The 57,671-nt window shown below is 52.8% G+C and carries 52 protein-coding genes (1 of these 52 cut by a window edge); 32 read left to right on the top strand and 20 right to left on the bottom strand.

Features of this window, described 5'->3' with window-relative positions; all coding sequences use genetic code 11:
* On the top strand, positions 1 to 2,120 hold the 3' portion of the coding sequence (locus E4L36_RS16600) for an EAL domain-containing protein (protein WP_136681519.1). Its footprint begins 1,180 nt before the window's first position; 2,120 of the gene's 3,300 nt are visible here — the last part of the coding sequence; its start codon lies beyond the left edge, outside the window; the stop codon is at positions 2,118 to 2,120.
* A 47-nt stretch (positions 2,121 to 2,167) separates the two neighbouring features.
* Positions 2,168 to 3,814 (top strand): diguanylate cyclase, encoded by a 1,647-nt coding sequence (locus E4L36_RS16595; RefSeq protein ID WP_136681518.1) that lies wholly within the window; start codon positions 2,168 to 2,170, stop codon positions 3,812 to 3,814.
* Here E4L36_RS16595 and E4L36_RS16590 read toward each other — a convergent pair.
* A complete protein-coding gene (locus E4L36_RS16590) occupies positions 3,811 to 4,572 on the bottom strand; it encodes a DUF4197 domain-containing protein (protein WP_136681517.1) in 762 nt (253 codons plus the stop codon). The genes E4L36_RS16595 and E4L36_RS16590 overlap by 4 nt on opposite strands.
* On the bottom strand, positions 4,569 to 5,492 hold the full coding sequence (locus E4L36_RS16585) for a DMT family transporter (RefSeq protein ID WP_136681516.1): 924 nt from the start codon (positions 5,490 to 5,492) through the stop codon (positions 4,569 to 4,571). The genes E4L36_RS16590 and E4L36_RS16585 overlap by 4 nt, the downstream gene beginning before the upstream one ends.
* Positions 5,493 to 5,711: 219 nt before the next feature.
* Here E4L36_RS16585 and E4L36_RS16580 point away from each other — a divergent pair, with 219 nt between their 5' ends.
* On the top strand, positions 5,712 to 8,102 hold the full coding sequence (locus tag E4L36_RS16580) for a polysaccharide deacetylase family protein (protein WP_136681515.1): 2,391 nt from the start codon (positions 5,712 to 5,714) through the stop codon (positions 8,100 to 8,102).
* A gap of 54 nt (positions 8,103 to 8,156) precedes the next feature.
* Here the strand turns inward: E4L36_RS16580 and E4L36_RS16575 are convergent, their stop codons facing one another.
* Positions 8,157 to 9,074: a LysR substrate-binding domain-containing protein gene (locus tag E4L36_RS16575; protein WP_136681514.1), complete on the bottom strand. Its 918-nt coding sequence runs from the start codon at positions 9,072 to 9,074 to the stop codon at positions 8,157 to 8,159.
* A 316-nt stretch (positions 9,075 to 9,390) separates the two neighbouring features.
* Between E4L36_RS16575 and phnG the strand changes: the two genes are divergently transcribed.
* Genes phnG through phnN form a run of 8 tightly spaced genes read left to right on the top strand, consistent with a single transcriptional unit; the run spans position 9,391 to position 15,689 of the window.
* Entirely contained in the window at positions 9,391 to 9,864 is a 474-nt protein-coding gene (phnG, locus tag E4L36_RS16570; protein ID WP_136681513.1) for a phosphonate C-P lyase system protein PhnG, read from the top strand.
* On the top strand, positions 9,861 to 10,475 hold the full coding sequence (phnH, locus tag E4L36_RS16565) for a phosphonate C-P lyase system protein PhnH (protein WP_136681512.1): 615 nt from the start codon (positions 9,861 to 9,863) through the stop codon (positions 10,473 to 10,475). The genes phnG and phnH overlap by 4 nt, the downstream gene beginning before the upstream one ends.
* 1 nt (position 10,476) lies before the next feature.
* Positions 10,477 to 11,592: a carbon-phosphorus lyase complex subunit PhnI gene (locus E4L36_RS16560; RefSeq protein WP_136681511.1), complete on the top strand. Its 1,116-nt coding sequence runs from the start codon at positions 10,477 to 10,479 to the stop codon at positions 11,590 to 11,592.
* A complete protein-coding gene (locus E4L36_RS16555; protein ID WP_136681510.1) occupies positions 11,585 to 12,439 on the top strand; it encodes an alpha-D-ribose 1-methylphosphonate 5-phosphate C-P-lyase PhnJ in 855 nt (284 codons plus the stop codon). The genes E4L36_RS16560 and E4L36_RS16555 overlap by 8 nt, the downstream gene beginning before the upstream one ends.
* Positions 12,436 to 13,236 (top strand): phosphonate C-P lyase system protein PhnK, encoded by an 801-nt coding sequence (gene phnK / locus E4L36_RS16550; RefSeq protein WP_127694991.1) that lies wholly within the window; start codon positions 12,436 to 12,438, stop codon positions 13,234 to 13,236. The genes E4L36_RS16555 and phnK overlap by 4 nt, the downstream gene beginning before the upstream one ends.
* Before the next feature lie 11 nt (positions 13,237 to 13,247).
* Positions 13,248 to 13,937 (top strand): phosphonate C-P lyase system protein PhnL, encoded by a 690-nt coding sequence (phnL, locus tag E4L36_RS16545; protein WP_240770924.1) that lies wholly within the window; start codon positions 13,248 to 13,250, stop codon positions 13,935 to 13,937.
* 10 nt (positions 13,938 to 13,947) lie between these two features.
* A complete protein-coding gene (locus E4L36_RS16540; protein ID WP_136681509.1) occupies positions 13,948 to 15,096 on the top strand; it encodes an alpha-D-ribose 1-methylphosphonate 5-triphosphate diphosphatase in 1,149 nt (382 codons plus the stop codon).
* A gap of 17 nt (positions 15,097 to 15,113) precedes the next feature.
* Positions 15,114 to 15,689, top strand: a complete 576-nt coding sequence (phnN, locus tag E4L36_RS16535; protein WP_136681508.1) for a phosphonate metabolism protein/1,5-bisphosphokinase (PRPP-forming) PhnN — start codon at positions 15,114 to 15,116, stop codon at positions 15,687 to 15,689.
* Here the strand turns inward: phnN and modC are convergent.
* The 6 genes from modC to E4L36_RS16505 all read right to left on the bottom strand — a co-directional run bounded on the left by modC (position 15,666) and on the right by E4L36_RS16505 (position 21,552).
* Positions 15,666 to 16,778: a molybdenum ABC transporter ATP-binding protein ModC gene (gene modC, locus E4L36_RS16530; RefSeq protein ID WP_136681507.1), complete on the bottom strand. Its 1,113-nt coding sequence runs from the start codon at positions 16,776 to 16,778 to the stop codon at positions 15,666 to 15,668. The genes phnN and modC overlap by 24 nt on opposite strands.
* Positions 16,772 to 17,473 carry a molybdate ABC transporter permease subunit gene (gene modB / locus E4L36_RS16525; RefSeq protein ID WP_136681506.1) on the bottom strand — a complete coding sequence of 234 codons (702 nt, stop codon included), beginning with the start codon at positions 17,471 to 17,473 and terminating at the stop codon, positions 16,772 to 16,774. The genes modC and modB overlap by 7 nt, the downstream gene beginning before the upstream one ends.
* Positions 17,466 to 18,227, bottom strand: coding sequence for a molybdate ABC transporter substrate-binding protein (gene modA / locus E4L36_RS16520; protein WP_136681505.1), 762 nt, complete (start codon positions 18,225 to 18,227; stop codon positions 17,466 to 17,468). Before modA ends, modB begins: the two co-directional genes overlap by 8 nt.
* Before the next feature lie 99 nt (positions 18,228 to 18,326).
* Entirely contained in the window at positions 18,327 to 19,283 is a 957-nt protein-coding gene (gene folE2 / locus E4L36_RS16515; protein ID WP_136681504.1) for a GTP cyclohydrolase FolE2, read from the bottom strand.
* A gap of 132 nt (positions 19,284 to 19,415) precedes the next feature.
* A complete protein-coding gene (phbB, locus tag E4L36_RS16510) occupies positions 19,416 to 20,159 on the bottom strand; it encodes an acetoacetyl-CoA reductase (protein WP_136681503.1) in 744 nt (247 codons plus the stop codon).
* A gap of 28 nt (positions 20,160 to 20,187) precedes the next feature.
* The gene (locus E4L36_RS16505; protein ID WP_136681502.1) at positions 20,188 to 21,552 is read right to left on the bottom strand and encodes a malonyl-CoA decarboxylase; all 1,365 of its coding nucleotides are present in this window, start codon (positions 21,550 to 21,552) and stop codon (positions 20,188 to 20,190) included.
* 190 nt (positions 21,553 to 21,742) lie between these two features.
* On the opposite strand from E4L36_RS16505, the gene E4L36_RS16500 reads away from it, so the two are divergent.
* The 8 genes from E4L36_RS16500 (at position 21,743) to E4L36_RS16465 (ending at position 29,200) form a co-directional block, all read left to right on the top strand.
* On the top strand, positions 21,743 to 22,180 hold the full coding sequence (locus tag E4L36_RS16500; RefSeq protein WP_136681501.1) for a MaoC family dehydratase: 438 nt from the start codon (positions 21,743 to 21,745) through the stop codon (positions 22,178 to 22,180).
* Between the two features lie 9 nt (positions 22,181 to 22,189).
* Positions 22,190 to 22,735, top strand: a complete 546-nt coding sequence (locus E4L36_RS16495) for an isochorismatase family protein (protein ID WP_136681500.1) — start codon at positions 22,190 to 22,192, stop codon at positions 22,733 to 22,735.
* A gap of 81 nt (positions 22,736 to 22,816) precedes the next feature.
* Positions 22,817 to 24,004, top strand: coding sequence for an ATP-binding protein (locus E4L36_RS16490; protein WP_240770915.1), 1,188 nt, complete (start codon positions 22,817 to 22,819; stop codon positions 24,002 to 24,004).
* 7 nt (positions 24,005 to 24,011) lie between these two features.
* A complete protein-coding gene (locus E4L36_RS16485; RefSeq protein ID WP_136681499.1) occupies positions 24,012 to 24,650 on the top strand; it encodes a response regulator in 639 nt (212 codons plus the stop codon).
* Between the two features lie 22 nt (positions 24,651 to 24,672).
* The gene (gene gmk / locus E4L36_RS16480) at positions 24,673 to 25,296 is read left to right on the top strand and encodes a guanylate kinase (protein WP_127695003.1); all 624 of its coding nucleotides are present in this window, start codon (positions 24,673 to 24,675) and stop codon (positions 25,294 to 25,296) included.
* Between the two features lie 65 nt (positions 25,297 to 25,361).
* On the top strand, positions 25,362 to 25,574 hold the full coding sequence (rpoZ, locus tag E4L36_RS16475) for a DNA-directed RNA polymerase subunit omega (protein ID WP_127695004.1): 213 nt from the start codon (positions 25,362 to 25,364) through the stop codon (positions 25,572 to 25,574).
* 84 nt (positions 25,575 to 25,658) lie between these two features.
* A complete protein-coding gene (gene spoT, locus E4L36_RS16470; protein ID WP_127695005.1) occupies positions 25,659 to 27,773 on the top strand; it encodes a bifunctional GTP diphosphokinase/guanosine-3',5'-bis pyrophosphate 3'-pyrophosphohydrolase in 2,115 nt (704 codons plus the stop codon).
* 107 nt (positions 27,774 to 27,880) lie between these two features.
* Positions 27,881 to 29,200 (top strand): HDOD domain-containing protein, encoded by a 1,320-nt coding sequence (locus E4L36_RS16465; RefSeq protein ID WP_240657007.1) that lies wholly within the window; start codon positions 27,881 to 27,883, stop codon positions 29,198 to 29,200.
* 25 nt (positions 29,201 to 29,225) lie between these two features.
* Here the strand turns inward: E4L36_RS16465 and E4L36_RS16460 are convergent, their stop codons facing one another.
* Positions 29,226 to 31,154 carry an ATP-binding cassette domain-containing protein gene (locus E4L36_RS16460; RefSeq protein WP_136681498.1) on the bottom strand — a complete coding sequence of 643 codons (1,929 nt, stop codon included), beginning with the start codon at positions 31,152 to 31,154 and terminating at the stop codon, positions 29,226 to 29,228.
* Positions 31,155 to 31,177: 23 nt separating this feature from the next.
* Between E4L36_RS16460 and E4L36_RS16455 the strand changes: the two genes are divergently transcribed.
* Both E4L36_RS16455 and E4L36_RS16450 read left to right on the top strand, forming a co-directional pair.
* A complete protein-coding gene (locus E4L36_RS16455; protein WP_136681497.1) occupies positions 31,178 to 31,669 on the top strand; it encodes a TIGR02444 family protein in 492 nt (163 codons plus the stop codon).
* 66 nt (positions 31,670 to 31,735) lie between these two features.
* Positions 31,736 to 32,434, top strand: coding sequence for an FKBP-type peptidyl-prolyl cis-trans isomerase (locus tag E4L36_RS16450; RefSeq protein WP_127695008.1), 699 nt, complete (start codon positions 31,736 to 31,738; stop codon positions 32,432 to 32,434).
* 40 nt (positions 32,435 to 32,474) lie between these two features.
* Here E4L36_RS16450 and E4L36_RS16445 read toward each other — a convergent pair whose 3' ends face one another.
* Positions 32,475 to 33,452, bottom strand: a complete 978-nt coding sequence (locus E4L36_RS16445) for a hypothetical protein (RefSeq protein WP_136681496.1) — start codon at positions 33,450 to 33,452, stop codon at positions 32,475 to 32,477.
* 6 nt (positions 33,453 to 33,458) lie between these two features.
* Positions 33,459 to 33,932, bottom strand: a complete 474-nt coding sequence (gene rsd, locus E4L36_RS16440; protein ID WP_136681495.1) for a sigma D regulator — start codon at positions 33,930 to 33,932, stop codon at positions 33,459 to 33,461.
* 138 nt (positions 33,933 to 34,070) lie between these two features.
* Here rsd and E4L36_RS16435 point away from each other — a divergent pair, with 138 nt between their 5' ends.
* Positions 34,071 to 34,475, top strand: a complete 405-nt coding sequence (locus E4L36_RS16435; protein ID WP_136681494.1) for a flagellar basal body-associated FliL family protein — start codon at positions 34,071 to 34,073, stop codon at positions 34,473 to 34,475.
* A gap of 21 nt (positions 34,476 to 34,496) precedes the next feature.
* Here E4L36_RS16435 and gshA read toward each other — a convergent pair whose 3' ends face one another.
* The 3 genes from gshA to pyk form a co-directional block, all read right to left on the bottom strand.
* Positions 34,497 to 36,062 carry a glutamate--cysteine ligase gene (gene gshA / locus E4L36_RS16430; protein WP_206064605.1) on the bottom strand — a complete coding sequence of 522 codons (1,566 nt, stop codon included), beginning with the start codon at positions 36,060 to 36,062 and terminating at the stop codon, positions 34,497 to 34,499.
* An 83-nt stretch (positions 36,063 to 36,145) separates the two neighbouring features.
* Positions 36,146 to 38,404: a Tex family protein gene (locus E4L36_RS16425; RefSeq protein WP_136681492.1), complete on the bottom strand. Its 2,259-nt coding sequence runs from the start codon at positions 38,402 to 38,404 to the stop codon at positions 36,146 to 36,148.
* A gap of 72 nt (positions 38,405 to 38,476) precedes the next feature.
* Positions 38,477 to 39,913, bottom strand: a complete 1,437-nt coding sequence (pyk, locus tag E4L36_RS16420) for a pyruvate kinase (RefSeq protein WP_136681491.1) — start codon at positions 39,911 to 39,913, stop codon at positions 38,477 to 38,479.
* 206 nt (positions 39,914 to 40,119) lie between these two features.
* On the opposite strand from pyk, the gene E4L36_RS16415 reads away from it, so the two are divergent.
* Together E4L36_RS16415 and E4L36_RS16410 are read left to right on the top strand one after the other, a co-directional pair.
* On the top strand, positions 40,120 to 42,312 hold the full coding sequence (locus E4L36_RS16415; protein WP_240770900.1) for an ATP-binding protein: 2,193 nt from the start codon (positions 40,120 to 40,122) through the stop codon (positions 42,310 to 42,312).
* Between the two features lie 7 nt (positions 42,313 to 42,319).
* Positions 42,320 to 43,693 (top strand): sigma-54 dependent transcriptional regulator, encoded by a 1,374-nt coding sequence (locus E4L36_RS16410; RefSeq protein ID WP_136681489.1) that lies wholly within the window; start codon positions 42,320 to 42,322, stop codon positions 43,691 to 43,693.
* Between the two features lie 53 nt (positions 43,694 to 43,746).
* On the opposite strand, the gene E4L36_RS16405 is transcribed toward E4L36_RS16410, so the two are convergent.
* Positions 43,747 to 45,342: a methyl-accepting chemotaxis protein gene (locus tag E4L36_RS16405; RefSeq protein ID WP_136681488.1), complete on the bottom strand. Its 1,596-nt coding sequence runs from the start codon at positions 45,340 to 45,342 to the stop codon at positions 43,747 to 43,749.
* A gap of 426 nt (positions 45,343 to 45,768) precedes the next feature.
* On the opposite strand from E4L36_RS16405, the gene E4L36_RS16400 reads away from it, so the two are divergent.
* The 6 genes from E4L36_RS16400 to E4L36_RS16375 all read left to right on the top strand — a co-directional run bounded on the left by E4L36_RS16400 (position 45,769) and on the right by E4L36_RS16375 (position 50,479).
* Complete coding sequence (locus E4L36_RS16400) at positions 45,769 to 46,752, top strand: TRAP transporter substrate-binding protein (RefSeq protein WP_127695017.1); 984 nt, start codon at positions 45,769 to 45,771, stop codon at positions 46,750 to 46,752.
* A 161-nt stretch (positions 46,753 to 46,913) separates the two neighbouring features.
* Complete coding sequence (locus tag E4L36_RS16395; RefSeq protein WP_127695018.1) at positions 46,914 to 47,498, top strand: TRAP transporter small permease; 585 nt, start codon at positions 46,914 to 46,916, stop codon at positions 47,496 to 47,498.
* On the top strand, positions 47,495 to 48,892 hold the full coding sequence (locus tag E4L36_RS16390) for a TRAP transporter large permease subunit (protein ID WP_127695019.1): 1,398 nt from the start codon (positions 47,495 to 47,497) through the stop codon (positions 48,890 to 48,892). The genes E4L36_RS16395 and E4L36_RS16390 overlap by 4 nt, the downstream gene beginning before the upstream one ends.
* 197 nt (positions 48,893 to 49,089) lie before the next feature.
* Complete coding sequence (locus E4L36_RS16385) at positions 49,090 to 49,710, top strand: LysE family translocator (protein WP_136681487.1); 621 nt, start codon at positions 49,090 to 49,092, stop codon at positions 49,708 to 49,710.
* Positions 49,711 to 49,776: 66 nt separating this feature from the next.
* Entirely contained in the window at positions 49,777 to 50,304 is a 528-nt protein-coding gene (locus E4L36_RS16380; protein ID WP_136681486.1) for a hypothetical protein, read from the top strand.
* Positions 50,294 to 50,479, top strand: coding sequence for a DUF6726 family protein (locus E4L36_RS16375; protein ID WP_127695022.1), 186 nt, complete (start codon positions 50,294 to 50,296; stop codon positions 50,477 to 50,479). Before E4L36_RS16380 ends, E4L36_RS16375 begins: the two co-directional genes overlap by 11 nt.
* Positions 50,480 to 50,522: 43 nt before the next feature.
* On the opposite strand, the gene ilvA is transcribed toward E4L36_RS16375, so the two are convergent.
* Positions 50,523 to 52,040 carry a threonine ammonia-lyase, biosynthetic gene (gene ilvA / locus E4L36_RS16370; protein ID WP_136681485.1) on the bottom strand — a complete coding sequence of 506 codons (1,518 nt, stop codon included), beginning with the start codon at positions 52,038 to 52,040 and terminating at the stop codon, positions 50,523 to 50,525.
* 187 nt (positions 52,041 to 52,227) lie between these two features.
* Between ilvA and rpiA the strand changes: the two genes are divergently transcribed.
* Positions 52,228 to 52,902 (top strand): ribose-5-phosphate isomerase RpiA, encoded by a 675-nt coding sequence (gene rpiA / locus E4L36_RS16365; protein ID WP_136681484.1) that lies wholly within the window; start codon positions 52,228 to 52,230, stop codon positions 52,900 to 52,902.
* A gap of 51 nt (positions 52,903 to 52,953) precedes the next feature.
* Here rpiA and E4L36_RS18105 read toward each other — a convergent pair whose 3' ends face one another.
* Positions 52,954 to 53,076 carry a hypothetical protein gene (locus E4L36_RS18105; RefSeq protein ID WP_276317526.1) on the bottom strand — a complete coding sequence of 41 codons (123 nt, stop codon included), beginning with the start codon at positions 53,074 to 53,076 and terminating at the stop codon, positions 52,954 to 52,956.
* A gap of 141 nt (positions 53,077 to 53,217) precedes the next feature.
* Complete coding sequence (locus E4L36_RS16360) at positions 53,218 to 53,811, bottom strand: hypothetical protein (RefSeq protein WP_136681483.1); 594 nt, start codon at positions 53,809 to 53,811, stop codon at positions 53,218 to 53,220.
* Positions 53,812 to 53,947: 136 nt separating this feature from the next.
* On the opposite strand from E4L36_RS16360, the gene E4L36_RS16355 reads away from it, so the two are divergent.
* The gene (locus E4L36_RS16355; RefSeq protein WP_136681482.1) at positions 53,948 to 56,950 is read left to right on the top strand and encodes a DUF748 domain-containing protein; all 3,003 of its coding nucleotides are present in this window, start codon (positions 53,948 to 53,950) and stop codon (positions 56,948 to 56,950) included.
* A gap of 231 nt (positions 56,951 to 57,181) precedes the next feature.
* Here the strand turns inward: E4L36_RS16355 and E4L36_RS16350 are convergent, their stop codons facing one another.
* A complete protein-coding gene (locus tag E4L36_RS16350; RefSeq protein ID WP_136681481.1) occupies positions 57,182 to 57,667 on the bottom strand; it encodes a hypothetical protein in 486 nt (161 codons plus the stop codon).
* Between the last annotated feature and the right edge of the window lie 4 nt (positions 57,668 to 57,671).

Genomic DNA, 57,671 nt, shown 5'->3' with positions numbered 1-57,671 from the left:
ATCAGGACTTTTCTCGGGTATATGACGCGTTAGGTGAGCTACGCAACGAAGGAGTTACCGATCTAAATAGCTACCTTGCTGCTGATAACGCCAGAATTTGGGCGCTGGTAGAGCGGCTGTGCACGGTAGACGTGAATCCCGCCACGCTGCGCTTGCTTGGAGCTGGCTCGCAAGAGGAGCTGTTGGCACGGGTGGCCGAGCTTTATGATGAGAAAACCCCGCAGCTCTTTGCTGAGCAGTTTGTTGCCATTTGGGAGCAACAGCCGCTCTATCGCGCTGAGCACCAAATTCGTACGCTGCATGGGGAGCCTGCCTCCGTGATGGTGAGTTTTCCGATCGCCCAAGACCGTGATACTGCGCGCAGTGTTGCGATCACCTTGGTGGATTTAACCGAGCATAATCGGCGAGAGGCCCGCCTGCGTACTCTGTATCAAGCGGTTGAGCAAAGCCCTGTATCGGTGATGGTGACCGACCCGCTGGGTACAATCGAGTTTATCAACGGCACCTTCGAGCAGCGCAGCGGTTACAGCACACGTGAGCTGTTAGGCAGCAGCGTAATTGACCTTTATAGCCAAGCCCGTAGTCACGTATCGCTCAAGGAAGTATTAGCGAGCTTGCGTGCCCATGCCCATTGGGAAGGTGAAATTGAGAACATCAATAAGTCGGGGGACGTGGTCTGGGAGTCTCTTAAGGTCTCCCCTGTGACCAGCGCCTCTGGCGAGGTCAGCCACTATCTCATCCTCAACGAGGATATTACGCTGCGTAAAGCCTATGAAGATCGGATTCTTTATCAAGCGCGTTTTGATCAGCTTACAGGGCTGCCTAACCGTCTGAATATGCTAGAAAAACTGCGTAGTCTGCGGGAGGATGCCGCCCGGCAGAAGCAGTCATTAGCGGTACTCTTTTTGGACCTAGATGATTTTAAAAAGGTGAACGACACTCTAGGGCATGAGTTTGGCGATAAAGTGTTGTTAAAGGCGGCACAGCGCTTGCGCAGTACTGTTGGTGAAGCGCAGATAGTTGGGCGCTTGGGGGGGGATGAGTTTATCATTTTGTTGCGTAACGACTGTGCCACAGAAGGTATGCAGCCTCTACTAGAGCGCCTGCTGGCTGCATTTCAGCACCCGTTTGTGCTAGATCAGCGCGAGGTGACTTTAACTGCGAGTATCGGAGTGGCTACTTACCCAGAAAACGGGCGCAGTTGTTCGGAGTTGCTGCGTAATGCCGACGCGGCCATGTACTACTCTAAGCGCCAAGGGCGTAATACTTATACTTTCTTTAATCATAATATGGGTAAAGAGGTGTATCAGCGTTTGTTACTAGAGGAGCAGATGCTGGGCGCTTTGTCGCGCGGTGAGTTCGAACTGCACTTCCAACCGCAGGTATGTCTGGTGAGTGGCAAGATGTCAGGTGCTGAAGCGCTGCTGCGTTGGACCAACCCTGTTTTAGGCGCTGTGGGGCCTGATCTTTTCATTCCCGTCGCTGAGGAGTCGGGGCAGATTGTGCCGATTGGTAAGTTTGTCATTACCGAAGCACTCAGTGCGGCACATGCTTGGCAACAGCAGGGGTTAGACTTGCGCGTTGCGGTGAATCTATCGCCGCGCCAGTTTCGTGATGAAAACCTTACCCAATTCATTCTGGATGAACTTAACCGCTTTGAACTGGCGGCATCGGTGCTGGAGCTAGAGATTACAGAAGGCTTACTGCTGAGTGGCCATTCTGGCGTTTTGGATGCTCTTACCCAACTGAGTGATGCGGGGGTCTCAATCGCTATGGATGATTTCGGTACCGGTTATTCATCGCTTAGCTATCTGCGGCGTTACCCCTTTGATCTCGTCAAGATAGATCGCTCCTTCATCCGTGACTTAATGCTCGACTCTGCAGATCAAGAGCTGGTCAGCGCCGCCATCTCTATGGCACATGGATTAGGATTAAGTGTATTAGCAGAAGGAGTGGAAACTGAGGCGCAATGGGCTAGGCTGAAAGCGATGGGATGCGATGCAATACAAGGGTTTGTATTCAGTAAGCCGGTACCAAAAGATGCGCTATTGCAGCTAGCACTGGCGAGTAACACCGCGCCTCGCAAAAAGGCAGACCGACTGCAAACGACGGACGAATAATCAATAGGGTGGCATCGGACGCTGCTGATGCTGGATAAGAGTACCCAATGAAATTACGTAAGAAGCTGCTGGTCGGCCTACTCACGCTTTTCGCTGTTCTGAGCGTTGCTATCGTTATAGTGCTGAACATCATGGTGCTACCGGAAGTGGCGCGTCTTGAAGCTGTATTCCAGCAAAAGGATTTTGAGCGCGTGCGTATGGCTCTAGAATATGAACAAAAGCGCTTGAGAACCGTAGCCATTGACTGGGCGCAATGGGACGATACCTATACGTTTATCGAAACCGGTGATCCCGATTACATCGCGTCCAACTTTCCGGATGATCAGCTGAGTGTGCTAGGTGCTAGCTTTGTTCTGGTGCGCAACACTAAAGATGAGCTGGTTTTAAATGTATACGAAGTGCCCTGGGAAACGGAGGTCTGGGAAGCGTTAAGACGGCCGCTTAGCCGTAATCTGTTGCGCTTTATCAGCGATGCAGAGAGCGCTGCATCGGGTCTATTTCTATTGGGTAATCGTGCTTATCTGATTAGTGCAAGCCCCATCTTAACCAGCTTTTCTCAAGGGCCTGCTGGGGGATACTTCTATGTTGGCAAAGCGGTTGATAAGGCGTATCAAGCTATGCTTTCTGAGGTAGTGCAGCATCCAATCGAGCTGACGGTATCTCAAGCTGCGCCTTTGGCGCAAAAGCAGAAGCATATACAGGATATCGTAGGGAGCCTCAGCTTTATCAATACCTCGGATGCTGAGCTGGATGTACACTGGCCCCAAGAGAACGTATTTTACGATGAAGCATTAAAGACCATCCGCTATACCGTACTGACTGTGCTGGGAATCGGATTGATCGCGATGGCGATCGCTTACGTAGCGTTTCGTCACAGTGTCATGTTGCCACTTACGCTACTGATTCGCCAAACGGAGGAGTTTGGTGAGAAGAAAGCGATGCGAGCTTTTCGAGCGTTGCGCCGTGATGATGAGTTTGGCGAGCTTTCTGCCAGCTTTAAACGCATGGCACAGAAGCTGAGTGAAAGCTGGTGGCTACTTGAGCGTGAGCGCAGCGAATTTGAGCGCGCCAGTGTGACCGATGCGCTCACTAGGTTGCGTAATCGGCGCTATCTGGAGCAGCGCCTCAATGATGAAGCGTTGTGGCAAGGTGAGCACAAATGTGCGTTTTTTATGCTCGATATCGATCTCTTTAAGCGGATTAACGATCACTATGGGCATGATGTGGGTGATGTTGTCTTGCAGCAGTTTGCGGCGTTACTGCAAGAGGAGTGTCGCGAGCAAGATATTCTGGTGCGTTACGGCGGTGAAGAGTTCACGATTGTGGCGCAGGGGCTTGGGTTTGATGCGGCTAAAGGGGTTGCTGAGCGCATCCGTCGCCGTATCGAAACTGAGGTGTTTGGTGGTACCGCTGCACAGGTCTACTTGAGCTGCTCGGTGGGGTTTTTCTGCGTCGATAAAATCGCACAGCAACACCTGCAAACCTACTGGCCAGATATGCTGAAAGTTGCTGATATTGCTCTGTATCTGTGTAAACGCAATGGACGTAACATGTGGCTTGGGCTGGATGCTGTCGATATTGATCGCATCCAACCCTGCCCGGTGAGCTCTCAAGACTTACGCCAGTATGTGCAGCAGGGTGTGATGCAGCTATCTAGCCATCGTGCTGAAGAGGATAAGCTGGTCTGGTTTTAGCGCTTGCCAAACACGTCTTGAAGCAGTTCAGTGGTGCGTGCGATAGGCTGTTGGCGGATCCGTTTCTCCTCCTCTGCCAAGCGCACAAATAAACCATCGAGTGCTGCTTCTGTCACATGATCACCCAAGTTAGGGCTCATGCCTTTGAGCATCGGCACTTTATTTTCTGCCTCCCCAACCAGTAACTGATACGCTTGCGTCACGCCGCTGCTGGACATCGCCTCTTCAATCAGCGGCTTGAGTTTAGTTTGTAACTGCGGGCGGGTTTTTTCATCGAAGTAATCTGTGGCAGCGGTCTCTCCGGCGGTGTAGATCCGCTGAACATCTTCAAGCGTCATCTGCTCAAGCGTTTGTGTGAAGATGGGGGTAGCAGTTGTGATCGCTTTTTCTGCCGCTTGGTTCATGCTGGCCTCAAATGCGTCCACCTGATCGGAGAAACCATAGTTGCGTAGCAGTAACGCAACCGTATCAACACCCTTAGGTAGAGGGATTGCTACGTCTTTGTGGTTTGCATAACCGCCATCGCTAGCTAAACGAGTAATCGCGCGCTCACCGCCAATCTGCAATGCCTCTTTTAGTCCTTTGGCAAGCGTAGCGCTATCGACCCCCTGTGGCAGTGTGATGGCGCTTTGAGAGTCAGCCTTTAAGAGCTGCTCGCCCTGCTTCAATAGGTCGTCTAAGCCTGCTGATGCGGGCATTGCAACGGTGAGTGAAAGTGCCAGTGCTGCCGCAGATATGGCGTGAGTGGAATAGGTCATGACGACTCCTTGCTGATCGCTCTTGATGTGTTGGCGAGGCGCGCATGGCGCTTATCTCTAAACCAGCTTCGCACAGCCGGTAGGCGGTTGACCAGTACTGCAAGGAAGATAAGCACGCAGCCACTAAACTGCAGCAGGGTCATTGACTCGCCAAACCATAACGCCGCAAACAGGGCCGCCCAAACCGGCTCTAATGTCATGATAATGGCTGAGTGGCTGGCGGGCGCTAAGCTCTGTCCGCTGGTTTGTAGCAGAAATCGCAAGCTGGTTGCGATCAGTGCACTGGCCGCCAGCCAGCCCCAGATCGCGGGAGGTTGCTGGAAGTCCCAGCTTTCTAAAACGGCTGAACCGCCCGCCGTGATGACACCGGTCAGCAATAATTGAACGGCCGTCAGAGGCAGTGGCGAGATCTTCGCGGCTGCGCGGGAGTTGAGGATAAACACGAATGCGATAAACAGCGCCGAGAGTAAAAAATAGATCTCAGCTAGACCAAACCGCAGCTCGCTATCCAGTGATAAGCATGCTAACCCGGCCACCACAAACGGGAGTGATATAAACACATAGCGGTTGGGACGCTCGCCAAACAGGAGGCTGATCAACGGCACCATCACGATACCCAAGCTGGTGAGGAATGCTCCGACGCCAATATGGGAAGCATGTTTAAGGCCTAAAATCCAAAACGTCATCGCAATACCAAATGTCACGCCAACCACCGCGGCGCTGCGCCACTGGTACGCACTAAAGTTGCGCAGAGCCGTCCAGCCAATGACCGCCAGAATGAGCCCAGCACTTGTGAAACGCAGGGCCATAAAGAGCAGTGGTGAAAGACCTTGAACCGCTTCGCGCGAGAAGACCCAACCGGCCGCTGCAACGAGTGTGGTGATCAGTAGTAGGAGATCTGCTCGGTGATGTGTGGTCACGCTTACCGTCCTGTCTGTAATCCATGTGAAAAGGGCAGCATGGTAGCAAAATTTAGCGGCTAAACCGTGTTTTGACGGCTGCATAAGTGTGTTGCAGCGGAGTAGATGTTGGGTAAGCGGTACCGTGAAATGGGGCATTTCAAACGTGCGTTTATTAATATCTTACTAATATTGGGATCACTACTATGCGCAGCTTTTAACCAATTAAAGGCACAAAACATGGCAGTTTCGCTTCGGAATCTGAAACGCAGACGGGTTTCCAAGCCAGTTGAGGCAGTACTGGTTTCGCTCTTAATGGCAGCAGGCAGCACCTCGCTCGCTGCAGACGAAAAACGCATCGCGATCGTCTACTCTGATGAGAGCGCAGAGCAATTTTACGATAAATTTGCTTACCAGCAGCTCTTTGCCGCATCCCAGTATCAAGCGACGATGGCGGGAATTCCGTTCGATCTGATCAACGCCGCTGAGTTAACACAGTCTGAGCAACTGAAGCGTTACTCCGCTATTTTGATGCCAAATCTATCGCATATTCAGGCGGACTGGCGCGAGGCGATCGAGGCTTCGCTGGCTGAGGCGACCGCGGCAGGCGTTAGCTTAATCACCGCCGGAAACTTCTTAACCAATGATGCCGACGGCACTGTCCTGGCGGGCAACCCTTATCGTGCCACTGAAAACCTGCTGCAGCTGAGCTATTCCCAGTATTTTGGCGGAGTGGCAGCGAGCGTGACCACCTCGTCGGCACCGCACCCGGTGATTGATCAGTACGGCACAAACCAAGCGGTTGTGGATTATGGCCAACTCTGGTTCAACAGCTATCAGCCACTCACCACCCATGCGCATGATCTTGTTAGCGTTGCAGCAAACGGCAGCATGGTGACCGGCGGTTGGGCTCTCGATCATGGCGACTATCGTGTTGTGCACTTCTCCAATGAGCAAGTCATGATGGATAACAATCTGTTGTGGCGTGCGCTCCAGTGGGCGACGTATGGCTCGCAAGAAGCCGTTGGCTTACAGATGACACGTGCCGACAGCCTCTTTTATGCGCGTAACGATATGGACCAATCGATGTTTGCCAACACGTTACACAACACCGATATTCCGTTACTGGATATCGTGACAACGTGGCAGAAAGATTATGATTTTGTTGGCTCGTTCTACCTAAATATTGGTAACAACCCGGCAGCAGGTGAGTACACGGACTGGAGCATTTCTGCACCGCTATTCCAAGCGTATGCTGATCTTGGTAATGGCATTGGTAGCCACTCCTACACCCATCCGCACCACACAACAGAGCTCACTGATGAGGAGCTAGTCTTTGAGTTTAAAGACAGTGCACAGGTGCTGCGCGATAACCTGCAGCTACCGGTTATAGGTGCTGCGGTACCGGGTAATCCCGAAGATGAGCGCGTGCGCACCGAGATGAAAAAGCACTACAAATATATCTCCGGCCGCACTGGCGATATCGGCTCTGGCTACCGTGGCGCCTTTGGTAAACTGACAGATAAAGATACCAGTCTCTACTTCAGCTTGAATATGTCGCCGGACTACACCCTCATTCAATACTTGAATCAGACCCCTGCACAGGCCTTAGCAACGTGGAAGCAAGAGTTTGACGCGCTAACGCGTTACGGCTCTGCGCCTATCGCTAATTGGCTATGGCACGATTATGCCGTGACCAACTCTGCTGATCTGTATGGCACCAATACGTTACGTGATGTGGTTGCCTATGCGGCCGAGCAAGGTACCGAGTTTATTACCGGTGAGGGTCTCTATCAGCGCCTGGAGCAGTTCGCGAATACGCGCTTAGATAGCGAAAAAACCGCCGATGGCTGGCGTGTCAGCGTTGCGGGTAACGATATCGGACACTTTGCGTTGAAACTGACAGCCGATACGCAGATTGCAGCGGTTGCCAACTGGTATGCCTATAACGGCAATGAGGTCTTTGTACCGCGCCAAGGTGGCACATTTGAGATAAAAACAGGTGGCCAGCCTAGCGCTGTGACACGCATCACTGACCTGCCGACTCGCGCTGAGCTGATTGACGTAACCGGCGATGGGCAGCAGCTTGCGTTTACCCTGCAAGGCCAAGGCGATGTGGTTGTCACACTCGCTTCATCTGCGCCGGTCACCGTATTAGGTGCAAGCAGCTACCAGCAGCAGGGAGAGCAACTGGTCATTACACTGGCTCATGCTGCTCAGCATACAGTCACAGTGAAGCCTACCGTGGTAGAGACAAAAGCCTGCTACTTGAAAGACCTGTACTCCAACAAGTATCTGGAGGATTACAACGGTTACTATGTTGCTTTGAGTGCTAAAAAAACCAAGCGTACCGAGTGGCAACTGGAGCGTTATGGCAGCCGTTATGTGCGGATTCGTAGCGTGAATAGCCAACGCTATCTATCGGCAGCCAGCCGTTACTATCCCGTGTTATCTAGCACGCCGCACCGCTACCGTGCGAGCTGGCGCTTCTATGAGGGAAGCCAAAGCACCAAGATCCGTAATCGCGGCTATGGCCGTTACCTGCGGGCGCGTAACTACTACCAAATTGATCTAACGAGCTACTCTAGCCACAGCGAATGGGTCTTTGAAGGCGATTGCGCGATCAAGTAACCCAGCAAGATAGAGACCACTAAAGCCCTGCATCGCAGGGCTTTTTTATGCCACTTAGCTAATGCGGCATAGGTGGCCTTCGCTATCGAGGCGCTGTTTAATCCAGCTGCAAAACGCAGCGACTTTTGTGGCGATAGGTTTGTTGGGCAGCACCAGATAATGAGCGCCTGTTGATGGCAGCGTAAAGGGATGTGCTGCCACCAACTCTCCGCGCTTAATTTGCGCATCCACAACAAAACTACGGGCCAACAAAAGGCCGACCCCATTGCAGGCCGCATCGATAGCAATCGTGCTGGTATCGCTCTCTAAAATAGGCTGCGGCACTGCATTATGTATGCCCTGCTTGCGAAACCATTGCTGCCAGTTTTCACGATCTCCCATAGTGCTGATAAGCGGGCACTCCGCAATCTCAAAAGGATCCTCCGTGACGGGATGATGTGCCAAGAACGTTGGGCTGGCCACCACTTGCCAATACTCATTAGTGAGGCGCTCTACACGCATACCGGTCCAGTCACCAAAGCCGTTAGAGATCTCCAGATCCGCCGCCTCCACTTCGGTTTGCGATGGCCACACCGATGAGATCAACCGGACCTGTAAATCAGGGTGTTGCGCGTAGAAATCGTTTAAGCGCGGTACAAGCCAGCGCTGCATAAAGCTGGTGCCACATTTAATTGTCAGCCGAGCGCGCTGATCCTTGCCAAATAGATCGTGGGTGCTGGCTAGCAGGCTGCTGAACGCCTCAGTCAAGATGGGCAGGTACGCCTGCGCGCTATCTGTGAGCTCCAGCTTGCGCGGCTTACGGATGAACAGCTGAGTACCGAGATACTCCTCGAGTAGCTTCACCTGCTGGCTGATCGCTCCCTGCGTGACATGTAGCTCCTCTGCGGCTCGGGTTAGGCTGCGCAGCCGTGCGGCAGCCTCAAATGCTTTCAGTGCATTTAACGGGGGGAGAGGTTTACGACGTGGAGACATAGTGCGCTCGTATGGGTTAGAAAATCTGAGGTAAACAAAGCGATGTTGCTAATGCTGGACCTTGGCTCAGCGCAGCCGAACGCCCTTGATAGCAAAGAAAGATGACAGATATGTTGCAGATGGTTGCATGAAAGCCGGGTTTTTTTAGTTTTAGGCGTACTTTGCTGGTTTTCAGCGTGTCAATCACCACCATGCAACGCGTTCGCTAGCGCATTAGAATTTCTTATCAATGCGTGAAGATATGCTCCATTTTTTCTCGCGCAATCACTCGCCACAATGCTGCTCATCGAATGACAAAACAGGATGGGATTTCAGCATGAGTGCTGCCAATCAAACCACGCTAACCGCATCCCAGCTCGCACGTCAGCATTGGCTGGGTGTATTAGCTAAAGCGCCTGCTGAGCAGCTACAACAGCAGTGGGCGGCGTTGGACTTAACCCCCGATTATCAACTGATCCGCCCGCCGGAGATCGGCCTGACGATGGTGCGCGCCCGTGTGGGTGGCAGTGGTCAGCCGTTCAATATGGCGGAGATGACAATTACACGCTGTGCTATACGGCTAACCAGCGGCACGTTGGGCGTTAGTTATGTTGCGGGCCGCGATAAATGCAAAGCGCTCACCGTGGCTTTGGCAGATGCGCTGTTGCAAGAGGACACAGACCAGCAGCTTCAACAGCAGTTGGTTGCGCCACTGGAAGCCAGCCTACAGGCCGCTGCAGAGGCGCGTGCCGCTGATGCCAGCCAAACCAAGGTGGACTTCTTTACGCTAGTTCGAGGAGAGGATGAATGAGCGTCTCAAGCGAGTTACTCGTCGCAGGTTTTAATGATGCCGTGCACGATGGCCAGCAGGTGTTTCGTGCTCTGCTCACCGCTATGAGTGAGCCGGGCAAGCTGCAGCAGCCAAATCTGATAGCTGAGGGGCCGGGCGCGTTAAATGCTATCAGTTGGCAGGTGGCGTTAGCTCTGCTGGATGCTGATACACCGGTCTGGTTAAGTGAACGCTTGGCCGCTGACGCCGCGATCGCGTCTAACCTGCGCTTTCATTGCCAAAGCCCCCAGGTGGATAGCCCACAGAGCGCAGCTTTCGCATTGTGTGATGCCAGTGATGTTCCTGATATTACCCTGCTGAATATGGGCAGCGCCGAGCAGCCAGATCGCAGCACAACACTGATTGTGCAAGTCCCCGCGATTAGCAGCGAGCCGCACTGGACGCTCACAGGGCCGGGCATCGAAACTGAGCGCCAGTTGCGCATCGGTGGGTTGAGCTCAACATGTGTTGAGCAACTTATCGCCAGCCGCCAGCGCTTTCCGATGGGCATCGACTGCATCTTCTGTAGCACCGACACGCTCGTAGCGGTGCCACGCTCGACTCAGATCGATATCAACATGGGAGGCCGCTGAGATGTATGTTGCCGTAAAAGGGGGCGAGCAGGCGATCGATAACGCACACGCGTTGATGCGCAAGCAGCGCCGCGGAGATACCAAACTTGCAGAACTCACAGTTGCCCAGATCCAAGCGCAACTGCCGTTAGCGGTTGATCGCGTCATGAATGAAGGGTCTGTTTACGATCCTGAACTGGCGGCATTAGCGCTAAAACAAGCCAGTGGCGATGCGGTGGAAGCGATCTTTCTGCTGCGTGCTTACCGCACCACACTGCCACGTTTCGGTTACAGCGAAGCGTTGGATACCGAAGCGATGCAGATTGAGCGGCGTATCTCCGGCACCTTCAAGGAGTTGCCGGGAGGCCAGATTTTAGGCGCCACTTACGACTATACCCACCGCCTGCTCGATTTTGCTTTGTTAGCAGAGGGCGAGGCGGCGCAAGCAACACGTGAGCCTGCATCGTCAGAGCCGCTTGAGCCATGTCCGCGCGTTCTGGAGCTACTGAACCAAGAGGGGTTGATTGAGCTCAGCCGCAGCGAAGACGAGCAAGATCAAACCCCACGAGACCTGACCCGCGAGCCTGTCACCTACCCAGCCGAGCGTACCGTGCGGTTACAGAACCTAGTGCGCGGTGATGAAGGTTTCCTGCTCGCCTTGAGCTATGCCTCCATGCGCGGCTATGGCGATAGTCACCCCTTTGCGGGCGAGCTGCGCACAGGCCGTGTGAGCGTTGCGCTGGTGCCGGAGGAGCTCGGTTTTGCCGTGGAGATTGGTGACATGCTGCTCACCGAGTGCGAGATGGTAAACCAGTTCCACGGCAGTGCTACGGAGCCTCCTCAATTCACCCGTGGTTATGGTGTGGCGTTGGGCCGCTCGGAGCGCAAAGCGATGAGTGTTGCGCTGGTGGAGCGGGCGCTGCGTGCCGATGAGCTGGGTGAGATGGTGGCCTATCCCACACAAGATCAAGAGTTTGTGCTCTCCCACACCGATTGTGTGTCGGCCAATGGCTTTGTGTCGCACCTTAAGCTGCCGCACTACGTGGACTTCCAGTCCGAGCTGGAGATGATTCGCCGTCTGCGCCGCGAACAGCAGACCTCAACACAACAGATGGATGCGGAGCAGAACGATGTCTGAAGTCGCAACAGGTTATAACTTTGCTTACCTTGATGAGCAGTCCAAGCGGATGATTCGTCGCGCGCTGTTGAAGGCGGTAGCCATTCCGGGCTTTCAGGTGCCTTTTGGTGGCCGCGAGATGCCACTGCCGCACGGTTGGGGAACCGGCGGTATGCAGGTCACAGCATCGGTTATTGGCCGGCAAGATACGCTGAAAGTGATCGACCAAGGCGCCGACGATACCACCAACGCAGTGAGTATCCGTCGCTTCTTTGCTCGCACGGCAGGTGTGACCACCACCGAAGAGACCGCCGCCGCTGACTTGATCCAAACGCGCCACCGCATTCCAGAAACACCGCTGCGTAACGGCCAGATTTTGATCTATCAAGTGCCGACACCAGAGCCGCTGCGCTTTATTGAGCCGCGCGACTCGGAAACTATCAAAATGCACGCCCTGCGCGAGTATGGCGCTATGCAGGTCAAGCTCTATGAAGATGTGGCACGTTTTGGCCATATCGCCACCAGCTACGACTATCCGGTGATGGTGAATCGTCGCTACATGATGAGCCCCTCTCCGATTCCGAAGTTTGACAACCCGAAAATGGATCGTATGCCGGCACTGCAGCTCTTTGGTGCAGGGTTCGAAAAGCGCATCTACGCGGTGCCGCCCTATACCCAAGTGACGAGTTTGGATTTTGATGATCACCCCTTCGAGGTGCAGAGCTGGGAAGAGAGCTGTGCCATCTGTGCAGCGCAAGACAGTTTCCTTGATGAGGTGATCACGGACGATGCCGGTAGTCGGATGTTCGTCTGCTCTGATACTGATTACTGCCGCCAACGTGTGGCGCAACAGGAGGCCAACCCATGAGTGCGCAAACAGCACAATGGCAAGATGTCGCGCCACTACTTCAGGTGCGTGAGTTAAGTAAGTTTTACGCGCCGGGCAAAGGCTGCGGTGATATCGATTTCGACCTCTATCCCGGAGAGGTGCTGGGGATTGTGGGGGAATCAGGCTCGGGTAAATCAACGCTGTTGAATGTGCTATCCGCCCGCTTAGCGCCCGATGCTGGGCAAGTGATCTATCAGAGTGAGCAGTTTGGCGAGCTGGATCTATATGCCTGTGATGAAGCGCAGCGCCGCGTTTTGATGCGCTCAGAGTGGGGCATTGTGCACCAACATGCCCGCGATGGTTTGCGCATGAACGTGAGCGCCGGGGCGAATATCGGCGAGCGCTTGATGGCGGTGGGTGAGCGCCATTACGGCAATATTCGTGAACGCGCACAAGCATGGTTGGAAGCGGTGGAGATCGATAGCAGCCGAATTGATGATCGTCCTAGCCAGTTCTCGGGCGGTATGCAGCAGCGCCTACAAATTGCCCGCAACCTTGTGACTCATCCGCAACTGATCTTTATGGATGAGCCCACCGGCGGCTTGGATGTATCGGTACAGGCGAAACTGCTCGATATGTTGCGTGGTTTGGTGGCGGAGCTGGGCTTGAGCGTCATTATCGTTACTCATGATTTGGCGGTTGCGCGGCTACTGGCGCATCGTCTGATGGTGATGCGCCGCGGCCAAGTGGTGGAGAGCGGTCTAACGGATCAGGTGCTAGATGATCCGCAGCACCCTTACACCCAACTGCTCGTCTCTTCGATTTTGCAAAACTGATGGATAAGCCCATGACAACCATGATTTCGGTGCAGAATGTTGCTAAAGCGTTCACGTTGCACAACCAAGGCGGCACCAGTTTTGCGGTGCTAGAGGGGATTTCACTGGCGGTTGCTGCCGGTGAGTGTGTGGTGCTGCACGGCCAATCAGGTGCCGGCAAGAGTACCTTTTTAAAGGCGCTATATGCCAACTACAGCGTCGATGCGGGCGCTATCGTGCTGCGCGATGGTGAACAGCAGGTGGATATTACCCAAGCTCCGCCGCGCCGTATTATCGCACTGCGCCAGCAAACGCTGGGGTATGTATCCCAGTTTTTGCGTGTCATTCCGCGGGTGCCCACGCTAGAGGTGGTGATGCAGCCGCTCTTAGATTTAGGGGTGGCACGGGAGGTATGCGAGGCCAAGGCGCGGGAGCTACTAACCCGCTTGAATGTGCCGGAGCGGCTGTGGCAGTTAGCGCCGAGCACTTTTTCCGGCGGCGAGCAGCAACGGGTGAATATCGCCCGTGGCTTTATCGTCGACTATCCCATTCTATTGCTGGATGAGCCCACCGCGTCTCTGGATGCGAAGAATCGCCAAGTGGTGGTGCAGCTCATCAACGAAGCCAAGCGTCGCGGCGCGACCGTGGTGGGGGTTTTTCATGATGAAGATGTACGCGAAGCCGTAGCAGATCGGCTGGTTGATATTCGCCTGAGTAAATAGAGAGACCGTGATGAAAGAGCAATTATTGACCAACGCGAAGTTGGTGCTGGCTGATGAAGTGATCACTGGAACGCTGCTGATCCGTGAGGGTGAAATCGCCGATATTCATACCGGTGTTTCCAGCGTGTCGACGGCGGAAGACCTCGACGGGGAATATCTACTGCCCGGCCTGATTGAGCTGCATACCGATAACCAAGAGAAGTACTTTACCCCACGGCCCAAGGTGGACTGGCCGGCTCACATGGCCATGGCGACCCATGATGCGCAACTGGTGGCGGCGGGGATCACCACCTCGTTCGACTCAGTGGCGCTAGGTGATATCGTGGGCGACAGCACACGTGTCGAAAAGCTAGATGCAATGGTCAACGCGATTATTAGCTCGCAGGAGCAGGGCTTAAACCGTGCCGAGCACCTGCTGCACCTGCGCTGTGAGGTGAGCTTTCCGGGTTTGATGTCACTGTTTGAGCGTTATGTTAATCAGCCGTTGGTGAAGCTGGTTTCGGTGATGGACCACGCTCCAGGGCAGCGCCAGTTCCCACCGGAAGCGATTGGTAAATATCGCGATTACTATCAGATTAAATATGGTTTGAGCGATACCGAGCTGGATCGATTCGTCGCTGAGCAACAGGCTAATAGTGCTCAGTATGCTGATCCGTTCCGGCGTCAGATTTGCAGCATGTGCCACGCCCGTGACATCACAATCGCTAGTCATGATGATGCTACCTTGGCCCACGCACAGGAATCAGCTGAGCTTGGTATGCGAGTTGCCGAGTTCCCAACCACACTCGAAGCGGCACGTGCGTCCCACGAGCTAGGCTTGAAGGTGCTCATGGGTGCACCGAATATCGTCCGTGGCGGCTCCCACTCTGGTAACATTGCCGCCAAAGATTTAGCGGCGGCTGGTGTGCTTGATATCTTAAGCTCCGATTACTACCCATCGGCGCTGATTCAAGCGGCTTTTCTAGTGGCTGGGCTTGAAAACGATTACGACTTGGCGGCGGCTGTTCGCTTAGTAACAGCAAACCCTGCACAAGCGGCGCGCTTAACAGACCGAGGTGAGCTTAAAGTGGGCTTGCGCGCGGATCTTGTGCAGGTCAATAGCCACTCGGTGATGCCGCTGGTGGAGCGCGTTTGGAGCCGTGGCAAGCGGGTTTTCTAACATCCTGAGGTTGTGAGATGAGCGGAACACTTTTTTATCTAATCGGCGCCTCTGGAAGCGGCAAAGACAGCCTGTTGGAGGGCTGTCGCGCGCAGCTTAAGATGGATGATCGTATCTGTGTTGCCCACCGCTATATTACTCGGGCGCCCGGTATCGGTGGTGAAAACCATGTTCATCTAAGCGAAGCGGAGTTTGCGCTGCGGATTGAGTTGGGTATGTTCGCCATGCATTGGGACTCCCATGGTTATCGCTACGGCATTGGCGCTGAGGTTGATCAGTGGTTAGATGCCGGTGCGAATGTGGTGATTAACGGCTCGCGCGAGTACCTGCCGGTGGCGCTTGGTCTTTATGATGAGCTGGTGCCTATTTTGGTGGATGTCCCTGCTGAGCGGTTGCGCGCGCGTCTTACGACACGTGGGCGTGAAACCGCAGCCGAGATTGAGCGGCGTTTAGCTCGCCACGAAGCGATGGTGGCAGCACTGCCACCTGATGTGCTGAAAATCAGCAATGATGGCCCGCTCGAAGCGGGCGTTGCTGCGTTAGTGGCACTGCTGCGCCAACACAGCTGGCTACCCACTGACCACTCTGGCTAGTGGAAGCGGCTGGGCCCGCCAGTCCTCCTGAGTGACGCTCACGCTTTTTAGTTGGGCATAGAGCGTCATACCGACTTCAAGGGCAAGCTCATCCGCTGCCCAAGGTGTGATGTGTGCCCAGAGTTGGCAGCGGCCAAGCCCTAGCAAAACCTCAACTTGGGTGGCTGTGCGTGCGATGCGAACCACCTGAACCGGCAGAATATTGCGGATTGAACTCTTCACAGGGCGTTCTTGTGCGAGTGATATGTCACTGGCAAAAATACGGATGCGTACGCTCTGTTGGGGAACGGCAGCTACTTGGCTGACCCATAAAAACTGATCTGCGCATACCTGTAGTTTGGAGAGCGGATAGTCGGGGTGGTGCGCAACAAATTGCGCATCGAGCAGGGTGCTGTGTGCTTGCTCTCCCAGCCACGGCCGCATGGCATCGCTATTCCACACCTCTGCTGTGGGACCGTTCGCGATCACATTGCCTGCCTCTAACAGTACGATTCGATCAGCCAGATGCAGTACTTCATCTAGGCTATGCGTGACATAGACGATAGGGATATCGGTCTCTTTCGCCAGCCGCTCAAGATAGGGGAGCAGCTCCTGCTTGCGTGGCAAATCTAAAGAGGCCAGCGGCTCATCCATCAACAGAAGCTGCGGAGCGCTGAGGAGCGCGCGGCCAATGGCGACACGCTGCTTTTCCCCTCCTGATAGATCCTTTGGGTAGCGGTCCAGCAGGTGGCCGATGTCGAGTAGCTCAACGATATGGGTAAATGTGGCCTCGGTGACAGTGGCGGGGCGGCCATAGTTTAGGTTGCCTGCAACACGATAGTGCGGAAAGAGGCGGGCGTCTTGAAAAACGTACCCAATTCGGCGCGCCTCTGGAGGTAAACACAGAGCTTGTGTTGCACAAAAGAGGGTTCGATCAGCAAGGGTGATGTGCCCTTGATCCGGTCGGCTGAGCCCACTAATCGCGTTGATGAGCGATGTTTTACCAGCACCTGAGCGACCAAACAAAACCGTGATCTGGCCGGCGGGGGCAGCAAAGCAAGTATTGAGCGTGAAAGCTCCCAGTTGTTGGCGAATATCCAGTGTTAACATTGGCCCCCCAAGCGTGCGCGGGTGTAACGTGTTAACCACTCTGACGCCAGTAGTGATGCCAATGCGATAACGATGGCAATGGCGCACAGCCAAGCGGCTTGCGCTTCAGCGCCGGGTGTTTCGATAAAGCTATACATCGCCAGCGGCAGCGTGCGAGTTTCGCCGGGGATATTTGAAACAAAGGTGATGGTGGCGCCAAACTCGCCTAAGCTGCGTGCAAATGCTAAGACAGCACCGGTGAGAATACCCGGTAGCGTTAATGGCAGTGTGATGGTGGCAAAGACGCGCCAGCGGTTTGCGCCTAAAGTGCGTGCCGCCGCTTCTAGCTTGGGATCGACGCTTTCAAAAGCCTGACGAATAGCGCGCACCATTAAAGGGAAGCCAACCACCGCAGCCGCAAGGCTGGCACCTTGCCAATTAAAACTGAAACTAAGACCTAGCTGTTCATCGAGCCACCGCCCAAGCCAGCCCTGCTGCCCCATCACCACAAGCAACAAATAGCCGATCACCACTGGCGGCAGCACCAGTGGGAGATGGATAACGCTATCGAGCAATGCTTTACCAACAAAACGGTGCCGGGCAAGCAGCCAAGCCACGGCAATACCCACAGGTAAGCTGGCCAGCACTGCAACGCTCGCCACTTTTAGGCTTAACCAGATCGCCTCAGTGGCGTAACTACCCAGCCACTCAGTCATGGTTGGCCTGCGTAAAGCCGAATGTGGCTAACTGCTGCCGAGCCGCAGGGCTGGTTAAAAAGCTGAGGAGCTGCTGAGCATCCGCTTGGGCGTGCTGCGTGAGTGCAATCGGGTAGGTGATGGTGGGATGAGCGTCGCTAGGAAAGGTGGCCAACGGCTTCACCTGCTGCGAGGCTTTGGCGTCGCTTAGATAAACAATACCCAGTGGCACTTCGCCACGCTCCACAAGCGCGAGCGCTGCCCGGACATTACGGCTGCGGGTAGTACGAGGCTCTACATCAGACCACTGAGAGAGCTGTTGCAGGGCGGTTTTTGCGTAACTTCCCGCTGGCACATGATCGGGATCCGCCATGGCGAGGCGCTGGCGGCCAAGCAGGCCTGTCAGTTGAGTCTTTTCAAGATCAATCTGGGTGAGGTGGCTCTGTATCGGTGTCACTAACACCAATTGGTTGTGCGCCAGTGTTTGGATGCTATCGCTGACCACTGCCTTTTGCTCGCGGGCGTAGTCCATCCACTTCTGGTTAGCACTTAGGAAGATATCTGCGGGTGCTCCACGTGTGATCTGGCGCGCCAGTGCTGATGATGCTGCAAATACAGTGCGAACCGGTTGGCCTGTTTGTTCGGTATAGCGCTGGGTGAGATGCTGCATCGCCTCTGTCATTGAGGCAGCAGCAAAAAGAGTCAATGGCCGCTCTGCGCTACTATGCGTCGCGATAAACAGTAAGCACAGGCCCAGTACACGACTGATCGCCATCGATATATCCCTCCTGGAACAGGTATAAAGCTCCAGAGTATATAGCAGGTTAGCGGTGAGAGCCGCAACGCCAGATTGGTCGAAGCGGCTGGTTGGGGCTTACAGCGGTGAGGTGGTCACTGACCTATATCCGCCTACGCAGCCTTTGGTGGCGATTGCTACGGCATTGTGCGCGTGTAAGCTCTCTTGGTGCTCGACCTTGACCCAGAAGTCGCTGATAGCGCTGTGCTGCTCTAGCGCTCTCTTGATGCGCCGTGCAGCATCTTCGCAGAACATAAGGTTAGCGCCGTTCAAGCGTGCAAAGGCCTGCTCATCTTCACGCTTGACCGCTGTTTGTACCGGTGTGCCCAAGCTCTGCTCGACGAGATCGATTAGCTCCAGCAGTGGGTAGTGGCTGCTGACGTTAGGTGCGAGCTTGAGTACCAAGTAAGCATAGGAGCGCTGGCTATGGGGCGTTGCCACAGAGCCGCGCTCACTGCGTAGCCATTGGGCGATCTGATCAGCACTAATCTGTGTTTGATCGGCAAAATCGTGACGGAACGCCTCTTCAAGCAGTTGGCGAGATAGCGATGCCGAACACGGGCAGGTGCTGGAGTAGGGGATGGTCAGCTGTACTTCGTGACAAGCGGTTTCCTGCTCTAGAGTACCTTTGATCACCGCAGGGTAAGCTTTCCAGCCTTGGTATTGGCTTAGCAGTGCAGGGCGCTTGTGCAAGTAATCAAAGGCGAGCGTTAAAGAGGACTGATCACTGATCTCTTTGTGAGTGGCCAGTTTATCGTGTAAAAACTGCTGCATCGCTTGTGGCGAAAAGGCATTTTGCTCGGCAAATTCCGCCAGCAACAGGTAGAGGCGTGACATATGTATGCCTTTGATATCTGAGCGGCAGATATTAACGAACAACGAAGCTAAAGCCTCGCATTCGGTGGTGCTGTGGGCTTCATCCTGAAGCGAGAAGGGGACGGCAACCTCAGTCATCCCGACCCAGTCTAAAGGACTGTGATCCGGTGCCGGTGTGTTAGTGATATCGGGCAGCGCGTTTGAGCGTTTTACTGTCATGATGAAACTCTAGGTTGAGAGTAAAGGGCTCAATAGTAATGTTATATTATAACTTTTTGTAGCGCGTTTTATGCAACAAGGCGTTGTGGGTTGTGTTGTCAGGCCCAGCGTGTCGCTGAGCCTGTTCAGCCGTTAGGCCATGTACTGACCGCCATTGACCGACATGTTAGTACCGGTGATAAAGCCTGCATCATCTGCGGTTAGAAATGCCACCGCCCGTGCAATCTCTTCTGGCTGTCCTAAGCGCCCAACGGGAATCCCTTGCACAATGCTATCAAGCACCTTTTCAGGTACTTGGCGCACCATGGGCGTATCGATGTAGCCTGGAGATACTGCGTTAACCGTCACCCCTTTGCGCGCGCCCTCTTGAGCGATCGCCTTAGTGAAGCCATAAATGCCAGCTTTTGCAGCTGAGTAGTTTGCTTGGCCAAATTGGCCCTTCTCGCCATTTAGTGAGGAGATGTTCACGATGCGGCCAAAACCGCGTTCACACATGGCCGCGAAGATAGGCTGGGTCATGTTGAACATAGAGTTTAGATTGGTCTGAATCACCGCTTGCCACTGCTCTGCTGCCATCTTTTTCAGCGGCGCATCACGTGTAATACCTGCGTTGTTCACGAGTACATCGATCGGGCCGACCTCGCTCTCGGTCTCGGTCAGTAGGCGCTGACAGTCGTTAAAATCCGCGACATCAACAGCGCGCATCTCGATTGTGTAGCCTGCCTCTTGCATCGCTTGCTGCCATGTTGTTGCTGCTTCCTCTTGACCGGGTAGGTAGGTACCGATCACTTGGCGGCCTTGATCATGAAGTGCTTTGCACATTGATTCGCCGAGGCCGCCATTGGCACCTGTTACCAACGCAATTCGTTTTGACATGGTGATTCCTTCTCTTATTTTTCGTGGGTTATTTGCTCAGCAGGCTCTTAAAGCCTGATGAGAGCGTTCGCGTACCGTCGCGGCTATAGGCTTCGCTGCGCTCTTCGATCTTGGGTAGATCGTAGAGGTAGTTCACCATCATGCCGGCCGACTGTTTAAGACCGTTGGCCGAGCCATCGGCCATCCAGTTAAGTTGAGCGATCTCAGCACCATTACTTAAGTGGAAGTGGGTGACGGGGTCTGCTGCTGTGCCGCCTTTGCGTTCTGCAACGGCGAGATAGTGCGCAGTTAGTTGCAGCAGGGCTGCTTGGAGTTCGTCGTTTTCGAGTGACTCGGGTAGCTGACCGTCCGTTAGCTGTGCAGCGACGATACTGCCACCCGGAAGCGCGGCAAGCTCCTCTGGTGCGGTGCGCTTCAACCAGCGTGTTAGGCCTGGGATCGGTGATAGCGTTGCGAATTGGCGCAGTTGCGGGAAGTCATGTTGCAACTCTTTCACCACGCGCTTAATCAGAAAGTTACCGAAGCTGATGCCCGCTAAGCCGCGTTGTGCGTTGGAGATGGAGTAAAAAATAGCGGTGTCGGCCTGCTCGATATTGCCAACGGGAGCGCTCTCATCGAGCAGAGCCTGCACGTTGTCGGCTAAGCCGTTCACGAGTGCGACCTCAACAAAGATCAGCGGCTCACTTGGCATGTTTGGGTGGAAAAAGGCGAAGCAGCGGCGGTCAGAATCAAGCCGGTTTTTGAGGTCGTCCCAGCTCTGGATCGCGTGGACCGCTTCATACTCGATCAGCTTTTCGAGCACTTCTGCACTGGACTGCCAGCGAATCTGCTCTAGTTGCAGCAAGCCAACATCAAACCAGCTGCGTAGTAGGTTTTTTAGATCGCCCTCAAGCGGGCGTAGCGCTGGGTGCTGGTTACGCAGCGCCAAGATCTGGGCGCGCATATCCACCAGAAATTTGATCCCTTGGGGGAGTTCGTTAAACAAACGCAACAGGCGCATGCGTGGCGGCTCGAGTAGCTCGCGAAGCTGTTGCGCAGCCTGTGGACGGTGTGCAGGGGAGGCTTGCTGCCAAGTAGCGATACCGGCTTCTACGGCAGCGTTATCAGTATCGTAGTGGGCGGCCAGTATCTTTAGGAAGCGCAGTTGGCCCTCATCGCTTAAATCCAGATAACTACGGCCCAATGTTGCGGCGCGCACGCGGGCTGCAACTTCACCGCCGCGCTCCTCAAGACAGTGGTCGATCCACTCACGCAGTGTGGCTTCATCCTTCTCGCTCAGCTCAGCAGATAGCTCAAGCTGTTCACGACGGGCGCGGAAATCAGTTGCATCGCGCCAGATATCGCGTAGGTGAGTAATTGTCTTTCCTAAAAAGTTATTGCTAGGACTGGGCATCTTTACGACCTCGTTAAACGGTAACGTCTCAAGCTTAACCTAAGCTCGCCAGAGCGTAATGCAGGCAACGCTATCAAAAGGCTTATTAAAAACCAAGTAAAAACCCTTGGTTTTTGGGTAAAAAACCATTAGCTTTACCGAATCATTATTCGTGAGCGTCCGTTGTCGGACAGGAAAAGAGGGATTCAATATGCAGGAACTACATGGCTACTACTTGGAAGATCTATCGGTAGGAATGTCTGCCAGCTACGCTAAAACAATCACGGAAGCGGACGTAGTGCTGTTTGCCGGTATTACTGGGGACGATAACCCTGTGCATATCAATGCAGAGTACGCGGCGCAAACAATGTTCAAAGAACGTATTGTGCACGGCATGTTTAGCGCCGGTCTGATCTCCGCTGTGCTGGGTACTCGCTTACCGGGTCCGGGTGCGATCTATGTTGACCAGCAACTGAAGTTCAAAGCGCCTGTACACATTGGGGATACCGTAAAAGCGACCGCAACGGTGAAAGATATCAACGTCGAGCGCCGCCGCGTGGTGCTAGATACTGTGGTCACAGTGGGCGATAAAGTGGTTGCCGAAGGTGTGGCGACCAACATGGTTGATCGTCGTCCAACGGAAGGGTAGGGCTGCGTGATGATGTTAGAAAAGAACCGCGCATGTTTGATGGTGATCGATGTTCAAACACGTTTGCTGCCCGGTATTCCAGATAGCGAAACGCTAGTTGAGCGCTGTACGGCACTGGTTGGTTTAGCGAACGAACTGGAGATTCCGGTGTTTGGTAGCGAGCAGTATCCCGATGGTGTTGGCCCGATGGACGACACACTCAAAGCTGCGATTGGTGCGGACAATGTCGCGGGTAAAACCCACTTCTCCTGTGTGGATGCGCCGGAGTGTGCGGATCTCATGCAGCAGATGACACAGGACCAGATCGTGATCTGCGGGATGGAGTCACACGCCTGTGTATTGCAAAGTGCCCTGAGCTTTAAAGCACAGGGGAAAGAAGTCTTTGTGGTGGCGGATGCCATCGCCTCGCGCCATGCAGTAGATACCGAGTTTGCCATCGCACGTATGCGTGAAGAGGGTATCAAGCTGGTCACCTGTGAAATGGTTGGCTTTGAGTGGCTGCGCCGCTCAGATACCGCTGGATTTAAAACCTTCAGCAAAGCATTTCTGCGCTAATTGTGAGCGCGCCGAGTGCCTTTGGGTGCTTCGCGCGCTGGTTTCTTAGGTTGGAGGCGCGTTTTATACTAGGGAGATTCAATGGCTGATACTGAAACCGCTGATATGATCCCTGCCACCCCCCAACACGGCATGAGTGCTCTCACTGACGATGCCGAACGGAACCGACTGCTGGCTGAAATGGCTGAGCAGTCCACCGATATGATTTCACGGCATACGCCCGATGAGTGGCGATTTATCTACGCGTCTCCCGCTGTCGAGATGCTGCTGGGTTATTCGGTTGACGAGATTATCGGCCGATCCGCATCGGAGCTATACCATCCCGATGATCGCGATGACTTTGAGCGCCGCCGCCCCACCGTGGTATATCAGCAGGGTTTCTACACCCATACCTACCGCTTTCGGTGCAAGGATGGCGCCTATACGTGGTTAGAAAGCACCAGCCGGTCGATCCGTGATCCCGAGAGTGGCGAGCTGCGCGAAATATTGGTTGTGTCACGTGATGTGAGCCACCGCATTGAAGCGGATCAGCGTATGCAACGCTACCAAGAGGAGCTGAGCCGTGCCGCGCGTCTGGTGGCGATGGGCGAGATGGCCTCTGGTTTGGCCCATGAGCTGAATCAGCCACTCACCGCAATCACCAACTATGTGCGGGGTATCGAACGGCGCATTCAGGCAACCCCTGCGCCGACGCTTGACGAGTTGGCACTGCCGCTGGAAAAGATCGGCAAAACCTCGCTACGTGCCGGTGAGATTCTACACCGTATGATGGACTTCACCCGCAAGCGTGAACCGACCCGCTCGGCACTATCCCTGCATCCTGTGATCGAAGACCTCATCGAATTCTGTGCGCATATTGCAAAAGCGCACAATGTCACGCTTGAGAACTGCGTGACCCGTGCCCTACCACAGATCATGGCGGATAAAATCCAGCTTGAGCAGGTGCTTTTGAACCTGCTGACTAATGCAATCGAAGCGAGCCACAGCAACCCAGATGAGCCACCACGCCATGTCTGGGTGGAAGCTTCTCTGTGCAGCAACGAAGAGGTTATAATTTCAGTGTGCGATCAAGGTGTTGGGCTGGGTGAAAGCAGCGTTGATAAACTGTTTGAACAGTTCTACACCACCAAACCAGAAGGTCTGGGTATGGGGCTTGGCATTAGCCGATCCCTCGTTGAAGCACACGGTGGCTCCTTGAGCGCTGAAAACCAGATTCATGGCGGCGCCGCTTTTCGGATCCGCTTACCCGGTGTAATTTCGCCAAACTGAGGCAGGCATGACCCAAACCCGTACCGCTGAGCAAACTGTTTTTGTTGTCGATGATGATGTGGATGTGCGTGATTCGTTGCAATGGTTGCTCAGCTCCGTCGGCTTACATGTTGAGACGTTTGCGTCTGCGGATGCTTTTTTTCAAGCGGCGGCTAAAGCGCCATTGCGCGGCTGTATCTTGATGGATGTGCGTATGCCGGGCATGAGTGGCTTAGCTGCGCAGACCGAGCTGGAAAAGCGCGCGATCCACCTGCCACTGATTATGATCTCTGGCCATGCGGACGTGGATATGGCTGTCACAGCCATGACGCAAGGTGCCCTCACGTTTTTACAAAAGCCTTTTAGCGATCAAAAGCTGATCGACCATGTCTATGCAGCGCTAGAGCAAGAGCAACTTACGTTTTTGAAGCAAACGGAACTTGCTGCGTTAAAGCACACCTATAGCCAGCTAACGCGCCGTGAACGGCAAGTATTCGATGGGGTAGTGGCTGGTTTAGCGAACCAAGAGGTCGCGGACCAATTGTCTATTAATCGCAAAACTGTCGAGGGCCACCGTGCTAATATGGTGGCAAAGATGGGTGCAGGCTCGTTATCAGAGCTGGTGCAGATGTCAGTTAAATTGGGTTTAGCTAGCCCCTTTCGTTAATTCTTTACTATCGAGATCGATCATGAGTACAAAAGGTACGCTGTATATTATTTCTGCGCCCTCTGGTGCGGGCAAAACCAGCTTGGTATCAGGTTTATTGGAGAAAGACGCACAGGTACGCGTTTCAGTGTCCCATACCACTCGTGATATGCGCCCAGGTGAAGCGGATGGCGTAAACTATAATTTCGTGACGCTAGCACAGTTCGATGCCCTGATTGAGCAAGGCAACTTTCTAGAGTACGCCGAAGTGTTCACCAACAAATATGGCACCTCCCGTGTTTGGGTTGAGGAGCAACTGGCGCAGGGCACCGATGTGATCCTAGAGATCGACTGGCAAGGTGCTCAGCAGGTGAGAGAGCTGGTAGCTGAGACGGTATCGATCTTTATTCTGCCACCGTCACGTGAAGAGCTTCGTAACCGCCTGACGGGACGTGGCCAAGACGGCCAAGAGGTCATCGATCTGCGCATGTCTGAGGCGATCAGCGAGATGCAGCACTACGATGAGTTTGACTATGTCGTTATCAATGACAACTTTGATCAAGCACTCACTGAGCTGCAAGCGATCTTCGTTGCACAGCGCCAGCGGTTGAGTAAGCAGAGGGATGGCAAGCGCGCATTAATCGCCGATCTCTTGTCAGGCAATTAAGGCTTCGGTAGAATTGCCGGTCCTGTACAAATCCTATACAACTCCCACGAATTTTGAGGTTAAGCATGGCACGTGTCACTGTTGAAGATTGCTTGGAAAATGTAGATAACCGCTTTGAGCTGGTTATGGTTGCAGCAAAGCGCGCGCGTCAGCTAGCTACTGGCGGTAAAGACCCTAAGGTTGACCGTGAAAATGACAAAGACACGGTTGTAGCACTGCGTGAAATCGCAGACGGTCTTGTTGATAAAACCGTTTTGGACGACGTTAACGAGAAATAACCCGCCAAAAGTTGTCGGCGATTATTCCATCCTTGGGCGTTTGACAGTAGATTATCACTAGCGCCCTGTTGTACCGGAGGAATAATGCCGACGATCGATGCTCTATCCAATCGACTGAACGAATATCTGGATCTACAGCAGATTCGGTCAGTTCGTCGTGCGTATTTCTACGCTGAGCAGGCCCACGATGGCCAGCGCCGTAAAAGCGGCGAACCTTACGTTACCCACCCCTTAGCTGTTTCCAGCATCCTTGCCAATATGCATATGGACCATCAGAGCCTGATGGCTGCCATGCTCCATGATGTGATTGAAGACACCGAAATCAGTTATGAGGGTATCGCCGGTCAGTTTGGTGAGTCGGTGGCGGATATTGTCGATGGTGTGTCAAAGCTGACCCATCTAGAGTTTGAAACCAAAGCCGAAGCGCAGGCGGAAAACTTCCAAAAAATGGTGCTGGCGATGGCGGAGGATATCCGCGTCATGCTGGTGAAATTGGCAGATCGCCTGCACAACATGCGCACGCTAGGCGCTATGCCGCCGGTAAAACAGCGCCGCATCGCCAAAGAAACCATGGACATCTATGCGCCTGTTGCGGCCCGCTTGGGCATGCGTGATGTACAGGTTGAGCTGGAAGATTTGGCGTTCCAATCTTACTACCCTATGCGCGCGAAGCGTATTCGACGTGCCGTGATTCAGGCGCGTGGCCAGCGTAAAGATATGGTCGGCTCTATCGAAGAGGCGATTCGTGCGCGCCTAGCACTGGAGCGCTTGCCTGGCGTCGTGGTAGGGCGTGAGAAACACCTCTATAGCATCTACTCAAAGATGAAGGCGCAGCGTAAATCCTTCTCTGAAATTATGGATGTGTTTGCGTTTCGAATCGTCACCGAAACAGTGGATGACTGTTACCGTATTTTAGGGGCCATCCATAATCTGTATAAGCCGGTCCATGGCCGCTTTAAAGACTATATCGCTATCCCTAAAGCCAATGGCTATCAATCTCTGCACACCGAGCTATTCGGTGCACGTGATATCACCATTGAAGTGCAGATCCGCACCCGTGAGATGGACGCAGTGGCGAACCAGGGGATTGCTGAGCACAGTAACTATAAAATGTACGGCGATTCTGCCAGCGCTGTGGGCTCCTACAACCGAGCACGTAAGTGGGTGCAAGGCTTGTTGGAGATGCAGAAGAAGGCGGGCGACTCGATGGAGTTTATCGAGCACGTTAAGAAAGACCTCTTCCCTGATGAAGTCTATGTTTTCACACCACAGGGCAGAATTTTAGAGCTACCGCGGGGGGCAACGCCGGTTGATTTCGCCTATGCCGTGCATACGGATATCGGTAACTCTTGTGTATCGTGCCGTATTAATCGTCGTTTAGCGCCGTTATCAGAGCCGCTCGAAAGTGGCGAAACGGTTGAGATCATCACGACACCGAGCGCGCAGCCGAACATGGCGTGGCTCAACTTTGTTGTGACCGGCAAAGCGCGTTCGAGCATCCGTCACTTTTTGAAGAATCAACAGCGCCATGAGTCGGTAGAACTGGGACGCCGTTTGCTAAACCAGTTTTTGGGTCACTACAGCGCATCCATCGATGAGATCGATCCCGACAAACTAGCGCAGCTGCTGAAAGAAGCTGACTTTAGTGAGTTGGATGACCTGCTAGAAGATATCGGGATGGGGAACCGGATGGCTTATGTGGTAGCACGTAAGCTGAAGCCTGAAGATAAGGTCGATAACGAACCGGTTAAGGACAACCAAAAGCCAATTGCGGTACAGGGTACCGAAGGTATGGTTATCCAATATGCGAAGTGCTGCCGCCCGTTGCCGGGTGATAAGATCGTTGGTCACTTTAGTAGTGGCCGTGGTTTAGTGGTGCATCGCACTGAATGCCGCAATATCCGCTACATGAAGGATGATCCTGAGAAGTGTATCTACCTTGAGTGGTCAGCGGCGATGGATGATGAGTTCAGCGCTGTGCTGAAAATTGAAGTGGCGGCACAGCGTGGTGCAATCGCCACTCTAGCGACCACGGTTTCGGCTACCGGTGCCAACATTCTGCGTATCGACATGGGCGAAAAAGAGGGACAGCTCTCAACGGTAGACATGGAGATCACCGTAACAGATCGTATTCATCTGGCGCGGGTCATTAAACGGTTACGTGTTATCCGTACGGTGACACGAGTAACACGGCTATAACTCTCACGTGTTGGCCAATCCTGCCGACACGTCAAAGGACTGCTATTATGGTAGAGAAGAAAGCTCAGCCATAATAGCGCTGGCAACACTGCAATGGAGATAGGAAATTGGCGATTGGGGTAAGCACCTTAGATCATGTGGCGCAACAAGATAACGGTGCGCGAATTGTATTGCTGCATGACAGTGAAGGCAAAGTACTGGTGGTTCTGCCGGTCGATAAACTGCTCAACCTTGTCCCCATTTGGCGCGATTCAGAGCGGCATCTGCAGCCGGTGAAAGCGGCTGATGTAAAGCGCTTCTTTAGCCAAGATCAACTGCAAATTGAAGCCGGGCAGCGCAAGTTGTTCTCTCTGCCTGTGATCCTCGATAGCGACCTTGATGTAGCACCATCTCTGAATATCGTTGAGCCGCTCAGTGGCCTTGAATTCACTGCTGATCGTAGTTGGTATACGAAACACGCGGATATCATGGAGATTGGCGTAGGCCTTCCTGATATCGATAAGGTACAGCCTGAGGGCGACGATGAAGCGGTGATCACGCGCGCAGTAGAGCGCTTCACCGCGCTGCGCATAAAGCAGCGCCTTGAAGATACGCTAGGCTTACCCAGTCTTGCGCCGACGACGCAGAAGATTATCTCGCTGCGCTCAGACCCCGCAGCGGGAGTTGATAACTTAGTACCGGTTGTGAAGGTGGACCAGAGCTTAGCCGCGCAGGTGATGAGCTGGTCGGTCTCTCCTTTCTACGCTGCCCCTGGCAGTATCCAGTCAATCGAAGATGCGATTATTCGGGTATTAGGTTTTGACCTTGTGGTGAACCTTGCACTGGGTATCGCAATGGGTAAAACACTGGACCTACCAGAGGATGTGCCGCGTAATGCGACGCCTTACTGGTTGCAGGCAGTTTACACGGCCACACTGTCCGAGCGTCTAGCGAAGCAGATGGAACCTGATGTGCGCCCTAAACCTGGACTTGCCTATCTAACAGGGCTGCTGCATTCGTTCGGTTATGTCATCTTGGCACACCTATTTCCTCCGCACTTCTCACTGCTATCACGCTATATCGAGGCCAACCCGAATATCCGCCTTGATTACATCGAAAAACACATTTTGCATGTGACGCGTGAACAGATTGGTGCGTGGTTGATGGAGTGCTGGAGCCTTCCTGAAGAGGTTTGCAATGGTGTGCGCTACCTAAACGAGCCACAGCATCCTAAGGCAGAAGGCTTCTCAAAGGTGGTATTCATCGCCAACCGTGCGCTGCGCTATGAAGGTTGGGCTGATGGCCCGCTTGAGCGCATCCCGAACACGCTGCTTGAGGAGTGTGGATTGTCGCATCGGCAAATCAACGCTGAGATCGAGTTTATGCGTAAAGAGAGCGATGCGCTGGATGACCTAACCAAAACGTTGGCAGGCCAAAGCCGGAAGTAAATAAGAGCGGGGGTACCCGCTCTTTTTAGTTCGCAAGCGCTGAAATCTCTGCTTCAAGCTGCTCCAAGGCTTCACTCTGCTCCATCCATTCAAGCTCAGTGGCCTCATTGTCTTGCGTCAATGTTGCTTGCTGGGCAAGCAGCTCTTTAAGCTGCGCTTTCTGCTCCGCTTCATACAGGCTGCTATCTGCAAGCTGCTCCTCCACTTCGGCAAGTTGTGTTTGGTAGGTCTCCATTGCTTGTTCGAGGGCGCTGAGGCGTTTTTTGATAGGACTTAGCTGTTTACGGCGCTCTGCCTCCAAGCGTTTTTGCTCTTTGCGCTCAGTCGCTGATAGCGAACGGCCTTGGCGTTCAGCGCTAGGTTGGGACGCTTGCGCCTCTTGGCGGCGCTGATCTGCTAACCAACGCTGATAATCATCGAGATCGCCACTAAAGTCGGTAACCTCGCCGTTAGCGACAAGCAGGAACTGATCCACTGTATTGCGCAAGAGGTGACGATCGTGCGACACCAAGATCACCGCCCCCTCAAACCCCTGCAACGCGACGGTTAAGGCGTGCCGTACCTCAAGGTCCAGGTGGTTGGTGGGCTCATCAAGCAGCAATAAGTTAGGCTTTTGCCATGCGATCAGCGCCAGCGCAACACGTGCTTTTTCACCGCCGGAAAAGCGTTTTACCGGCTCCAGAGCTGCATCACCTATAAAGCCAAAGCTACCTAAAAAGTTTCTTACCTCTTGGTCAGTAGCTTCAGGCGATATGCGCATGATGTGCAGCAGTGGTGATGCTTCAAGATCTAGTGCTTCGAGCTGGTGTTGAGCAAAGTAACCAATGCGCAGATGCTCGCCGCAGTGACGCTCACCCTTGAGTAACGCTAAGTCACTGACAAGGGTTTTGATGAGTGTTGATTTGCCGGCCCCGTTAGGTCCCAGTAAGCCGATACGTGAGCCGGGGTTCAGCGTAAGTGATGTACCGGCAAGAATGGTTTTTCCGGAATAACCACAGTCAGCTTTACGCAGCGATAGCAACGGATGGGAAACCTTATCGCTGCTAGGGAAGGTGAAACTAAAGGGGCTGTCCACATGCGCCGCGGCGATCATCTCCATGCGCTCAAGCTCTTTGATACGGCTTTGCGCTTGTTTCGCTTTGCTGGCTTTGGCGCGAAAGCGGCGCACAAAGTTTTCGATCTCGGCGATACGTTGTTGCTGTTTCTCAAATTGCGCTTGTTGCTGTGCTAACCGCTCTGCCCGCGCGCGCTCAAAGTGGCTGTACTGGCCTTTGTAGATATCCAGCTTTTGGTTGCTCATATGAACAACATGGGTCACAACCTGATCGATAAAGTCGCGGTCGTGTGAGATTAGCAACAGTGTGCCGGGGTAACTTTTGAGCCATTGCTCAAGCCATAGTGTGGCGTCGAGATCCAAGTGGTTGGTAGGCTCATCCAACAGCAGTATATCGGAGCGGCACATCAGCGCTTGCGCGAGGTTGAGGCGTATTCGCCAGCCCCCGGACAGCGATTTCACCGCTTTTTCGAGGTCTTGGGTGGTAAAGCCTAGGCCCATCAAAAGTTGCTCTGCGCGTGCTTTGGCGGAGTAACCGTCAAGGGCGTCTAGTTGGGCATGTAGCTCACCGAGCTTATCGGTTTGATGGGCTTGCTCTGCTGCCGCAATTGCTTGCTGGACCGCCCGCAGCGGCTGATCGCCATCGAGGACATAGTCGATCACAGTGCGATCGATCGCTGTTACCTCTTGCGCCATATGAGCAAAAGTTAAGTTATTAGGGAGGTAAAGATCACCCGCATCGGCATGAAGTTCGCCAAGTAGTAACTTAAATAAGCTAGACTTACCTACACCGTTGGCGCCAATAATACCGACGCGCCAGCCGCTGTGAATGGTCAGATCGGCTTGCTCAAGCAGGAACTGAGTGCCGCGATGTAAACTGAGTTGAGATAACTGAATCATAGGCGCAGGATTTTATCATAGCTATGTCATTACAGAATCCTCTTTGGGACTTTGCGCTAAAAACCTACAGCGAACCTGATGTTGAAGCTGCCTGCCTAGCACTGCAGAACGGCTGTGGTTTGAGTGTTAACGCGATACTCTTTGCATTGTGGCTGGCTGAACAGGGGCGCGAGTATCACGTTGATGCAGCCGCTCATGAGCAAATAGCACAGTGGCAGAATAAGGTAACGGCATCGATTCGCAGGGCGCGCTTACATGTTCGCGGGCAGCGAGATATGAGCGGCTTGTACCAAACGCTCAAGACGGTGGAGCTGGAAGCTGAACAGGCAGAGCTTGCGATGTTTTATCAGCTCACCGAGCAGATGCCCGTGATCGCAGACTGCGATGTGGCGCTCTTACGCTACAATAATTTACTCGCGGTTAGTGGTCCAGAGAGCAGCAGTGATTGCCGTGAAAATTTAGAAAACCTGTACCAAGCCGTACAAAAAGCGCAACAAAAGCTAGAGCCCTTCTGAACTTTACGGTTTAATCAAACACTAACGCTTATTCAAAGCAGATCCAGTAGCAAGGAAAACGAAAGAATGAAAAAAACATTACTGACCATGGCAATCGTCTCTTCGTTTGCAGTCATGCCAGTTGCACAAGCGGTTGAGCTGAACACTGAAGAGCAGAAAGTGAGCTACAGCCTTGGTCTAGTCTTGGGTGAAAAGCTGCAACAAGACATCAGTCAACTTGATATTGAAGCATTCACAAAAGCCGTTGAAGCGATCTATTCCGGTGAAGAGCCTGCGATGACCCGCGAAGAGGTGGGTGCAACGATGCAGGCATTCCAGATGAAGAAACTGGAAGAACAGCGTCAGGCGGCTGCAAAAATCGCTGAGGACAATCTTGCTGCGGGCCAGAACTATCTGAAAGACAATGGCGCTCGCGATGGCGTGAAGACAACAGAATCAGGCCTACAGTATGAAGAGCTGGTGGCTGGTGATGGTAAACAACCTACTGCGGAAGACACTGTAAAAGTTCACTACCGTGGCACCTTGATCGATGGAACTGAGTTTGACAGCTCCTACGCACGAAATGAGCCAGTATCCTTCCCGCTGAATGGTGTGATCCCAGGCTGGACGGAAGGTCTACAGCTGATGAAAGAGGGCGGCAAAGCTAAGTTGGCTATTCCTGCTGATCTAGCATACGGCCCAGGCGGCATGGGTAACGTGATTGGACCAAACTCAACACTAGTATTTGAAGTTGAGTTGCTTGAGGTTAACCCGAAAGCCGAATAAGCCAGTACAGAGTAAAAAATGGCCGCAATAGCGGCCATTTTTATTTCAAGATGTTGAGAATACCGTTCGAGCCGACCGCGTAGTAGCTACCTGCCCCAAAACCCACCGCATTCACGCCGGTACTGGTCGGGCCATACTGCTTACGTTTCTGTACCCGCCAGCTTTTAACCATTTGTCCTGACTGTACGTTCCATAGCTGCACCAGTCCGGATGCGGTGCCTGTAAGCAGCTGGCTACCATCATTTGAGAAGCGAGCCGCGATGTAGCTAACACGCTTTGGAAAGAAACCTTCGGTGCTGGAAAGAGTGTGGCGTATCTGGCCGGTTGTGGTATCCCAGATCACTGCTTGATCGAGCGTGCTGGCCGAAAACGCGACTTTACCGTCTGGGGATAACGCCACAGCATCAATCACGTTTTCTAGCGTGAGCTCGTGGAGCTTCTCTCCGGTATCGACACTCCACAGCGCGGTCGTGTAGTCATCCGCGCCGGTGATGGCAATGCTGGCATCGGCGGATAGATCAACGGTCCGCACGCGGCCACCATGTAAGAAAGAGCGTTTAACGCCCCCATTAATGGCATCGAACAACACCGCCTCATGGTTGTCGAGGCCCAGCAGTGCATACTGACCTTGTGGAGCTAACACCAGATCAAGAATCTCACCGGGAGAGCGCCAAAACCATTCCGGTTGGCCACTATCCGTATGCCAAAGCACTAAATTTTGCTGGTCTGCCGTTGCTGCAAAGCGTGCTTGAGGCGAAAAACCCGTTGCGGCCAGTAGTGAGCGCTCACCGCCTTTATGATTCCAATCGTATAAACGTGCTTTATCAGCGATATTCCATAAGCTGCCACCCTCAAGACGTGCTCCGACAACCGCGAAACGCCCGTCGGTAGAGATCTCAGCTGTGTAGGTGCCTTGGCTGGCTACTTCATACCAACTGCTAGGATCGTTTGCAGAGTCACAGCCGGATAACAACACTCCAGCTGTTAACCAAGGGAGCAGGAAAAGAGGCTTAGCCATGGGTGATTACACCTCTTCGAGCACTTGGTCTCGATGCGCAGTATGCAAGATTTCGATCAAACGATCTTCCAGAGAGAAACGCTCTTCTAGGGACTCTCCAAGCTTCGAGAGTTGGAAGGTGAGTTCGCGTATCTGCTGCACAGTTGGAGAGTTCAGGGTCGCGTAGTCGTCATTGAAGTCCAGAGCGGCATCGGTGGTAGGTTGGATTAGCGGGAATAACTTTTGCGCCTCTTCAAGGCTACCATCGTTAAACTCGCTGCCTTCTCTAAGCAGTTGCTCATAGACCTCGAAATGGCCGGAGGAGAGATAATCCATCAAGTCCGTGCAAAAAGCGCTTAAGCGGTCTTCCAGTAAACTGATTTCGATGCTTGGAAAAGACACAAACTGGCTAATAAGCTTCTGTCTTTGCTCTAGCCAGCCATCGATAATTTCGCTAACGCCACCCCAGCGCTCACGCGCAGTTTTGCACTTCTCCAACATGATTAGATCCTTGTTGTTATCTATTCTTTCATACTAATCCGAAGGCGCGCGCCGGTGCAATAGAGATCCTCCTGACGATTTCTGAAACCGCCGTTATACTTAGGTAAATATGTCCATTACACAGGGAGCAATCAGGTTATGCTGTTACGGTTTTTTTCGATCCTTCTACTAAGTTGCTGGTTACCATTTGCGTGGGCTGCTGATGAAGAGGGTGCACCAGCAGAGGATTACATCGGTTACATCGAATTAAAGCCCTTTATTACGAACTTCGGTGGTCCGGGCAAATCTCGTTTCTTGAAGTGTGAAGTGACAATCCAAGTGGCAACGGAAGCCGCTCACCATTCAGTGAACGCGCACATGGCCCATATTCGTAATGACCTTGTCTTTCTCTTCAGTGCTCAGGAAGAGAAAGATCTAGACGGGATTGAGGCACAACAGAACCTTGCAAAAAAAGGGCTGAAGCTTGTGCAGAAGATTCTCGTTGAAGAGGAGGGTGAGGCGATGGTGAGTGATATGTTCTTCACCAGCTTTGTCACCCAGTAACTCTGAAGGACTCGCCAGCGTTTAGCTGGCGAGGTATTGCGCTAGATAGGTATCAAAATCTACATCGTCGGCCGCTTCAATTTCGCGTTGAGCGGCCAGTGACGCTTCAGCAGTTTCTGCCAACTGTTGCGCTAGTGCTGCATCAAGCGGGTTCTCTTGAAGCGTTGCTTGATGCTCGCGGCTTTTCTGCAGCAACCACTCCGTATGGCCAAGCCCACTCTCTTTTAATGCTGCCAGCACCTGCGCAGATGGCGTTAATGCACTGTCGTGTAACTTCGCAACCTGAGCTGCAACGGACTCGCTGTAAAGCGAGGTATTGTGCAGAGTATCCAGCATCTGAGCAGTCAGTGACACGGCATCTAGCAGTTTTTCGCCAGCGGCAACCAGTGTTACTTCACCATCAATGGTGTCCAAAGTTAAACCGGGCTCACGGCCGCGATTCACAACTTTCTGCAAATTGTCGCTGATAAGATCACACTCTTGATCGCCAATCTCTGTATCGTCCATCAACAGACAGGTGATTAAGAAAGCATCCAAGAAGCGCGCTTGCTGAGCGCAGATACCGATAGGAAGGAATGGATTGATATCCGTATTGCGTACTTCGATGTACTGTACACCGCGGTTTTGCAGGGCATGTAGCGGCTTTTCGCCACTCTCAGTAACCCGCTTAGGGCGGATATCGCTGTAGTACTCGTTTTCTATTTGCAGAATATTCGTATTTAACTGGCGATAGCTGCCATCCACCTTCTGACCGATCGCTTCGTATGCTGGGTACGGCGTGTGAATCGCACGATGTAACGAATGCATGTAGGTATTGAGGTGGTTGAAGCAGATCCCCAACGAGGCTTGAGCTTTGTTGGAGTAGCCCAAGTCACTCATACGCAACGAGGTCGCGTAGGGCAGATATAGGGTATGCTCGTTTAAGTATTCAAGCGCGTGCTCACGCCCCTCTAAGAACGAATCGCAAAGCGCGGGTGATGCGCCAAAGAGATAGAGCAAAGCCCACGAGTGGCGGCGGAAGTTGCGAATCAGACGGAAATAAGAGGCTGAGCGGTACTCTTGCAGGCTATCGGTGTTCTGCTGCTGTGCTTTGAGTGCCTCCCAAAAGCTGTCAGGCAACGAGAAGTTATAATGGATACCAGCAATGGTTTGCATCATCTTGCCATAGCGGTGCTCAAGGCCGACGCGGTAGACATGCTTCAGATGACCCACGTTAGAGCTGCCGTAGCGCGCGATCGGGATTGCTGCAGCGTCATGGATGTGGCAAGGCATACTGCCTCCCCAAATCACCTCTTGATCGAGCTGTTGATAGGTAAAACGATGCAGATTTTCAAGATGATTCAGTGCATCTTCTGGCTGTTCATACACCGGCGTAATGAACTCTAATAACGCTTCGGAGTAGTCTGTGGTGATCTCACCATTGGTCATGGCAGAGCCTAGGCCCTTTGGATGCGCGGTTTGCGCAAGGTCACCCGATAGGTCAACCCGCAGCCCCTCTTTCTCGATACCATGCAGCACCCCTTTTAGGTGTGCGACGTTCCCGCTAGAGACCAGTTGCTCTAGCTGTTCTTGCAGCGTACAAGCCAATGTTTTTATCCTTATCTCGGAGTCGATATAAGCGCCATTATAAACTGACAACTTCGTATCATGCATCGCAACAGTGCGTTGCACTATTTTAGTTTAAATCCAGCGGCTTTAAGGCCCGCTGCTAGGGAGTTTTGCTGGCGCGGCTTTGTTTGCTTTGGCGCAGGCTTTGGTGGTGCCGATACACTGCCACCCGATGCTTCCGCTTTCATCGAGAGAGCGATGCGGCGGCGCGGCTGATCGACCTCCACCACGCGCACACTCACAATATCTCCCGCCTTGACCACGTCATGGGGGTCTTTGATAAAGCGGTCCGCCAACTGTGAAATGTGTACCAAACCATCTTGGTGCACGCCGATATCCACAAACGCGCCAAAATTGGTGACATTCGTCACCACGCCCTCAAGCTGCATCCCTTCATGCAGGTCGTTGATGGTTTCAACGCCTTCTTGGAACGTCGCGGTGCGAAACTCAGGGCGCGGGTCACGGCCGGGCTTTTCCAGTTCGGCGATCACGTCGCGCACCGTGTAGCTGCCAAAGTCACTCATAAACTGCTCGGCACTTAGGCGCTGAATCTGTGCTTGGTTACCAATGATCTCATGGCTAGAGAGCTTGAGTGACGCCGCCATCTGGTCCACCAACGGATAGGACTCGGGGTGAACCGCCGAGTTATCTAGCGGCTGAGTACCACCGGCAATTCGCAAAAATGCAGCACACTGCTCAAAGGCTTTGTTACCTAAGCGTGGCACCTTTAGCAATTGGCGGCGCTCAGCGAAACGGCCATGTTCATCACGAAAGGCCACAATATTCTTCGCTGTTGTCGCGTTCAGCCCTGCAATTTGCGTTAGTAACTCAACCGATGCGGTATTTAGATCAACACCCACGTGGTTCACGCAATCCTCGATGACAAAGGCTAGTGAATCGCCCAATGCTTTTTGATCAACATCATGCTGATATTGGCCAACACCGATCGCTTTAGGTTCGATTTTAACCAGCTCTGCGAGTGGGTCTTGTAAGCGCCGCGCAATGGAGACGGCGCCGCGAAAGGCCACATCCAGATCGGGAAATTCAGCCGCAGCCAGCGCAGATGCGGAGTAAACAGAAGCACCAGCCTCACTGACCATTAAACTCGTTAAGGTGAGTTGTGGATGGCGTTTTTTCAGTTCATTCACCAACTGCTCTGTCTCGCGTGAGGCTGTGCCGTTGCCGATACTGATCAGCTCAACGTGGTGACGTTGAGCTAGCTTTGCGAGGGTATTGAGCGCCTCATCCCAGCGCTTTTGCGGAGCATGAGGAAAGAGAGTGGTGTGATCAATCAGCTTGCCAGTGGCATCAACCACCGCAACTTTGACGCCGGTGCGAAGACCAGGATCAAGACCCATGGTGACTTTTTGGCCCGCGGGAGCCGCCAGCAACAGGTCTTTTAAGTTGCGTGCAAACACCTTAATAGCCTCAGCTTCGGCGCTGTCGCGTAACTGCTTGAGGAGTTCGGTTTCGAGCTGTTTGTGAAGTTTTTTATCCCAGCATTGCCGAGCAGTCTCACTTAACCAGAGCGCGTTTGCATCACGGCCTGCGGGCAGGTGCATCGCTTTGCTAATAAGCTGATAGGGCTGATCGGTATCACTGTCTGCCAGTGTCACTTTTACGCGCAGCTCGCCCTCTGCTTGGCCACGAAAGACCGCCAGTGCGCGGTGCGAAGGGGTTTGGCGCAGAGCCTCGTCATGGCTGTAGTAGTCGCGAAACTTGCTGTGCTCGTTGGCCTTGCTCTTAATCACACGCACCTGCAACACGCCATGTTGCCAGAGCCAACGGCGCAGTTGGGCAACGAGGTCAGCTTGCTCGCCAAACAGCTCTAGCAAAATCATCCGGGCCCCTTCGAGTGCATCGGTTGGGGTGTTGATATCCGCAGCCGGATTGATAAAGGCGTTTGCAGCCGTTACAGGCTCATTTGCGGCGCCTGCTAACAGGGCTTGTGCCAACGGCTCTAGACCTGCTTCACGAGCAATCTGCGCTTTGGTGCGGCGCTTTGGCTTGAAGGGTAGATACAGATCTTCGAGGCGAACCTTGGTATCTGCTTGCTCGATACTGGCGCGCAGTGGGTCGGTCAGTTTGCCCTGTTCTGCAATCGATTGCAGTATCGTTTGGCGGCGCTGTTCCAGCTCGCGTAGGTAGCCTAGGCGCTGCGTGAGATCGCGTAGCTGGGTGTCATCCAGTGCACCGGTGGCTTCTTTTCGATAACGGGCGATAAAAGGCACGCTAGCACCCTCATCTAACAGTTTGATCGTTGCTTCAACTTGGCGAGAGTGGATATTTAGCTCAGTGGCGATCTGTTGCGCAAGACTCATGTAGCGGACCTTAAACAGCGGGTAAAACGAAACAGGGTACGTGCGAACACATACCCTGCGTAGTCGTGGAGATTAGGACACTTGCAGAACTTGCATGGAGTTAGTACCGCCTAACTCACCAATATCTGCGCCGCGTGTCAGGATAACAAGGTCACCGCTTTGCAGATAACCTTTAGCTTTCAAGCCTGCCAGAATCTCATCATTGAGCTTGTTCTCAGCAACCGCAGTTGCATCAAAGAACATCGCTTCCACACCGCGGTAAAGTGCCATACGGCGCATAACGCGATCGTGGCGTGTCAGTGCATAGATCGGCAGCCCAGAGCGGATACGTGACATCCAGCGCGGTGTAGAGCCTGATTCGGTTAAGCAGATAATCGCTTTGATACCGACCAAATGGTTGGCGGTATACATCGCTGAGCGAGCGATGGTTTCGTCAATGCGATCACCGCGCTTGGTGATGCTGGTAACCGTGGGGCGCGCTTGTTGGTGGCGCTCGGCGCCTTGGCAGATCTCGGTCATGGAGCGCACCACTTCAACAGGGAAGTCACCGGCGGCGGTCTCTGCTGATAGCATAACGGCATCGGTACCATCCAGAATCGCGTTGGCCACATCAAACACCTCTGCACGGGTTGGCATGGGCGCTTTGATCATGGTTTCCATCATTTGGGTGGCCGTGATCACAGAACGGTTGAGCTCGCGGGCGCGATTGATGATGTGCTTCTGTTGGCCGATCAGCTCAGCATCGCCAATCTCTACGCCTAAATCGCCGCGCGCTACCATAACCGCATCGCTGGCAAGAATGAGATCGTCTAGCACTTGATGGTCGTGCACAGTCTCAGCGCGTTCAATTTTTGCAACCAGCTCGGCGCGCGCACCTGCCTCTGCTAGCAGCGCGCGTGCTTCCTCCATGTCGGCAGCCGAGCGAGGGAAGGAGACCGCGATATAGTCCATATCGATCTGTGCGGCGGTTTTGATATCGCGCTTGTCTTTATCGGTGAGCGCCGCCGCTGATAGCCCGCCTCCCTGCTTATTGATCCCTTTGTTGTTCGATAGCGGGCCGTTGAGCAGCACCTCTGTCTCAACACGGGTGCCCGAGACGCTGAGCACTTTTAGCTGCATGCGGCCATCGTCGAGCAGCAATACATCTCCCGGCGCACAGTCTTGCGGGAGGTCTTTGTAGTCGAGCCCCACTTGCGTTTGATCCCCAGCCGCATTGTCTAGGGCGCTATCTAGCGCGAAGTGATCGCCAATCTTGAGTTCAATACGATCATTTTGGAACTTGGCGATGCGGATTTTAGGGCCTTGCAAGTCGCCCAGTACCGCAACAACTTTACCTAGGCGGCGTGCCGTATCGCGAACCTCTTGGGCACGACGGCGATGATCATCGGCTGAGCCATGCGAGAAGTTAAGCCGCACAACATTAACCCCCTCCTTGATGAGCTGTTCCAGTACGCCTGGTTGATCGGTTGAGGGACCTAGTGTGGCAACAATCTTGGTTCGTTTAAGCATAACCATTCTCTTTTTGGCAGTTAGCGAGGGCGTTCAAAAAATGCGCCTAATGGCAGTGGAGGTTTCCGAAGAACACGTGGACAGCTATCATGCTAGGACATTTTTGATACGTCTGGCCCTGATAGTATCAACGTTTTGTGTACATTATTCGAAGGTAATCTGTTCTGGCAAGATCTTTTCCTACCTATCGCCCTCTGATTGCAGCGGTGCTGATCTGTGGCTTTATCCTGTTGTTAGCGCAGGTGGATATCTTGGTGCGCCAAAGCGCGCTAGAGCAGCTTCAGCAGCGCACGCTTGCGGATCTCAACCGCTATGCGTTGAGCTTGCAGCAGCGGCTGGACCGGTTCAAAAACCTGCCGGGGCTATTGGCTACCCATCTTGAGCTTAGGCTCCTGCTATTAGACCCCGACTCCAAGCAACTGCAAACGGTGGCAAATGAGCACCTTGAGAGTGTTAACCGTCGTATAGGCGCTGCAGAAACCTATCTGTTAGATCGCAATGGTATGACGTTGGCGGCAAGCAATTGGAACCAGCCGCTTTCGTTTGTGGGCGGCGACTATAGCTTCAGGCCGTATTTCCAAGAGGCTGTTAAAGGGGAGAGCAGCCGCTACTTTGCGCTCGGCACCCGCTCCAAACGCCGTGGTTATTACTTTGGGCATCCGGTTGAGCGGGGCGGGGAAGTGATCGGTGTGGTGGTCGTTAAGATCGATCTAAACGATATTGAGGAGGATTGGGAGTCGCCCGAGACCGACCTGCTCGTTACCGACAGCGACGGCATCGTCTATATCTCGACTGAGCCGAAGTGGAAGTTTCGTGCCGTGCAGCCGCTGCTGGAGAAAGATCGTCTTAGAATTGTACGCAGTAATCGCTATGGCGATGCTGAGCTTGACCCGATTGGCTTTACCGAGCGTGAGCAATGGCGTGAGGGGGTGAGCTTGGTGTCGTTAGTGATTCCGGGGCAGCGCTTAAAAGAGAGCTACGTGCTGCAACGCACGGCTGTACCGGGAGCACAATTTGATGTGGCTATCTTAGCCTCGACACGGCCAGTTAACCGCCAAGTGTGGGAGATGATCTCGCTGGTGGCGGTGATCTATTTGGCCGCTGTGCTGTTGGGGTTGGTGCTGTTATCGCGGCGGCGTATCTTGCGCGAGCGTGAGCGCTTTAAAGCGCGCGAGTTAAGAAACCTAGAGGCAAATGAAGCACGCATTCGTGCGATCCTTGATAGCACCCAAGCGGGGCTGTTGACCATCAACCATCAGGGCCGTGTGCTCTCTGCAAACCGTAAAGCTGAGCTGTTGTTCGGTCTCTCCCAAAGTAGCTTTTGTGATCAGCTATTTGATGATGTTTTACACGGCACGGAGCAGGCGCTGCGCTGGGACTCGCTGCGTGATGAGGTAAAAGACTCGGTTGATGAGGTGATGCTTGAGTGCGAAGCGCAGCGCTTTGATGGCAGCCATTTTCCGGTGGAGATCGCCATCGGTTTAATGCCGCAGCATCGTGGCGTGTGGCACCGCCAGCATTTTATCATCACCGTACATGATATTACCGAGCGCAAAGAGTATGAGCGTGCGCTGCGTGAAGCGCAGGTGGCACTGGAAAGCCGTGTGGCTGAGCGTACCCGTGATCTTACCACCGCAAACGACAAGCTGCGTGAAGAGATCCAACTCCACAAAGGCACTCAAAACGAGCTGATTCAAACGGCGAAGCTTGCGGTGCTGGGGCAGATGTCTGCGGGGATTAACCACGAGCTGAATCAACCTCTGACGGCCATTCGTGCCTATGCTGATAATGCCCAGCAGTTCTTGCGCATGGAGCGTTTGGACCCAGTCGCGCAAAACCTACGCGAGATTGGGATGCTGACACAGCGTATGGCGCAGATTATTCACCCCCTGAAAGAGTTCTCCCGAAAGACCAGTGGGCAAGCGGAACCGGTGTGTTTAAAGTCGGTTAAAGATGGCGCTATGTCGATTATGTATGGCCGCTTACACCGCGAGACAGTGGAGGTTGTCTGGCCCGATGGGTTGGATCGTGCGTTTGTACTGGGTGATATTGTGCGCATCGAACAGGTGATGGTGAACCTGTTAGAAAATGCGATTCAAGCGATGGAGCAAAACGAGACGAAGCAGGTCGATATTCGGCTGGAGCAGCAAGACGAGTTGATCGTCTTGGTGGTGCACGATAACGGGCCCGGTATCAGCGATGCAGAGCTTGCCCGTATTTTTGAGCCATTCTACACCACCAAAAAAGCGGGGCAGGGGCTTGGTCTGGGGTTATCCATCTCGCATCGTATCGTGGCCAGCATGAATGGCGAATTGAGTGTGTCGAACCACAGCGAGGGCGGTGCTGAATTTCGTTTAGCTCTCCCAAAGGGCGATAAGCCCGCATTGAAAGAGATATGAGGCAGTTATGCAGTTAGATTCCAATTCACCGTGTTCAGTGATGCTGGTGGATGATGAAGAGCACATCCGCATCTCGGCCGGACAAACGCTGGAGCTTGCCGGTTATCCGGTGACCTGTTGCGCGAATGCTCAGCAAGCGCTTGATGTGCTGGCAGATGGTTGGGTGGGCGTTATGGTCAGCGATATCAGTATGCCGGGTATGGACGGGCTGGCGCTGATGCGTGAAGTCCGGCAGCGCAACAGCGATATTCCGGTGATTCTGATTACCGGCCATGGCGATATCAGTATGGCCGTGGGTGCGATTCGCGATGGCGCATATGACTTTATCGAGAAACCCTTCTCCGCTGATCTGTTGCAAGATGTAGTGAAACGAGCGGTTGAAAAGTTGACCCTGACGCTAGAGAACCAGCGCTTGCGCCGCGAGCTCGAGGCGCAGAGTGCCCCAGGGCCGCGTTTGATCGGTAAAACACCGGCTTTGCAGCAGCTGCGGGGCTTAGTGCAAGCGGTGGCTGATACGCCTGCTGATATCCTGATTTTGGCTGAAACCGGCTCCGGTAAAGACTTAATGGCGCGTTATATCCATGAACACAGCAACCGTCGGGATAAGAACTTTGTGGCGATCAATTGCGGGGCCGTGCCGGAAAACCTGATCGAGAGTGAGCTATTTGGCCACGAAAAAGGTGCGTTTACGGATGCCAAGGCGCGTCGTATCGGTAAGTTCGAACATGCCAATGGCGGTACGCTCTTTCTGGATGAGATCGAAAGTATGCCGTTGGCGCTACAGGTGAAGCTGCTGCGGGTGATCGAGGAGCGCAGCGTTGAGCGCTTGGGTTCAAATGAATCGATCCCGCTGGATCTACGCATTATCGCAGCCAGCAAAGCGGACTTGAAGCAGCAAGCCGAGCAAGGCTTGTTTCGAGAGGACCTCTACTACCGCTTGAATGTCGTTAAAATCGATATTCCGCCCTTGCGTGAACGTCGTGACGACATCCCGTTGCTGTTTCAGCACTTTGCGATTGTTGCATCAACACTGTACGGGCGCGAAGTTGTGCCGCTCAGTGCCGAACGTATGCACAGTTTGGTGACGCACGATTGGCCGGGCAATGTGCGGGAGCTGCGTAACCTAGCAGAACGCTATGTGCTGCTGGGTGAAAACTGTACCTTTGATTTTGATGATCAGCCGATTTTAGATGCGACAGAGCGCGGCCATATGACGTTACCACAACAGATGGAACGTTTTGAAAGAATGCTGATTCAAACCGAGCTTGCCCGTCACGGTGGCTCGATCAAGGATACGCAAGAGAGCTTAGGGCTACCGCGCAAAACCTTGTATGACAAAATGAAGAAGCACGAGATCAATAAAGACGATTTTAAAAACTAGTGGTCCATAAAAAAGCCCCTGCTCAGCAGGGGCTTTTTCGTCGTGGACGCTTCTTATAGCTTAAAGCGGTTTACCAAGGCTTCGAGCTGGTTGGCAAGGGAGCCGAGTTCGCTGGATACATCGTCTAAGCGACCTGCTCGTTCTGCGGTTAGACGTGCGTTGTTGTTGATCTCTAGTACGTTATCTTCAACGCTGGCGGCCATCTGTGACTGCTCGCGAATCGCGCTGGCTACCTGATGGTTCATGTCGTTGATAACCCGCACCTCCTCTGCGATGTTCGTCAGGGAATCGGTGGTGCGTTGTACGCTTTCTACGCCCGTTCCAGCACGGCTCATCGCTTCATCCATAACGCTTACAGCTCCGCGAGCATCCTGCTGCAGCTGAGAGATGATCGTGTTGATCTCTTCTGTTGAGCTGTGAGTGCGGCTAGCCAAGGTGCGCACTTCATCGGCGACGACGGCGAAGCCTCGGCCTTGCTCACCAGCGCGCGCGGCTTCAATGGCTGCGTTCAATGCGAGCAAGTTGGTTTGCTCAGCAATCTTCTGAATAACCTCCAACACCGTGCCTACATTTTGGCTTTGGGTGTTGAGGTTTTCGATCACCTCAGTGGCATGGGTCATCTTCGCTTTGAGCTCTTCGATCGAGTGCAGCGCGGCTTGTGTAATTTCGGTGCCTTTGGTGCTCTCTGTCATCGCCAGATCAGAGGCTTCTACCGTGCTTTGTGCGTTTTGCTCGACACTGCGGGTTGCGGCTTCCATCTGCTCCATGGCTGAGGCTACTGAGCTTGTTTGCATCTGTTGATTGGCGGTGGCTTCCGCCGCTTGGTGAGCGATCTCTGTGATCTGATGGCTAGAGTTACCGAGCTTTAATACGGTATCGCTGACTTGCTTTAAGCTACTTTGGAAGTGGTCGAGCATGGAATTAAACGCAGATGACATCTGGCCGATTTCATCGTTTGAGGTGTTCTGGGTACGTAAGTTGAGGTCAGCTTCGTCTTCAATACGCTGAATCGTATGGCTAAGCTCGTTAATCGGGCGCACCACCAGCTTACGTAGCAACAGGCTGATTAAGATGATACCCACGGTGAACAGTCCCAGCTCAACTAGCGCAACCGCAGTGATGTTACTCATCACCGTTTTGTCCATCGCTGCAAACGAGTAGGTCACACGCACGGCACCCAATACCTCGCCCTTATTGACCGGGTGGCACATCAGGCAGTTGGTACCTTTATAGTCCTCTTCAGCACGCATGGGCGTAACCACGACCAGACGATGGCCGTCTTTATCGTCCAGCTCCTCGATGATTTGCTCGCCGTTCATGGCACGGCGGTCAAAGTCATCCATCACCTTAGAGTCGGGTGTGCCCGCGCCATACATCTTAGTGACAGCATCACCACGAATGATGCGCGCTTCAGTGAGGTCTGGGTTGGAGAGTATCTTCTCTTGCAGAGTGCCGCGGTTTGCCATGGCCCCACTGAGCATCAGGATGTTGATGCTGTCGAAGTAGGAGTCGGCGGTATTCACCGTTGTGTTACGCGCGACATCGCGGCTTAGGTTCATCTCACTGTTATAGATCGCCGTTAAACTGCCGATCAAAACGATGATGAAAACAGCCACCAAGGATAAGTTAACTTTTGTTTGAATTGACATCTCAGTGGTCCGCTTCACTGTGAATCCTTACATTAGATTTGTTTGATGAATCTCTTGATTTAGAAAGAGATTTCGGCACATCGTTAGGAATCTTTATAGTTCGCTTATGGGCATTGTTCAACTTGCCACTGTGTACAAAGTGAACTAATTGACGTTTATCAAACCTTGAGTGGCGGAAAACGACTCATCTTGACTTTGCTCTGGGTGGAAATCCACCCATTTTCTCGGGGTGGTCTGCTGCTGTTTTTTATTAACATATTGAAATAATTAAAATTTTTTCTTTTGGCCTTTTCTTTGCTCTCTCCATCAGGACTTGTTCATGCGTGTGCCGAGCACGGGCATGGGGGACAGCGTGATTTGATGAGACGTATCACGCTGCGCCACAGCGCAACAATCTGAATAAATCCAAAAATTAGGAGAAGCGTTATGCGTTTATTAACTGCCGCGGTGACTTCCATTGCACTGGCTCTCGGAGCTCAAGCTGCTGTTGCTGCACCTGTTGAAATCAAATTTTCCCACGTTGTGGCGGAAAACACCCCAAAAGGCCAGATGGCACTGAAATTTAAAGAGCTGGTTGAAGCGCGCCTACCGGGTAAAGTGGAAGTTAAAGTTTTCCCTAACTCTCAGCTATTTGGCGACAACAAAGTTCTTGAAGCGATGTTGCTAGGTGATGTGCAGATGGCTGCACCTTCACTGTCTAAGTTCCAGAAATACACGAAGAAACTACAGATCTTCGATCTACCTTTCCTATTCAAAGATATGGACGCAGTTGAGCGCTTCCAGAATGGCCCAGAAGGCCAAGAGCTGCTGGGCTCACTGCGCAAGAAGGGCCTTGTCGGTCTAGGTTACTTGCATAACGGTATGAAGCAACTGTCTGCAAGCCAGCCGCTAAAAACACCGGCTGATGCGGCAGGCAAGAAGTTCCGCATCATGACATCTGACGTACTGCAAGCGCAGTTTGAAGCGGTTGATGCGGTACCTTTGAAAAAGCCATTCTCTGAAGTATTCACCCTGCTACAAACCAAAGCGATTGACGGCCAAGAAAACACCTGGTCGAACATCTTTTCGAAGAAGTTCTTCGAAGTGCAGCCATACATCACTGAATCTAACCACGGTGTGTTGGATTACCTTGTTGTGACATCGGCTGAGTTCTGGATGGGTCTGGACGACGACCTGAAAGCTGAGATCCAGAAAGCCCTGAATGAAGCGATCAAATACGGTAACGGTATCGCGGCAGAAAAAGCGGATTCTGATAAGCAGAAGATCATCGCATCTAAGCGCTCTGAAGTGCTTGAGCTGACTGATGCTGAGCGTGCTCAGTGGGTAGAAGCGATGCGCCCTGTTTGGAAGCAGTTCGAAAGCGAAATCGGTGCTGATCAGATCAAAGCGGCAGAAGCTGCGAACAACTAATCAGCCTGCGCACGGTTGTGCGCGTCTAGATCGTTGGGTAGCGCGGCTGCGCTACCCGACACCTCGGGCTTTCCAGAGGAGAGCTTCAGTATCCTGAGAGGGAGCTGTCCTGTGGATCTTCTTTTTTAATCTGAACGACGTGAGTCGTTGCGGGGGTTGTTATGGTACGTAATCTCGTGACAAAGCTAGAGGAAGGGTTTTTATCGCTGCTTCTAGTGTCGATGACCTTACTGGTGTTTGCCGAAGTGGTAGCCCGGTTTGGTTTTAACGCAGGTATCCATTGGGCACAGGAAGTGACCTTGCTGATTGCTGCTTGGTTTGTTTTGTTTGGTGCATCTTACGGGGTAAAAGTAGGTGCCCATATCGGCGTTGATGTTTTCGTAAAGATGCTACCTAGCGGACCTCATCGCTTCTTTACCCTACTCGCGGTTGCGCTGTGTCTAGTGTACTGCGGCTTGTTTTTGTATGGCTCTTGGATCTATCTGAGCAAAATGAAGATGATCGGTATCGAGCTTGAGGATCTACCCGTACCCAAGTGGATTCCGATGACTATTCTCGTGATCGGCTTTGTGTTGCTCATTGTGCGCTTTTTGCAGCTGGGGTGGAAAGTGGTCACCCGTCAGGCAGATGGCTTCCACTTTGCCGATGAAGCTGAAGAATCCATGGAGCTTGCGAACGAGCTTAAAGAGACGGCTATCGGTTCTGATGCTGCCAACAATGATCAGCCGAAGGAGAACAAAAAATGACCATTGCCGTGCTGTTTTTCGTGCTATTCGCATGCATGTTTATGGGGATGCCTATCGCGGTTGCGCTTGGTTTGTCCTCAGTGACGACGATCCTATTGTTTTCCAATGACTCGCTGGCTTCTATTGCGTTAAAACTTTTTGAAGCAACCTCAGAGCACTACACGCTCTTGGCGATCCCTTTCTTTATTTTGTCGTCTGCTTTCTTGTCGACGGGCGGTGTTGCGAAGCGCTTGATCAACTTCGCAGTTGATTCTGTCGGCCATATTCGTGGCGGCTTGGCGATGGCCTCTGTTATGGCATGTATGCTGTTTGCAGCGGTATCTGGTTCGTCTCCGGCTACTGTAGCAGCGATCGGTACCATCGTTATCGCAGGTATGGTGCGTGCAGGTTATCCGCAAGCCTTTGCGGCGGGCGTGATCGCGAATGCCGGTACGCTGGGTATCTTGATTCCGCCATCGATCGTCATGCTGGTATATGCGGCTGCAACGGAAGTGTCAGCGTCGCGTATGTTTATGGCAGGCTTTATTCCAGGCCTGATGATGGGCTTAATCTTGATGGTGGCGATCTATATCGTGGCGCGCATCAAAGGTTTGCCATCACAGCCGTTCCCAGGCTTCCGTGCGCTGGCCAAGTCAGGCTTGATTGCTCTGGGCGGTTTGATGTTGATCATCATCGTGCTGGGCTCTATCTACGGTGGTATTGCCTCACCAACGGAAGCAGCAGCGGTTGCGGCCGTTTACGGTTACCTGATTGCGGTGATGGGCTATCGCGATATTGGTCCGTTGAAGAACGTCCCTTGGCGTCACGAGGGCGAAGCGCTGCCAAAAGCGGTGGTGCGAAATACCGTCCAAATGTTGCTGGCGTTTCCAAAATCGTCCTTTGATCCCGAGGTGCGTAAGACAATTTTGGATGCCGCAAAAGTATCGATGATGCTGTTGTTCATCATTGCGAATGCGATGCTGTTTGCGCACGTTCTAACGACTGAACGTATTCCACACACCATCGCTGAGCAGATCATCGCTTGGGGCCTACCAGCTTGGGGCTTCTTGATTGTGATGAACATTCTGCTGTTGATTGCGGGTAACTTTATGGAGCCATCAGCGATTCTGTTGATTATGGCGCCAATCTTGTTCCCAATTGCGACGCAGCTAGGCATTGATCCTATTCACCTAGGTATCATCATGGTTGTGAACATGGAGATCGGGATGCTAACACCGCCTGTAGGGCTGAACCTCTTCGTGACAGCCGGTATCACAGGCCAGAACATGGTCTGGGTAATCAAAGCCTGCTTACCATGGCTCTGCTTGCTGTTGGGCTTCTTGATGTTGATCACGTACGTTCCGCAGATCTCGTTGTTCCTGCCGGAGTATATCGATCACCTAAAAGGTTACTAAAACCGTTTCTGCACCGCTGCAAGCGAGCGTCTCATCTGGCTTGCAGCTCGTTAAATAGTGCTTTGACCACCGCTTGTGCGGTGGTTTTTTTTGCCTGTTATTTCTGAGAAATGCGCAACTTTTTTATAGTGCCCATATCGATGAGCTGTTACCGTGCGGTTTTTAAATCGTAACTGTAACTCTTTAGGGCTGGGCTGATGTCTTACGCGCTGCTGTCTCTATTTATTCCAACCTTCTTTTTTGTCTCAATTACGCCGGGTATGTGCATGACGTTGGCGCTGAGTTTAGGAATGTCGATTGGTGTGCGCCGCAGTTTGCATATGATGTGGGGTGAGTTGCTCGGCGTCGGCTTGGTGGCGGCTGCGGCAGCTTTGGGTGTGGCAACACTGATGCTCAAGTTCCCAGAGGCCTTTGTGATTTTAAAGCTGGGCGGTGGTGCATATCTGCTGTGGTTAGGAATCCAGATGTGGCAGTCAAAGGGCAAGCTGGTGATGCCAGAGCCCGGTTCTGAAGTTGTGGTGCAAGGCAACTTTCAACTAGCGCTCAATGGCTTTGTTACGGCGATCGCCAACCCTAAGGGTTGGGCTTTTTTTGTGACGTTACTGCCGCCGTTTCTAGATCAGAGTGCGCCACTTGCACCTCAACTGGCGGTGCTTATTCTGATGATTCTGCTCTTGGAGTTTATCTGTTTGCTGATCTACGCCAGTGGTGGAAAAGCGTTGAGCCATCTGCTGATGGATCGTGGCAATGTGAAGCTGATGAATCGTATTGCAGGTAGCCTAATGATGGCTGTGGGTGTCTGGTTAGCGTTCGGCTAACACTGTGCAAGTGCAAAAGGGTATACTGTTGGCTTTGCTAATGGTGACAGTGGAGCAAGTGTTCAGGTGGGTTACATAGCAGCACTATGGGGCTTTGTCGGTATCTTTTTGCTGATCGGCAGCGCCGTTGTTCGTTTGGGTGATATTGGCTTACAAACCTTTAACTACCCTTTGGAGTGGCATCATTGGTTGGCCATGGCATTCAGCATCGTGTTTATGGGCTTTGCTGAAGGCTACCGCGGGTTCCAAAAAGCGTGGGCTCCACGTGTTGCGGCGCGCATTCATTATCTATCCAAACATACCACCCCCGTTCGGTTAGTGTTGGCGCCGCTATTCTGTATGGGCTTCTTCACCATCGAGCGCCGCCGTATGTTGGTCACCTACTGCCTAACATTTGGCATCATTTTAATGGTGCTCCTCGTTCATAAACTGGAACAGCCTTGGCGCGGTGTGGTGGATCTAGGCGTTATTACCGGATTGATCTGGGGGTTAACAGCGCTATTGATCTTTACTGTTAAGGCGTTTTTTACAACCACTTTTCAGCACTCTCCTGAGGTTCCGCATACGATCGAGTCATCAAGCTATGAAAGTTAAACTGTTGCTAGTGTTGAGTTTTGCCTTGTGTCTACAAGGGTGTGTCTTAACCAAAGTTGTGACGGTACCCATGCGTATCGGCGGTGCTGTGATTTCAGTGGTTCCCGTGATAGGTGACCCGATAGATGAGAGTATCGATACCGTGGCAGATGGTATCGATACAATACCGATCTAATAAAAAAGCTCCCATCGGGGAGCTTTTTTTGTGGCTGCTTTCGTTACTGTAAGAAGAGCTGATACGCGGGGTTGTCGGTCTCTTCCCAGAAGTTATAACCGATCTCGTTGAGATAGTGCTGAACTTCGTCGCGCTCCTCTTCAGGAACCTGCATCCCCACCAATACGCGCCCGTATGCTGCACCATGGTTCCTGTAATGGAACATCGAGATATTCCAACGCCCGCCTAATGTGCTGAGAAATTTCATCAAAGCGCCTGGGCGTTCTGGAAACTCAAAGCGATAGACCACTTCATTGGTGACGCTCTTGGGAGCATGGCCACCTACCATATAACGCACGTGTAGCTTGGCTGATTCGTTATCCGTAAGGTCAACCACTTCACCAATATGCTCTTGCATCTCGGCGAGTAGCTCCGCTTTACCGTCATTGTTGGCGCGGATCTGAACGCCCGCAAATACGACGGCTTCGTTATCGCTGCTATAGCGGTAGTTGAATTCGGTAATGTTACGCTTGCCCAGTGCTGCACAGAATTTACGGAAGCTGCCGGGTTTTTCTGGGATCTTCGCAGCGATGATTGCTTCACGCTTTTCACCCAGCTCCGAGCGCTCAGCGATGTGGCGCAAGCGGTCGAAGTTGACGTTGGCACCGGAGTTGATCGCCACCAGTGTTTTGTCTTCAAGATTATGCGTCTGCGCATATTTTTTTAGACCGGCTACACCCAGCGCACCCGCTGGCTCACAGATAGAGCGGGTATCATCATAGATATCTTTGATCGCCGCGCAGATCTCATCGGTTGTTACCGTGATCACGTCATCGACAAACTCTTTACACATCTCGTAGGTATTTGCGCCAATTTGCGCCACCGCAACGCCATCGGCGAAGATGCCAACCTGCGATAGAGTAAGGCGCTCGCCACTGTCCATTGCTAGTTTCAAGCAAGCGGAGTCTTCTGACTCAACGCCGATCACTTTGATACCAGGGCGAACATATTTAATGTACGTCGCGACGCCTGCGATAAGGCCACCACCCCCTACCGGGATGAAAATAGCTTCAATAGGGCCTGATTCCTGCTCAATAATCTCCATGCCGACGGTGCCCTGACCTGCGATAACATCGGGGTCATCAAAGGGGTGGACATACGTTTTACCCTCTTTCTCCACCAGCTCTTGCGCCAGTTTGGAGGCGTCATCAAATGCATCGCCGTGCAGGACAACGCGTCCCCCTAAGCGGCGCACATTGTTGACCTTCACATCAGGGGTTGTTTTTGGCATCACAATGGTCGCATCAACGCCCAAGCGCTGTGCAGCCATCGCTAACCCTTGTGCATGGTTACCGGCGGATGCGGCAACCACACCGCGTGCTTTTTCAGCTTCGGTCAGCTGAATCATTTTGTTGTATGCGCCACGAATTTTGAAAGAGAATACCGGCTGCTCATCTTCGCGCTTGAGCAGTACGCGGTTATTCAGACGTTCAGACAAGCCGCGTGCGGGTGACAGCGGCGTTTTTACGGCTACGTCATAGACGCGAGCCTGCAGTATTTTCTTGATGTATCTATGCGGCATGATAGGAGATTCTTTGTAGTAATAATGGACTGCACCGCGGCACAGTTAAGTAGACCAATAGCCCCGCAGCCTTGAGCAAAAGCGAGGGGATCAGAAATCGTACAAGTTGCGCTGCTATTCGTCTACAAGCGCGACGCAATGGCGCGTATAATTTCGACTAAAGCCAACCTTCAAGTGAGAAAACAGCATGACACAAGATGAGATGAAGCAAGCGGTCGCACAGGTTGCCGTTGATTACATACAGCCTAAGCTTTCTAGCGATTCGGTTGTTGGCGTCGGAACGGGCTCAACGGCGAACTTCTTTATCGACGCCTTGGCGAAGGTGAAGCACCTATTTGATGGTGCCGTGGCAAGCTCTGAAGCCACAGCTGAGCGCCTTAAAGCGCACGGAATCACGGTGTATGACTTGAACGAAGCAAACGTACTGGATGTGTATGTTGATGGCGCTGATGAGTTTGATGGCCACCTAAACCTAGTCAAAGGCGGAGGCGGCGCCTTAACGCGCGAGAAGATCGTCGCGGCCGTTGCAAAGGAGTTTGTTTGTATTGTCGATGCGAGCAAGAAAGTCGACGTATTGGGCGATTTTCCGTTGCCGATCGAGGTGATACCGATGGCGCGCTCCTACGTGGCACGTGAAATTGTGAAGCTGGAAGGGATGCCGGTCTACCGTGAGGGCTTTGTAACGGATAACGGCAATGAAATTCTGGATGTACACCATCTCGATATCGTCAATCCGAAAGAGCTAGAGCGTACTTTAAACAATGTAGTGGGTGTGGTGACGTGCGGTCTTTTCGCGAATCGCGGTGCGAATATTGTATTGATGGGCACGGAGAGTGGTGTCGAGACGATTAAGCTCTCTTAAGCTGTCGCGCCTAGATAAGAAAAAACCGCGTTTAACGCGGTTTTTTTCGTTTCACTGCACGATTTTAACAAGTGCGATGCTGACCGGCATAGTGACCCAAAGCATGGCCACTAGGTTGACCGCTACCCAGCCAAAGCTTGCTGAGTCACGAAAGTTTTCATCATGATCTGCCATAAAATTCACCCTGATAATTGTGTTAATTGCATAGAACTGTATTTTTTTTTGGCGGAATTTTAGCAGTAAAAGTGAGGGTTTTATAGCGTTAGGTTATATCCCTTCTTTTTGTAATGTTATTCGGGTCTAGAGCCGAGCCTTTCAAAGGCACCAATCTCCCGCCATTTTTTGTAGTAGCACTTTATTGCGCGATGGCTTCTCGCGTGGGCCATTGGCATTCAAAATACGCAGCACCCAGCGTTCCAGATAGCTAGGCAGCGGGGTTGCGGCGTCTGTTGTAGTGGCGATATAGAATTGATCAACGGCGTATCGTGCTGTGAAAACGTGGCCGGTAGTTGTGTCCACCATAATGAGCCCCTCCTGCAAGCCGCCACAGTGGTCGCGAGTGCCCTTCATAATTAAGAAGGGCTCGCGCACTTGTATCGGTACAAAGCCGCCGCCTAAATTTTTAAAGAGGCCTTGAAACTCCTGCTCACCCAACAGAGTCAGTAGAACAACGTATAGGTAATCCTCGTACATCGGTTCGCGCAGGTATTGGTTATGGTAGCGCTTGAGCTTAGCGGCGCTCTCAGGATCAACAAAGATCTGATTATCCTCAGCTGCGTAACGAATGGTGGCTTGGTGGTGCCAGTCCTGTTTTGGTGCAGCTTGGAGTGACGGTTGCCAGAGCATTAAGCCCAGCATCAGCCAGAACCACGTAGCGTTTGGTGTTGGGGAAAGAGGTTTAAATTTCATCGTATCGGTGCAAGGATGCTGTTAGGTTACACGCTAGCTTAGCGGGTAGCGCTTGTGATGGCGCTAGCGCTTAAGTTGTAAGTATTCGGCAAACGATCAAGGTTGAGAAAACTGCTTTTGTGAGCAAAGGATTTATATGAAGCTACTGTTATCGCTTATTGTCATCGTCTTACTTGGGTTACATACGCTGCCATATCTGGTGCGTGACCAAGTGGTGATTTGGTTGCGGGACCACGGTGCGCAGGAGGCGCATTTTGAAGCGATTAATATCAACTGGTTTGATGGCTCTATTGCTCTTACGAAGCTTTCCGCGACCGCTCCTGATGCGCCTCCGATTAATGTTGGACAGCTGGATCTGGGCATCGATTACAAAGCGCTGTTTGAGCAACGCGTACTCGTTAAGCACCTTGCTGTGAAAGAGGTGCAAACAGGGCTGTATCAAAAGCAAGATGATCTATGGCTTGGGCCGATCAACTTAAGTGCGCTGTCAGATGATAAACCAGAGAGCCCTGATACTGCCGCGAGCGACGAGCCATCGGCATGGCGCTTTGGTATCCAGTCTGTTGCGATCGATTCGTTGGTTTGGGCGCTGGATATTCCGCCGTATAAGCAGAGCCTATTTATCGAAACGGCCGAATTGAATTCGTTGCTGCAATGGGATGAGCAAGCCACGACGGCGCTGCAACTGAAAGGCACCTTGAACGGCTCTTCGTTTGATATTGAAAGTGAAGCTACGCCACTGCCTGCGCAAAAGGTATCTACCTTATCCCTAAAGTTGAATCAGTTCCCGTTAGAAAGCGTCGTTGCGCCGTGGGTGCCGCAATTAAAAGGAACCTTGACGACGAACCTCTCTGTTAAAGTTGATCTCACCAATCTGAGCGGCCGCATTGAGCATACCGGTGATATCAAGGTAACGGGCTTTCGCTGGCAGGACGAGGGTATATCAGCCAAAGACCAAGTGCTGACATGGACCGGTAAAGGGGTCGTTGATCTCAAAGAAGCCGCACCAGAGAAGATCACCTTAGCCGGGCGTATCCAATCAAATGATGTGGCATTGCAGCAGGGTGACGCGCTTGACCTGACGCTGGCCAAGCTGGGGTGGCAAGGTGATATCGCCATGGCTTTTGCCAATGGTCAGCTTAAGCAGGTAAAAGGCCCGCAGACGATTAGCTTGGGTCAGCTCGATCTGACTCAGCCGGGACTACAACTGAGCGCAAAGAGCTTCACGCAGAAGGGTCCGCTAACGCTCGATTTTGGTAAGCAAGGCCCACAGCGTATAACGCTGGGTACAGCGCTAGATGCACAAACGCTAAGCTTACAGCAGGGTGAGATGGCACTGCAGTTGGGCAGCTTTCGCCAGCAAGGGCCGTTGTCGGTTACGTTAGGGGAGGGCGGACCACAGCAAGTGACTGCGGCGATTGATGCCGCATTAGCGGGGTTATCGTTATCGCAACCAGCGTTGCAGCTGAAAATGGCTGGCGCTGATATCCGCTCTCAAACTGAACTCGCTTGGCGGGAAGCGGAGCTAGCAACGATTAGTGCTACTCCTGACATTCGCCTCAAGGGGCTAGATCTTAGTCAAACAACGGGGCTGGTGGTACGCACTGATAGTGCCACTCTCAAGGCGCAGCTCAACGAGATGTCACCCACCGCACCCAAAATTACGGCGGCCGATGTCGCGCTTGAACAGCTCTATGTAGCGGCAGATAAAGCACCCTTAACGCTTGCCTCACTGGATCAACTGGCGCTGAGCAATGGCTATTATGATGCCAAGATGATCAGTGCGGATCGTATCCGCTTGGCAAATCTAAAAGCGAACTACCAAGAGGGCTCGGCGCCCATGGTGGCAGCGGGCAGTATTGATATCGCGCAGCTCAGTATGGCTGAGCTAGCGCGGCTTGTTATTGAGTCCATTGTGATTAATCAAACGACGACCGAAGTCACGGTCACCAAAGCGCAAGCGGTCAAAGAGGTTGAGCGCTTACAAGCGGCGTTGGCAACGCTATCGGGCCCTAGCGCCGCATCCGATGAGGGCGCTAAATCCGACGACAACGGTACAGGCATGACCGTGCGTATTGGGAAAGTCAGCCTAGCTGATACAAATCTGGTACGTTTTGCGGACAATAGCGTGGCGCCGCGTTTTCAGTCTGAAGCGAGTATTACCGCGCTGAATATCGCCAATATTGATACCGGCTCGGAGCAGCAAAGCCAATTTAGTGCCAAAGCCACGATCAACAAGCGTGCTTCACTGGCGGTGGATGGCAAGCTAAACCTGTTTGGTGCAGATAAAAATGGCAACTGGAAGCTAGAACTTAACAACATGCAGCTACCAGTGATCAGCCCGTACGCCGGAAAGTTTATCGGCTATTACTTGCAAAGTGGTCAGATGAATTTTGCTAGTGATGTCACATTGAAAAAGAGTGAACTGTCAGGCACGAATCAGATCGACCTGCGCCGTATCGAAGTGCAGCCTGCGCAAAATAGCGCGACCGGTAAGTTCAACCAGCAGCTGAGTATGCCATTAGGCACCGCCATCGCGGTGCTTGAAGACGGCAACGATAACATCAAGCTAGATCTGCCCGTTGAAGGCTCGTTGAACGACCCCAAGTTTGGCTATCAGAGTATTGTTGAACGGCTCGCGAAAAAGGGCCTCAAGCAGGCTGCGTTTAGCTTCCTTACCAAGTCGCTTCAGCCATATGGGGCGTTGATCTCCATTGCTAAAACGGCAATCGATGCCAGCCAGTCCGGGGCGTTTATCAATCTGGCACCGGTTGGGTTTGTGGCGGGTGAGAACCAGCCTAATGCAGACGCTAGCGATTACGTTGCGAAAATCTCAGGGATGCTCAAAGCGCGTGATGCACTGCGCTTGAATGTGTGTGGAAACGCGGTTTTAGCAGATAAACAAGCGCTGCTGCCTGAACTTGAAAAGATGAATAAAAAGCGTGAAAAGCCGATGACTGCCGCACAGCTCGATGAAATAGTGACGGATAAGCTACAAGTGCTCGCGGGTGAGCGTGGCGAAACCGTTATGGATATGTTGCTGAAACAGGGCGTGCCGCAGAAGCAGTTATTTAGCTGCTTTGCCGTGCCGAATACGAAGAACGCAGAGCTAACGCCGGGGGTTGCGTTAGCGTTGTAACAAACAACAAAAAGGGGCCTGAAGTTGGCCCGCCTTAAGCTATCGCCGCTGATACATAACATCAAATCGAGTACGGCAATGTATTATTTGCTTTTAGATGGTGGAGGCGGCGGTGGGGTTGGGTTATTTGGTACAGAACGATTTAATCCATCGGAACCTGAGGAGTTTACAGGACGGGGTGAAGGTTTCTGAGGAGGATTGCGTGACGGCTTTGAACTGCTCATATCATTTCTACCTAAAGGTTTGATTCAACTGTAGAGCGACTTCTTCACTGCTCTTCTTAATTAATCTGTCAAAAGTTGGGCAATAAACGTGCTTAAATCGCTTGTTGATCGCCAGTTCATTATCTCGGAGTTTATAAAACCGCTTCTCGGCTTCATTTTCGTTAATCTGACCTCTCTCATATGCAAACCACAGTTTTTCATACGAAAGATACAATGTTTCATACAAGTGACTCATCTCCCAGAACTCCCTGTCACTTCTGAAAAACGGAAAGTATGGTTTTGCGATATGTAACAGTTGGGAGAAAGCAACAATTCCACCCCAAACCGCTGGGACAGAATTCCATATAGTCCATGCAGCAACGCTGCTTGCAGAGGCAAAGGCTAAGAAAAAAGAGTACATGTTGCCCCAGAAGTTTGAGGCTCGCGACACTCTGTTCAGATATTCCGACTTAAACTTACTATTTTGCAGATTGTGCCAGATTCGATCGCGCATATAT

This window comes from Neptunomonas sp. XY-337, assembly GCF_004959845.1.
Lineage (GTDB): Bacteria > Pseudomonadota > Gammaproteobacteria > Pseudomonadales > Balneatricaceae > Neptunomonas > Neptunomonas marina.
The sequence above is the reverse complement of the archived record's forward strand: the minus strand, read 5'-3'. Positions and strand labels throughout refer to the sequence as shown.

Bases quoted from the DNA above. Each gene is read 5' to 3' on its own strand.
- E4L36_RS16595 (WP_136681518.1), top strand. From the start codon at position 2,168: ATGAAATTACGTAAGAAGCTGCTGGTCGGCCTACTCACGCTTTTCGCT.
- E4L36_RS16590 (WP_136681517.1), bottom strand. From the start codon at position 4,572: ATGACCTATTCCACTCACGCCATATCTGCGGCAGCACTGGCACTTTCA.
- E4L36_RS16580 (WP_136681515.1), top strand. From the start codon at position 5,712: ATGGCAGTTTCGCTTCGGAATCTGAAACGCAGACGGGTTTCCAAGCCA.
- E4L36_RS16575 (WP_136681514.1), bottom strand. From the start codon at position 9,074: ATGTCTCCACGTCGTAAACCTCTCCCCCCGTTAAATGCACTGAAAGCA.
- phnG (WP_136681513.1), top strand. From the start codon at position 9,391: ATGAGTGCTGCCAATCAAACCACGCTAACCGCATCCCAGCTCGCACGT.
- phnH (WP_136681512.1), top strand. From the start codon at position 9,861: ATGAGCGTCTCAAGCGAGTTACTCGTCGCAGGTTTTAATGATGCCGTG.
- E4L36_RS16560 (WP_136681511.1), top strand. From the start codon at position 10,477: ATGTATGTTGCCGTAAAAGGGGGCGAGCAGGCGATCGATAACGCACAC.
- E4L36_RS16555 (WP_136681510.1), top strand. From the start codon at position 11,585: ATGTCTGAAGTCGCAACAGGTTATAACTTTGCTTACCTTGATGAGCAG.
- phnK (WP_127694991.1), top strand. From the start codon at position 12,436: ATGAGTGCGCAAACAGCACAATGGCAAGATGTCGCGCCACTACTTCAG.
- phnL (WP_240770924.1), top strand. From the start codon at position 13,248: ATGACAACCATGATTTCGGTGCAGAATGTTGCTAAAGCGTTCACGTTG.
- E4L36_RS16540 (WP_136681509.1), top strand. From the start codon at position 13,948: ATGAAAGAGCAATTATTGACCAACGCGAAGTTGGTGCTGGCTGATGAA.
- phnN (WP_136681508.1), top strand. From the start codon at position 15,114: ATGAGCGGAACACTTTTTTATCTAATCGGCGCCTCTGGAAGCGGCAAA.
- modC (WP_136681507.1), bottom strand. From the start codon at position 16,778: ATGTTAACACTGGATATTCGCCAACAACTGGGAGCTTTCACGCTCAAT.
- modB (WP_136681506.1), bottom strand. From the start codon at position 17,473: ATGACTGAGTGGCTGGGTAGTTACGCCACTGAGGCGATCTGGTTAAGC.
- modA (WP_136681505.1), bottom strand. From the start codon at position 18,227: ATGGCGATCAGTCGTGTACTGGGCCTGTGCTTACTGTTTATCGCGACG.
- folE2 (WP_136681504.1), bottom strand. From the start codon at position 19,283: ATGACAGTAAAACGCTCAAACGCGCTGCCCGATATCACTAACACACCG.
- phbB (WP_136681503.1), bottom strand. From the start codon at position 20,159: ATGTCAAAACGAATTGCGTTGGTAACAGGTGCCAATGGCGGCCTCGGC.
- E4L36_RS16505 (WP_136681502.1), bottom strand. From the start codon at position 21,552: ATGCCCAGTCCTAGCAATAACTTTTTAGGAAAGACAATTACTCACCTA.
- E4L36_RS16500 (WP_136681501.1), top strand. From the start codon at position 21,743: ATGCAGGAACTACATGGCTACTACTTGGAAGATCTATCGGTAGGAATG.
- E4L36_RS16495 (WP_136681500.1), top strand. From the start codon at position 22,190: ATGATGTTAGAAAAGAACCGCGCATGTTTGATGGTGATCGATGTTCAA.
- E4L36_RS16490 (WP_240770915.1), top strand. From the start codon at position 22,817: ATGGCTGATACTGAAACCGCTGATATGATCCCTGCCACCCCCCAACAC.
- E4L36_RS16485 (WP_136681499.1), top strand. From the start codon at position 24,012: ATGACCCAAACCCGTACCGCTGAGCAAACTGTTTTTGTTGTCGATGAT.
- gmk (WP_127695003.1), top strand. From the start codon at position 24,673: ATGAGTACAAAAGGTACGCTGTATATTATTTCTGCGCCCTCTGGTGCG.
- rpoZ (WP_127695004.1), top strand. From the start codon at position 25,362: ATGGCACGTGTCACTGTTGAAGATTGCTTGGAAAATGTAGATAACCGC.
- spoT (WP_127695005.1), top strand. From the start codon at position 25,659: ATGCCGACGATCGATGCTCTATCCAATCGACTGAACGAATATCTGGAT.
- E4L36_RS16460 (WP_136681498.1), bottom strand. From the start codon at position 31,154: ATGATTCAGTTATCTCAACTCAGTTTACATCGCGGCACTCAGTTCCTG.
- E4L36_RS16455 (WP_136681497.1), top strand. From the start codon at position 31,178: ATGTCATTACAGAATCCTCTTTGGGACTTTGCGCTAAAAACCTACAGC.
- E4L36_RS16450 (WP_127695008.1), top strand. From the start codon at position 31,736: ATGAAAAAAACATTACTGACCATGGCAATCGTCTCTTCGTTTGCAGTC.
- E4L36_RS16445 (WP_136681496.1), bottom strand. From the start codon at position 33,452: ATGGCTAAGCCTCTTTTCCTGCTCCCTTGGTTAACAGCTGGAGTGTTG.
- rsd (WP_136681495.1), bottom strand. From the start codon at position 33,932: ATGTTGGAGAAGTGCAAAACTGCGCGTGAGCGCTGGGGTGGCGTTAGC.
- E4L36_RS16435 (WP_136681494.1), top strand. From the start codon at position 34,071: ATGCTGTTACGGTTTTTTTCGATCCTTCTACTAAGTTGCTGGTTACCA.
- E4L36_RS16425 (WP_136681492.1), bottom strand. From the start codon at position 38,404: ATGAGTCTTGCGCAACAGATCGCCACTGAGCTAAATATCCACTCTCGC.
- pyk (WP_136681491.1), bottom strand. From the start codon at position 39,913: ATGCTTAAACGAACCAAGATTGTTGCCACACTAGGTCCCTCAACCGAT.
- E4L36_RS16410 (WP_136681489.1), top strand. From the start codon at position 42,320: ATGCAGTTAGATTCCAATTCACCGTGTTCAGTGATGCTGGTGGATGAT.
- E4L36_RS16405 (WP_136681488.1), bottom strand. From the start codon at position 45,342: ATGTCAATTCAAACAAAAGTTAACTTATCCTTGGTGGCTGTTTTCATC.
- E4L36_RS16400 (WP_127695017.1), top strand. From the start codon at position 45,769: ATGCGTTTATTAACTGCCGCGGTGACTTCCATTGCACTGGCTCTCGGA.
- E4L36_RS16395 (WP_127695018.1), top strand. From the start codon at position 46,914: ATGGTACGTAATCTCGTGACAAAGCTAGAGGAAGGGTTTTTATCGCTG.
- E4L36_RS16390 (WP_127695019.1), top strand. From the start codon at position 47,495: ATGACCATTGCCGTGCTGTTTTTCGTGCTATTCGCATGCATGTTTATG.
- E4L36_RS16385 (WP_136681487.1), top strand. From the start codon at position 49,090: ATGTCTTACGCGCTGCTGTCTCTATTTATTCCAACCTTCTTTTTTGTC.
- E4L36_RS16375 (WP_127695022.1), top strand. From the start codon at position 50,294: ATGAAAGTTAAACTGTTGCTAGTGTTGAGTTTTGCCTTGTGTCTACAA.
- ilvA (WP_136681485.1), bottom strand. From the start codon at position 52,040: ATGCCGCATAGATACATCAAGAAAATACTGCAGGCTCGCGTCTATGAC.
- rpiA (WP_136681484.1), top strand. From the start codon at position 52,228: ATGACACAAGATGAGATGAAGCAAGCGGTCGCACAGGTTGCCGTTGAT.
- E4L36_RS18105 (WP_276317526.1), bottom strand. From the start codon at position 53,076: ATGGCAGATCATGATGAAAACTTTCGTGACTCAGCAAGCTTTGGCTGG.
- E4L36_RS16360 (WP_136681483.1), bottom strand. From the start codon at position 53,811: ATGAAATTTAAACCTCTTTCCCCAACACCAAACGCTACGTGGTTCTGG.
- E4L36_RS16355 (WP_136681482.1), top strand. From the start codon at position 53,948: ATGAAGCTACTGTTATCGCTTATTGTCATCGTCTTACTTGGGTTACAT.
- E4L36_RS16350 (WP_136681481.1), bottom strand. From the start codon at position 57,667: ATGCGCGATCGAATCTGGCACAATCTGCAAAATAGTAAGTTTAAGTCG.